The sequence below is a fragment of the Pontibacillus yanchengensis genome, assembly GCF_009856295.1.
Lineage (GTDB): Bacteria > Bacillota > Bacilli > Bacillales > BH030062 > Pontibacillus > Pontibacillus yanchengensis_A.
This window is the reverse complement of sequence record NZ_WMEU01000003.1, coordinates 519,045-575,184: the sequence shown is the minus strand read 5'-3', so window position 1 is coordinate 575,184 and position 56,140 is coordinate 519,045. Positions and strand designations below refer to the sequence as shown.

At 35.8% G+C, this 56,140-nt stretch carries 51 protein-coding genes, 1 other RNA gene and 1 riboswitch (1 of these 53 running past the window's edge); of the genes, 21 read left to right on the top strand and 31 right to left on the bottom strand.

Features of this window, described 5'->3' with window-relative positions:
- Nucleotides 1-794: 794 nt before the first annotated feature.
- The 4 genes from GLW08_RS12625 to GLW08_RS12610 form a co-directional block, all read right to left on the bottom strand.
- The gene (locus GLW08_RS12625; protein ID WP_160848993.1) at nucleotides 795-1,250 is read right to left on the bottom strand and encodes a hypothetical protein; all 456 of its coding nucleotides are present in this window, start codon (nucleotides 1,248-1,250) and stop codon (nucleotides 795-797) included.
- 182 nt (nucleotides 1,251-1,432) lie between these two features.
- Nucleotides 1,433-1,639, bottom strand: a complete 207-nt coding sequence (locus GLW08_RS12620; RefSeq protein ID WP_160848992.1) for a hypothetical protein — start codon at nucleotides 1,637-1,639, stop codon at nucleotides 1,433-1,435.
- 20 nt (nucleotides 1,640-1,659) lie between these two features.
- A complete protein-coding gene (locus GLW08_RS12615; protein WP_160848991.1) occupies nucleotides 1,660-1,923 on the bottom strand; it encodes a hypothetical protein in 264 nt (87 codons plus the stop codon).
- A gap of 127 nt (nucleotides 1,924-2,050) precedes the next feature.
- Complete coding sequence (locus GLW08_RS12610; RefSeq protein ID WP_160848990.1) at nucleotides 2,051-2,407, bottom strand: hypothetical protein; 357 nt, start codon at nucleotides 2,405-2,407, stop codon at nucleotides 2,051-2,053.
- Between the two features lie 649 nt (nucleotides 2,408-3,056).
- On the opposite strand from GLW08_RS12610, the gene GLW08_RS12605 reads away from it, so the two are divergent.
- Nucleotides 3,057-3,302, top strand: a complete 246-nt coding sequence (locus GLW08_RS12605) for a hypothetical protein (protein WP_160848989.1) — start codon at nucleotides 3,057-3,059, stop codon at nucleotides 3,300-3,302.
- Nucleotides 3,303-3,329: 27 nt separating this feature from the next.
- On the opposite strand, the gene dcm is transcribed toward GLW08_RS12605, so the two are convergent.
- From dcm to GLW08_RS12575, 6 genes are all read right to left on the bottom strand, one after another.
- Nucleotides 3,330-4,463 (bottom strand): DNA (cytosine-5-)-methyltransferase, encoded by a 1,134-nt coding sequence (dcm, locus tag GLW08_RS12600; RefSeq protein ID WP_160848988.1) that lies wholly within the window; start codon nucleotides 4,461-4,463, stop codon nucleotides 3,330-3,332.
- 161 nt (nucleotides 4,464-4,624) lie between these two features.
- Nucleotides 4,625-5,773, bottom strand: coding sequence for a restriction endonuclease PLD domain-containing protein (locus GLW08_RS12595; protein WP_160848987.1), 1,149 nt, complete (start codon nucleotides 5,771-5,773; stop codon nucleotides 4,625-4,627).
- A gap of 168 nt (nucleotides 5,774-5,941) precedes the next feature.
- Nucleotides 5,942-7,843 carry a DUF1998 domain-containing protein gene (drmB, locus tag GLW08_RS12590; RefSeq protein ID WP_160848986.1) on the bottom strand — a complete coding sequence of 634 codons (1,902 nt, stop codon included), beginning with the start codon at nucleotides 7,841-7,843 and terminating at the stop codon, nucleotides 5,942-5,944.
- A complete protein-coding gene (locus GLW08_RS12585; protein ID WP_237458422.1) occupies nucleotides 7,840-11,361 on the bottom strand; it encodes a helicase-related protein in 3,522 nt (1,173 codons plus the stop codon). Before GLW08_RS12585 ends, drmB begins: the two co-directional genes overlap by 4 nt.
- Nucleotides 11,362-11,381: 20 nt before the next feature.
- Nucleotides 11,382-12,914: a DrmE family protein gene (locus tag GLW08_RS12580; RefSeq protein WP_160848985.1), complete on the bottom strand. Its 1,533-nt coding sequence runs from the start codon at nucleotides 12,912-12,914 to the stop codon at nucleotides 11,382-11,384.
- A 4-nt stretch (nucleotides 12,915-12,918) separates the two neighbouring features.
- The gene (locus tag GLW08_RS12575; protein ID WP_160848984.1) at nucleotides 12,919-13,899 is read right to left on the bottom strand and encodes a hypothetical protein; all 981 of its coding nucleotides are present in this window, start codon (nucleotides 13,897-13,899) and stop codon (nucleotides 12,919-12,921) included.
- Nucleotides 13,900-14,080: 181 nt separating this feature from the next.
- Here GLW08_RS12575 and GLW08_RS12570 point away from each other — a divergent pair, with 181 nt between their 5' ends.
- Complete coding sequence (locus GLW08_RS12570) at nucleotides 14,081-14,869, top strand: hypothetical protein (protein ID WP_160848983.1); 789 nt, start codon at nucleotides 14,081-14,083, stop codon at nucleotides 14,867-14,869.
- Nucleotides 14,870-14,997: 128 nt separating this feature from the next.
- Here GLW08_RS12570 and GLW08_RS21650 read toward each other — a convergent pair whose 3' ends face one another.
- The 6 genes from GLW08_RS21650 to GLW08_RS12540 all read right to left on the bottom strand — a co-directional run bounded on the left by GLW08_RS21650 (nucleotide 14,998) and on the right by GLW08_RS12540 (nucleotide 22,206).
- Nucleotides 14,998-15,855 (bottom strand): hypothetical protein, encoded by an 858-nt coding sequence (locus tag GLW08_RS21650; RefSeq protein WP_202410167.1) that lies wholly within the window; start codon nucleotides 15,853-15,855, stop codon nucleotides 14,998-15,000.
- A 5-nt stretch (nucleotides 15,856-15,860) separates the two neighbouring features.
- Complete coding sequence (locus GLW08_RS12560; protein WP_160848982.1) at nucleotides 15,861-16,928, bottom strand: AAA family ATPase; 1,068 nt, start codon at nucleotides 16,926-16,928, stop codon at nucleotides 15,861-15,863.
- Complete coding sequence (locus GLW08_RS12555) at nucleotides 16,912-18,099, bottom strand: GmrSD restriction endonuclease domain-containing protein (RefSeq protein WP_160848981.1); 1,188 nt, start codon at nucleotides 18,097-18,099, stop codon at nucleotides 16,912-16,914. The genes GLW08_RS12560 and GLW08_RS12555 overlap by 17 nt, the downstream gene beginning before the upstream one ends.
- A gap of 152 nt (nucleotides 18,100-18,251) precedes the next feature.
- Nucleotides 18,252-19,538 (bottom strand): hypothetical protein, encoded by a 1,287-nt coding sequence (locus GLW08_RS12550; RefSeq protein WP_160848980.1) that lies wholly within the window; start codon nucleotides 19,536-19,538, stop codon nucleotides 18,252-18,254.
- Between the two features lie 44 nt (nucleotides 19,539-19,582).
- A complete protein-coding gene (locus tag GLW08_RS12545) occupies nucleotides 19,583-21,310 on the bottom strand; it encodes an AAA family ATPase (protein ID WP_160848979.1) in 1,728 nt (575 codons plus the stop codon).
- Nucleotides 21,311-21,753: 443 nt separating this feature from the next.
- Complete coding sequence (locus GLW08_RS12540; RefSeq protein WP_160848978.1) at nucleotides 21,754-22,206, bottom strand: hypothetical protein; 453 nt, start codon at nucleotides 22,204-22,206, stop codon at nucleotides 21,754-21,756.
- Nucleotides 22,207-22,302: 96 nt separating this feature from the next.
- Between GLW08_RS12540 and GLW08_RS12535 the strand changes: the two genes are divergently transcribed.
- A complete protein-coding gene (locus GLW08_RS12535) occupies nucleotides 22,303-22,965 on the top strand; it encodes a hypothetical protein (RefSeq protein WP_160848977.1) in 663 nt (220 codons plus the stop codon).
- Nucleotides 22,966-22,979: 14 nt separating this feature from the next.
- Nucleotides 22,980-23,195: a hypothetical protein gene (locus tag GLW08_RS12530; RefSeq protein WP_160848976.1), complete on the top strand. Its 216-nt coding sequence runs from the start codon at nucleotides 22,980-22,982 to the stop codon at nucleotides 23,193-23,195.
- Nucleotides 23,196-23,799: 604 nt separating this feature from the next.
- Here GLW08_RS12530 and GLW08_RS12525 read toward each other — a convergent pair.
- The 4 genes from GLW08_RS12525 to GLW08_RS12510 all read right to left on the bottom strand — a co-directional run bounded on the left by GLW08_RS12525 (nucleotide 23,800) and on the right by GLW08_RS12510 (nucleotide 26,888).
- Nucleotides 23,800-25,434: a DNA primase family protein gene (locus GLW08_RS12525; RefSeq protein WP_160848975.1), complete on the bottom strand. Its 1,635-nt coding sequence runs from the start codon at nucleotides 25,432-25,434 to the stop codon at nucleotides 23,800-23,802.
- 452 nt (nucleotides 25,435-25,886) lie between these two features.
- Nucleotides 25,887-26,168, bottom strand: a complete 282-nt coding sequence (locus GLW08_RS12520; RefSeq protein WP_160848974.1) for a hypothetical protein — start codon at nucleotides 26,166-26,168, stop codon at nucleotides 25,887-25,889.
- 93 nt (nucleotides 26,169-26,261) lie between these two features.
- Nucleotides 26,262-26,546: a hypothetical protein gene (locus tag GLW08_RS12515; RefSeq protein ID WP_160848973.1), complete on the bottom strand. Its 285-nt coding sequence runs from the start codon at nucleotides 26,544-26,546 to the stop codon at nucleotides 26,262-26,264.
- 84 nt (nucleotides 26,547-26,630) lie between these two features.
- Nucleotides 26,631-26,888: a hypothetical protein gene (locus GLW08_RS12510; RefSeq protein ID WP_160848972.1), complete on the bottom strand. Its 258-nt coding sequence runs from the start codon at nucleotides 26,886-26,888 to the stop codon at nucleotides 26,631-26,633.
- 261 nt (nucleotides 26,889-27,149) lie between these two features.
- Between GLW08_RS12510 and GLW08_RS12505 the strand changes: the two genes are divergently transcribed.
- On the top strand, nucleotides 27,150-27,434 hold the full coding sequence (locus tag GLW08_RS12505; RefSeq protein ID WP_160848971.1) for a hypothetical protein: 285 nt from the start codon (nucleotides 27,150-27,152) through the stop codon (nucleotides 27,432-27,434).
- Nucleotides 27,435-27,627: 193 nt separating this feature from the next.
- Here GLW08_RS12505 and ssrA read toward each other — a convergent pair.
- Together ssrA and smpB are read right to left on the bottom strand one after the other, a co-directional pair.
- Nucleotides 27,628-27,990: a transfer-messenger RNA gene (gene ssrA / locus GLW08_RS12500) on the bottom strand.
- A gap of 144 nt (nucleotides 27,991-28,134) precedes the next feature.
- Nucleotides 28,135-28,599 (bottom strand): SsrA-binding protein SmpB, encoded by a 465-nt coding sequence (gene smpB / locus GLW08_RS12495; RefSeq protein WP_160848970.1) that lies wholly within the window; start codon nucleotides 28,597-28,599, stop codon nucleotides 28,135-28,137.
- 228 nt (nucleotides 28,600-28,827) lie between these two features.
- On the opposite strand from smpB, the gene GLW08_RS12490 reads away from it, so the two are divergent.
- Entirely contained in the window at nucleotides 28,828-29,682 is an 855-nt protein-coding gene (locus GLW08_RS12490; RefSeq protein ID WP_160848969.1) for a GNAT family N-acetyltransferase, read from the top strand.
- 52 nt (nucleotides 29,683-29,734) lie between these two features.
- Here the strand turns inward: GLW08_RS12490 and rnr are convergent, their stop codons facing one another.
- The 3 genes from rnr to secG form a co-directional block, all read right to left on the bottom strand.
- The gene (rnr, locus tag GLW08_RS12485) at nucleotides 29,735-32,047 is read right to left on the bottom strand and encodes a ribonuclease R (protein WP_160848968.1); all 2,313 of its coding nucleotides are present in this window, start codon (nucleotides 32,045-32,047) and stop codon (nucleotides 29,735-29,737) included.
- Nucleotides 32,048-32,087: 40 nt separating this feature from the next.
- Nucleotides 32,088-32,837 (bottom strand): alpha/beta hydrolase, encoded by a 750-nt coding sequence (locus tag GLW08_RS12480; RefSeq protein WP_160848967.1) that lies wholly within the window; start codon nucleotides 32,835-32,837, stop codon nucleotides 32,088-32,090.
- A 926-nt stretch (nucleotides 32,838-33,763) separates the two neighbouring features.
- Nucleotides 33,764-33,994, bottom strand: coding sequence for a preprotein translocase subunit SecG (gene secG, locus GLW08_RS12475; protein ID WP_036821216.1), 231 nt, complete (start codon nucleotides 33,992-33,994; stop codon nucleotides 33,764-33,766).
- Nucleotides 33,995-34,317: 323 nt separating this feature from the next.
- Between secG and GLW08_RS12470 the strand changes: the two genes are divergently transcribed.
- From GLW08_RS12470 to ptsP, 5 genes are read left to right on the top strand one after another with little or no spacing between them, the layout of a single operon-like run.
- Nucleotides 34,318-35,070, top strand: a complete 753-nt coding sequence (locus tag GLW08_RS12470; RefSeq protein WP_160848966.1) for a DeoR/GlpR family DNA-binding transcription regulator — start codon at nucleotides 34,318-34,320, stop codon at nucleotides 35,068-35,070.
- The gene (gene pfkB / locus GLW08_RS12465) at nucleotides 35,067-35,981 is read left to right on the top strand and encodes a 1-phosphofructokinase (RefSeq protein WP_160848965.1); all 915 of its coding nucleotides are present in this window, start codon (nucleotides 35,067-35,069) and stop codon (nucleotides 35,979-35,981) included. The genes GLW08_RS12470 and pfkB overlap by 4 nt, the downstream gene beginning before the upstream one ends.
- A 16-nt stretch (nucleotides 35,982-35,997) precedes the next feature.
- Nucleotides 35,998-37,914, top strand: coding sequence for a fructose-specific PTS transporter subunit EIIC (locus GLW08_RS12460; RefSeq protein WP_160848964.1), 1,917 nt, complete (start codon nucleotides 35,998-36,000; stop codon nucleotides 37,912-37,914).
- A 54-nt stretch (nucleotides 37,915-37,968) separates the two neighbouring features.
- Complete coding sequence (locus tag GLW08_RS12455) at nucleotides 37,969-38,235, top strand: phosphocarrier protein HPr (RefSeq protein WP_036821227.1); 267 nt, start codon at nucleotides 37,969-37,971, stop codon at nucleotides 38,233-38,235.
- A 3-nt stretch (nucleotides 38,236-38,238) separates the two neighbouring features.
- Nucleotides 38,239-39,957 (top strand): phosphoenolpyruvate--protein phosphotransferase, encoded by a 1,719-nt coding sequence (gene ptsP / locus GLW08_RS12450; RefSeq protein WP_160848963.1) that lies wholly within the window; start codon nucleotides 38,239-38,241, stop codon nucleotides 39,955-39,957.
- Nucleotides 39,958-40,459: 502 nt separating this feature from the next.
- On the opposite strand, the gene coaA is transcribed toward ptsP, so the two are convergent.
- Together coaA and GLW08_RS12440 are read right to left on the bottom strand one after the other, a co-directional pair.
- Entirely contained in the window at nucleotides 40,460-41,401 is a 942-nt protein-coding gene (gene coaA, locus GLW08_RS12445) for a type I pantothenate kinase (protein ID WP_237458421.1), read from the bottom strand.
- A gap of 299 nt (nucleotides 41,402-41,700) precedes the next feature.
- On the bottom strand, nucleotides 41,701-42,612 hold the full coding sequence (locus GLW08_RS12440; RefSeq protein ID WP_160848961.1) for a TIGR01777 family oxidoreductase: 912 nt from the start codon (nucleotides 42,610-42,612) through the stop codon (nucleotides 41,701-41,703).
- A 65-nt stretch (nucleotides 42,613-42,677) separates the two neighbouring features.
- On the opposite strand from GLW08_RS12440, the gene GLW08_RS12435 reads away from it, so the two are divergent.
- Complete coding sequence (locus GLW08_RS12435) at nucleotides 42,678-43,637, top strand: YndJ family protein (RefSeq protein ID WP_160848960.1); 960 nt, start codon at nucleotides 42,678-42,680, stop codon at nucleotides 43,635-43,637.
- 130 nt (nucleotides 43,638-43,767) lie between these two features.
- On the opposite strand, the gene queE is transcribed toward GLW08_RS12435, so the two are convergent.
- Genes queE through queC form a run of 3 tightly spaced genes read right to left on the bottom strand, consistent with a single transcriptional unit; the run spans nucleotide 43,768 to nucleotide 45,639 of the window.
- Nucleotides 43,768-44,496 (bottom strand): 7-carboxy-7-deazaguanine synthase QueE, encoded by a 729-nt coding sequence (gene queE / locus GLW08_RS12430; protein WP_160848959.1) that lies wholly within the window; start codon nucleotides 44,494-44,496, stop codon nucleotides 43,768-43,770.
- Nucleotides 44,489-44,965, bottom strand: a complete 477-nt coding sequence (gene queD / locus GLW08_RS12425) for a 6-carboxytetrahydropterin synthase QueD (RefSeq protein ID WP_160849023.1) — start codon at nucleotides 44,963-44,965, stop codon at nucleotides 44,489-44,491. The genes queE and queD overlap by 8 nt, the downstream gene beginning before the upstream one ends.
- Before the next feature lie 5 nt (nucleotides 44,966-44,970).
- Complete coding sequence (gene queC / locus GLW08_RS12420) at nucleotides 44,971-45,639, bottom strand: 7-cyano-7-deazaguanine synthase QueC (protein ID WP_160848958.1); 669 nt, start codon at nucleotides 45,637-45,639, stop codon at nucleotides 44,971-44,973.
- A 344-nt stretch (nucleotides 45,640-45,983) separates the two neighbouring features.
- Nucleotides 45,984-46,029: riboswitch (PreQ1 riboswitch) on the bottom strand.
- 259 nt (nucleotides 46,030-46,288) lie between these two features.
- On the opposite strand from queC, the gene GLW08_RS12415 reads away from it, so the two are divergent.
- The 9 genes from GLW08_RS12415 to glnA all read left to right on the top strand — a co-directional run bounded on the left by GLW08_RS12415 (nucleotide 46,289) and on the right by glnA (nucleotide 55,299).
- Nucleotides 46,289-46,591, top strand: a complete 303-nt coding sequence (locus GLW08_RS12415) for a DUF2187 family protein (protein ID WP_237458420.1) — start codon at nucleotides 46,289-46,291, stop codon at nucleotides 46,589-46,591.
- A gap of 496 nt (nucleotides 46,592-47,087) precedes the next feature.
- Complete coding sequence (locus tag GLW08_RS12410; protein WP_160848957.1) at nucleotides 47,088-47,408, top strand: PadR family transcriptional regulator; 321 nt, start codon at nucleotides 47,088-47,090, stop codon at nucleotides 47,406-47,408.
- On the top strand, nucleotides 47,405-47,956 hold the full coding sequence (locus tag GLW08_RS12405) for an HAAS signaling domain-containing protein (RefSeq protein WP_160848956.1): 552 nt from the start codon (nucleotides 47,405-47,407) through the stop codon (nucleotides 47,954-47,956). The genes GLW08_RS12410 and GLW08_RS12405 overlap by 4 nt, the downstream gene beginning before the upstream one ends.
- On the top strand, nucleotides 47,953-48,804 hold the full coding sequence (locus GLW08_RS12400) for a DUF4097 family beta strand repeat-containing protein (RefSeq protein WP_160848955.1): 852 nt from the start codon (nucleotides 47,953-47,955) through the stop codon (nucleotides 48,802-48,804). The genes GLW08_RS12405 and GLW08_RS12400 overlap by 4 nt, the downstream gene beginning before the upstream one ends.
- A 141-nt stretch (nucleotides 48,805-48,945) precedes the next feature.
- Nucleotides 48,946-49,842: a vanadium-dependent haloperoxidase gene (locus GLW08_RS12395; protein WP_160848954.1), complete on the top strand. Its 897-nt coding sequence runs from the start codon at nucleotides 48,946-48,948 to the stop codon at nucleotides 49,840-49,842.
- Nucleotides 49,843-50,206: 364 nt separating this feature from the next.
- Nucleotides 50,207-51,010, top strand: coding sequence for an alpha/beta fold hydrolase (locus tag GLW08_RS12390; protein WP_160848953.1), 804 nt, complete (start codon nucleotides 50,207-50,209; stop codon nucleotides 51,008-51,010).
- 29 nt (nucleotides 51,011-51,039) lie between these two features.
- Nucleotides 51,040-52,098: an SDR family oxidoreductase gene (locus GLW08_RS12385; protein ID WP_160848952.1), complete on the top strand. Its 1,059-nt coding sequence runs from the start codon at nucleotides 51,040-51,042 to the stop codon at nucleotides 52,096-52,098.
- 736 nt (nucleotides 52,099-52,834) lie between these two features.
- Nucleotides 52,835-53,485: a peroxiredoxin-like family protein gene (locus GLW08_RS12380; protein WP_160848951.1), complete on the top strand. Its 651-nt coding sequence runs from the start codon at nucleotides 52,835-52,837 to the stop codon at nucleotides 53,483-53,485.
- Between the two features lie 503 nt (nucleotides 53,486-53,988).
- On the top strand, nucleotides 53,989-55,299 hold the full coding sequence (glnA, locus tag GLW08_RS12375; RefSeq protein ID WP_160848950.1) for a type I glutamate--ammonia ligase: 1,311 nt from the start codon (nucleotides 53,989-53,991) through the stop codon (nucleotides 55,297-55,299).
- A gap of 132 nt (nucleotides 55,300-55,431) precedes the next feature.
- Here the strand turns inward: glnA and GLW08_RS12370 are convergent, their stop codons facing one another.
- Nucleotides 55,432-56,140 carry the 3' portion of a class I SAM-dependent DNA methyltransferase gene (locus tag GLW08_RS12370; protein ID WP_160848949.1) on the bottom strand. The gene runs 14 nt beyond the window's last position, so only the last 709 of its 723 coding nucleotides appear in the window; the start codon falls outside the window, past its right edge; its stop codon occupies nucleotides 55,432-55,434.

Below are 56,140 nucleotides of genomic sequence, written 5' to 3'. Positions count from 1 at the left end.
TTGGTCCAACGAGGAGTTTAAAGTTATTATGAGGGGTTGGCAAGTGACTTTTTTAATTTATGCCGGCCCCCGCGGGGGCCGGCATAAATTAAATGCCAATCCTTACATTATTAGAATGCCATAAACAATATTCTTTATTCATTAATAAACTTTGATAAAAGACTTATTAAGACCCTTATAAACAAACTTATAAGAGGCTAAAAAGTCGTAATTTTATTACTCTATAGTTTTAAATGTTATTAAACCTTGATAAGTATTTTATAAACCTGCTTATAAGATACTTAAGGGAAATAACTTCTTAATAAGTCCATATTGATACCTTTTAATTTTCTTTTAATTAACCTTATTACTATTCGTTTTAGGCAAAATAAAATACTTAATGATAAAACTAAATGCAATTAATATGAAAAACTGGATATTGTCTGCATTGTTAAATATAGATTTATTAAATATAAATAAATCCCCTGCTACTGCTAACAGGCCCATTGCACCTGTTAATAATCCTAAGTAATAACAGAAAAGAAATAGTTTCCTCATTCTTAGTCCCCTTTTTTATATTTTACTTATTTGTAATTAACTATTGAGCACAGAACCTAGGACTTACACCTACATTACCTAATAATGCACCTCCTATTTCACATAATTTAATAAACCACAAAAAAAGCAGATTACTACAGTAATAAAACTTAAGCACTGTAACTATCTGCTTTAATCGTTTCCATTTTAACGATAATTATGTTTAAAGAATCCTACCCTTTCATTTCCTTATAAATTCCTTTATGCCTGCATATTAACTAAGACTTTTGCACAATTTCAAATCTTTCTTTCTTACTATACTCTCTCCAAACTTTAAGGTAGGTGGAAGCCCACATATCGTATATGAAAGCCCCCATCAGTCCGCTAGCAGGTACATAAAATGCATAAAACAAGTTGTTCTCTCCATAGTTGACCACCACTCCACTAAGAACAGCAATTATAAGCAAAGTGAAATACATAAACACTTGCATATGAATAGGCATTTTCTCGATATCGTTACGAATTACCGTCCTCCATGTTGGGACAAGGATCTTCCGCATAAACAATGCCCCCATCGTGCATGCAAAAATATTCAATGCATACAATTGCCAAAGCGGGATATCTGTTTCAACAATTGCCAAAGGTAACAGGATTAAGAAATAAGTATTAAAAAATATAAAAATTCCAACTATAACCACATTGCGATGCAATTTTGATAAATAGAAGTCTTCCACAACTAAACACTCCTTTAATTTACAATTTTGGTTACAAATACTATTATAACGTGCATCCAATGAAAAAGCAGCATTAAAGATATTAACAATTATCATGTTATTGGCTTCATACTACGACCTGGAAAATTATCCACTTTAGTCACTTAATGACTTGCTATCGTGTGTAAAACCTGCTGAAATACTTAAACAGTAAATCTAAAATTAATGTATTTATTTTGTTTAATCTGTTCAAATTCTTTCCATGTTAAGACGGTTGAATCTACTTCGTTCCCCTGATTATCAAAGAAATATAGAATTACATTATTTTCATTTTTTATAATATGTAAACCACCCTGTTGAACAAATAACAGGTTTATTCTTTTTAAATTTTCATAACTCATTTTTTCCATATGTATCTCCCTCCTTCTTTTTATGGAATATATAACAATAGGTTTTCAACTTTATCTATACTTTCATTTAGATCATCCCCTTTAATTTTTTTATTAAATGAACTAAAATATTGGGTTGTTTGAGACACTTGAAGATCATATTTTAAAAATTCTTTCTTCAATAAAATAAATTCTGTTTCATTGATTAATCCTTTTTTATATAGAACAAGTAACACGTTTGTTTTACTTAAAGAAAAATCTATATTTAAATGTTCTACTTCAATTTTCTTTATGTACTCTTTCATACCTATTCCTCCTTTCTCTATTTATTATTTTCAATACATGGAGAGTTTTTTCTGCTTTATATACAATTATTTTTTTAATATCTATTCGGCCTTATCGACAAAAAAGCACATAAAAAAGAACAGGATATTACTCCTGCTCCTTATCGATAAGATATTCTTCGTCTAATTCTCTGGCTAACTGGTAGAAGTTAAACAGTTCTATTTTATCGAGAATGAACTCTTGAAACTTCGGATAATTCTTGTGTAATAAACTTTTTAAATCTACATGAGAATCGTGATAGCAAAGCACATTGAACTTATCCATTTGTTTTAAATTATCATGGCGGATAATATACACACAATAGTGGTAATCCGACTGGATTAAATGTTTGACTGGAAGCGGAATTTTGTTCCTTGAAACTATAAAAGTGTATTCTCCGTGAGAGAGTACACTCTCTTGAATATCCTGAAATTTCGAAGTGGGGTTAATGTTGCTTTCTTTCATAAGTTATCTCCTCCATATTATCTACAGATTTTTTGATTACACTTGTTCATTTATACGAATAAGTGTTCACTCCTGCATATGAAAAAGAGAGTTTTACAAGTATATTGGCCTCACAAAATACTCCCCAAAAAATATGGGACCGCTTCTATGTTTCTATTTTTAATCTTAGACAATCACCTTCGTTTTTTATAACTCGGATTACAGATGCAATTATGAGACTATATTTTTCGTTATTTTTCTTCTTATATATATTTGAAGTGGAATACCACTTGGTATATGTGTAGTTATATTTCGAGAAAAACCTATAAATAAATAAGTAGTTACAGGAAAGGAGGAGATTATCATGGGTAAAAAAAGAGTGTACAACACAAAGGGAGATTATTTTTAATTTTGGTGAAGCGGATACTGGAAGAGTAAATAAGGTCCATCAGAATATAAGAAGCATGTTACAAGATATCGGGAGTTCTAATCATCATGTAACGGAAATACATTCTAGTGATTATATGCTTCGTCCATTGTACTGCTTCTTTTTTGCTTACAGTTTTTCAAAAACTGCACGTTTTATGAAATTTAAAGGAATTTATTTTAGATAAAAAGAAGTTTATTGGCAAGATAAAAATATAATTAGGTAGGAGTTGGAAGCATCAATATGAAAGCAAATAAACAAAACGAAAAATTTATTAATGTCTCTGATTTGTTGCAAATCATGGAAGAACTAAAGGACGATTTAATTGAAGACGAGCATCTATTTAACAGTTATACATCTTTAAAATTTTATTACTACAAAAACTTAAAAACTGTTAAACCACAATATGAACATTATCGACAAGAGAAAGCATACATAGAAAAAGCATTTGCATTTTTAGATGAATATATTAATACCGTGAAGGTATAAAAAAGAACCCGCCGAAGCGGGTTCTTTTTATGCAGTCGTGACTGCTTCCTTATCTTCTTTTACTTTAGATGAACGATTCTTTTTATATACACTATTTAGGGCCTCTAGTTGTCTCTCTGCAACCCTCCTAATAACAGGAACACTCACTGCATTACCTGCTTGCATATATAAATGAGAATTTGCCATATCCTCTGGAAGTTTGTAGTCATTATCAACCGGGAAGCCTTGAAACCTAAAGGTCTCCTTCGGCGTCAATTTCCTTATCCCCCAATCGTCGATGATTAAAGGAACATTGTGCCCACCTGCCCCCATGTTGGCTGTTAGTGTAGGACAAACATTGCTTTGATTTTCTCTAACATATACACGTCTTAGTTGATAAACTGTGTCTTTCCTATTCATGGATTCGCTTAACATTGGATAGTATTGAGAACTTTCATCATAGTAGTATTTATCATTTTGTTTGTCTTGACGATCTAATACATCATCAATAGTAAGTGTTAACGGCACTTTATTTGGCCATTCAAATTTCTGTAACGCCTTTTTATTTCTAAAACCTACTATAAAAACACGTTCTCTGTTTTGAGGAATATTCCCATAATCCATTGTGTTGTAAATGCGACTCTCAAAATGATATCCACTATCCCGAAGCATTTGTTCTATTACTTGGAATGTTCTTCCTCCATCATGACCATGTAGGTTTTTTACATTTTCTAAGAAAAAGGCTTTAGGTTTTTTAGAACGAATAAAACGTACTACATCATAAAAAAGAGTCCCTCTAGGATCAATTGCCTCTGTTTTTCCTCCACATTCTGGACATACTGCTCCATTAACATACTCATTATATGACACCATATGGATATGCTCACATTCATGGCATTTATATTTCATTCCATGCCGTTCACCAGCAATTGAAAATGCAACACATGGCCAACCGGCCGTGATTATGTCAGTATCATCAGGCATTTCAAATTCATGTACATCCCTGATATCTGCTTCAATTAAAACATGATTAAAGTTCTTTCTATAGGTTATAGAAGCATTCTTGTCCATTTCATTAGCCCAGATGACATTGGCTCCTGCTTGTTCAAACCCCTTATCTATCCCACCAACACCTGCAAAAAGTGAGGATACAGTATATTTATAGTCATTATCAATTGTCATTATAAGCACACCTCCACACGAACTTATGTTCCGTCCGATTTAAGCATACTTTATTTTATCATGTTTTGTGGATAATGGCTGCCCCCTGTGTTTAATTTCCTAAAACTTATATTTTGTATGGGCAATTTAGCACTAGTATTGTTCGTATCTTTCATCACTTATCAATCTTTAAATTCACCTTCAAATTCATCATAAGAACCTTTGGAAGCGAAATTAATTTTGAAACGATGTTCATCGTATTTTGTGATAAGAACAGAATCTATGCCAACACGATCTAGGTCTGCATAAGTTACAAGTTGACCAACCGGAATTTGTAAAATGGTACGAAGTATCCAATAACCTAATTCCTTGTTTGGATTACTCATAAATCCTTTCCCCCCACCTTGACAAATACTTGCATCAATCTCTTTACCATCTGGTAAAACTAAAATAAACGGTGCTTTATCCCCTGTATGCCTGTCAAATGGGAAGAAACCTTCAAACTGTTTATGAATCCAAGAAGGGATAGGAACATAGACTTCATCTTCATGTCTTGATCTACCACCTGCATTCCATTGATTTAAACCACTTTTCTCTTCCACTTCACCACTTCTTGCTGAATAAAGAGGTAAATAAATTTGTTCGTACTTTTCTTCTTCTGATTCATGTACCATATAGTATTGCTGTGAATCCTTTGACAATAAGAACTCAAAAGGATTATCTAAGATCTCTACATTGAATGAAGCAACTGGGTTTTCACAAAAGAATTGTTTATATAATGTACTTTTTGCAATGTAAAACTTATAATTCGCATGTTTATCTTTAAAGAAGATATTTTTATCCGTTGTCTTCTTTTTATCTAACTTTAGTGTATCAATATCAATATAATGCATTTCCTCTTCATATATCTCAAATTTTCCATCTTTTCTAGTGACTAGATGATAAATCATTTCATTAGTCCCATGTGCACGTTCGGTAGCGGCTATTCGTTCATTTCGTAATTCCACAATTTTTTGCATTGTTTCTTCTGCATCTAATCCTCGAAACTTTTCTAGATCTTTATTGAACTCGGCAATTTTTTCAAACTTTTTCCCATTCCCATGAACGAAAGTTTTTAAGCCAATACCGACATTTCCTTTAAAAGCATCAAAGGATACGTCACCTCTAGCGAGGTTATTAGCGTTTAATGCTTTACAAAAAATATTCTCTGCGGCTCTGTAGTATAAATACGGCGTTTTGTTCTCACTAAATAAATTAGAGAGTGAACCTACAACTTGTAACAACTTAATGTAGTGTTCTTGCTCTTCCTGAGTTTGTCTATCAAAAAACAATTTACTCCCCTCACTTTCATATGTAAATATTAGCAAATTTTCATCGAACAATATAGATCTAATTTCATACAAAAAGAACAGAGAATTGAATCACCTCTGTTCTTTTCAAGAGTTTTTATAGCAAATCAACCATTAAAACTATTTAAATAATTTCATATTTTAGATGTTCTAGATTTCATTAAACAATCCTATTTCAGGGTCTACTAGTAATGTTCTATCCAAAAATAAGTTAACACTCTCACAGGATGTCTCAGGTAAATATGAGCAACTATGACATGATGCTCCATTAATGTTATTTACACCCTGACCTGCTTCTTTACCAATTTCTGAACATACAGGATCGGAACTACACCATTTTGCTTTATCCAACGCTTTCTTCACAATTTGAAAAAAGTAATCTTCTCTCCCCATTCTTACTAAGCCTCCAAATGTACCATCAATATCACCTGAGGATGTATAAATAAGAAGACCGGATTGATTTTCATCTAAATATAACCTCTCTCTTAGTGAGGCTGCATTATAGCCACAAGTTAATGCAAGTTCATTAATTATTAAATGTGATAAAGTATGCAATAAAACTTGCTTTGGTGTAGTAAATGATTCACTAATATCCATACCTGATTTTTCAGCATTAGTTAACATCCTATTAAAGTAATTTCTCACTATATGATTGTTTTCCCATTCTAGTAACTTATCCGCATCTAATGTGAAAAATATTCCTTCTCCAAATACTTTATATGCAGGCAACCAGTTGTTTTCTGGTTTATCAGGATATTTAAAAAGAAGGTTCTTCCCTTTAACTATTTGTTTGCTATCATCACTATCACCATTAGAACTTAATCTATTAAATCCGGTTAATGCAACCGTTTCTTTTAATTTTGTCACCTTATTAATCTTGTTAAAGAACGTCTTTATTCCGTTATCCGAACTATTACCTTTAATCCATGCTGTTTTGACTTTCAAGTTTTTATTATCCACTTCAGATATTAGGGTCTCAAACTCTTTTTGGCGTAAATGGTTCTCTATGTTCTTTGGGTTAGTTCCTTCAAATGTTTCAATTTCTATTTCACCTTCTGTATATAGAATGGCAAGTTCAATATCTTTTTCATTAAAATCTTCTATTATTGAAGGACAGAACCTCTTAACATATTTAATTTTATCCTGCATTGTCTCATCTCCTGTCATGTTCAGGAGTGAAGGAGTGATAAAATTTCTTTCAAATATATTTATTATTTCTTCTGCATTTTTATTTTCTCCTGGAAGATAAATAGCACTTAATTTATTTGGAAAATAAACATTTATAGAATTTTTAAGAACTGCTACTGGGTAGGCATGACATGGTTCAGATTCTTTTTCTGAACCATACCAAGGCTTATTTCCAGGACACTCATATAATTCCTCAGAATCATTGAGCATTCTACTTAGTTCACTTACACCGTTTTCCTCTTGTTCAGAATTACTCCTTCTAGACATAATTCCCCGTAAAGACCTTTCTTTATCACAACTACAACTGACTTTAAGAGAATCTAAAGTAGCGCCTCCTGTTGACACAATCTTCATTAACCCATTACATGTAGTATCTTGATCTTTATGAACCCATTCTCTCCATGGAAAGTCAGATAAATGACCGTGTTCACATACTATTACAAATGGGACTTGTATCATCTTACTTTTTCTATTACATCCTTTACATAATAGCCAACTAGACCTATTAGATAACTGGGCTTGATGTAGCGTTTTACAATATTGACAATACTGCCATGTGGGAAACCTTAATAATGGAATATATACGTCAGTGTTGGATTGTGCATTGCCTAAATCGTCTCCTTTAAAACGATAGCCTTCTCTAAAATCAGGTGGCATAAATAATTTATCGACTTTAAGTGCTGATCGTAGTCTGGGTTCAACAATTTCAAATTCATTCATTTCTTGTGCTTTGTTATCATTCTTGTCATAAAACCATTTATCTAATGATCCTATTAATGCCGATTCTCCTGTTGGACTTATTATAAGTGCGCCAGGGCCAAATGTTGTAATTAATTGACTACTTCTTAAAGGGATATGTTTCATGATAGCAAATCCTCCCAACTGCTACTCTGACTGTCCTCTTCCATAGATTGATATAAAGAAACTATTAAACCTCTGCACTCAGCATCTACATTACGAAGAGAGTTTATCATAGGTGATGAATTCTTTTTTAACGCAGGAGGAATATTTTTACCAGCAGAATACATATAACCTTCAACTTCTTTGTCAACCTCCCAGGAGTTATATGAACCTAATTCGATATTCTTTAATATTTTCTTAAATCTACTCTTAAATTCATCTACTTGTTCTTTATCAACCAATTCTACTCTCTTAACTAAACGGTTATAAAAAGGAACAATTTTTTCACTCATAAATTTCTCTATTTCTCTCCAGTCTGGAGTGTATGCAATGTATTGATTAAGTGCTTGACGAAGAAAGCCAATAAGTACTGCTTCTAAGCCTTTATCTAAACAAGAGTCTGAAAAAGGGGTAACACTTGTAGGCTCGACTTGTGAGTACAAACGTTGGTGATATTCTCTAAAGTGTTCAAAATGTGATTTGTCCCTTGATTTTGTATTAGCATATAAAGTGAACACAAGGCCCGGACGCTCACTCCATTTTCTCCCTACCCTACCGCTAACTTGGATATATTGAGCGGTCATCTTAGGTTGGCCAACAATTGCCATTACTGAAAGGCGATCTATATCTACACCTACTTCAATAATGTTAGATGCTAAACATAAATCTATTACTTCTTTATCTTTTTTACTTTGCTCTGGTTTATAACTTACTTTGAGATCATCAATAGTTTTAGATATTTCGTGACTTTGTTTTCTAGATGTTAATTCAAGATAATTATTTATATACCTAATATCCTTTGACATACCTTTTCTTTTAGCCATTGCATTTGAATATTGTGGGATGTCTGTTTGAGTTAAAGTTAAGCCACCGCCTAATTCACGGAGGGTATTATAAAATGTTAGCAACGTCCAGTACGGATCTCTTTCAGTCCGTTCTATCTCTGAAGATGCCTGTAAGATTGATGAAAAAGTCATAACTTGTGACATCATTATTCTTACTTTTTGAGTGTACACACCAACATACTTTCGTCCAGGCATAGGTTTAGTTTCAGTTTCATCATAATAAGCAGGCTTGGCAAAGAAAGAGTCTTTATTATCTAACCCTGGACTAGGAAAAAGCCTTGCATTTTCCCTTCCAAATAACGCTAACGCTTGTTCATTAAATTGATTTATTGTAGCAGTGGCCGAAATTATTTTAGGTTTTATAGTTTCACCATCAATATTCTTTAAACACAACTCTTCAATCAAGGTTTCAAATAAACCGGCTAAAGTTCCTAAAGGACCAGAAATAAGGTGTAATTCATCCTGTACAATTAATGATGGAGGGCTCACTACTCGTTCTCCATTTTTGCCTAACCCAAATAACGACCTTGCCTCGGGCTTCCATACTAATTGAACGAACTTATCTATCGTTCCTATCAAAAATGTCGGTCTCTTTTTGTATATTGTTTCATCAACTAAGTAAATAGGTAATTCATCATTATACATACAGTTACTATCCGGACAATGTAAAACTAACTCATTATTCCCTGCTTTATATCCAAAGTAATGTTTCTTTTTACTTCTTTCTTCCGAATAATAACCCATTTTCGCTCCACACCATGGACAATTATTTACGATAAACTCTTGACAATCTTTTGATTGCTTTCTTAACTTCTCTAGTTCAGTCTTTGCTTGATTATTTTTATTTGGAGTAGTTTTTGATCCTACCCAAATACCAATTGAAAACGGTGTTTCTCCTAGTTGACCTTTTGTCTTTCTAATATATTCTAATGCACATATCAGCCTTGAAGAGCGTTGAAACTGGTCTGCAGTTAATAATCTCAGTGTATATCTCATTAAGACATCAACACCTGAGTCGTATGGATCTTTTAATCTGCGATAAATCATTTGGAAAGCGGCCACTCCTAGATAGGCTTCTGTTTTACCACCACCTGTTGGAAACCAGATGAGGTCCACTATTTCTCTAGCCTTTGATTTTTCGTTTATTAAAGATTCCATAGACATTAAAATGAAAGCAATTTGAAAGGCTCTCCAAGTATTGTCTGCATACTTAAGCGATTGTTCATCCTCTACATTATCACTTATATCTTTATCAAAAATAATATTTCCATTTTCGACTTTACCATCTCTGATAACTTTACCATTCCTCTGTTGAAGTAAAATTGCTAGGTTAGCAAGTTTGAATGCTTTTAACGCTTTTTTATCCTCAAGTAACTCTAACCCCTTATTTATTCTTTCCAAACTTTCTTTGCACAGTTTAATGTGCCTCTCTGCTGCAGGCTTTAAAGGGAGTGGAATAGAACCCAACTCTGCTTCCTTTTCTTTTATCCAATCACCATAACCTTTAATTAATGGTTGTAAAATCTCACCTGGACCTTTATCTGAAGATAAACCCGCTAAGTCACTCATTTTTATTTCAAGTTCTACTTTTTTATTACCTTCTTTTATATAAATGTTAGGTGTCATACTTAGAGATTCATACTCAGGCATGAAAGTAGAAGATATCTCTTGTATTACCTCTTGATTTTGCTCCCAGTGTGTTGAACAACCATGTCCAAAAGCATACACATATTCATTTTTGTAAAGTAATTCTGTTGACGCTTCTTCATCACTCATATCATTCTTCATCTGATAATCTTTAGGATAGAATGAGAAACTGTAATTATCCGGAGTAGAGATGCTCACTTTGGACTGAAATAAAATAAGTTGCTGAAGATTAAATTTACCGTTGTCTTTAGTACGGTTAGTTACACTAATAGTAATGATATATTTATTGTTAATTTCTCGAATACGGCCTTGAAAGTGGATGTCTAAATGACTAATGTCTTGGTCCTTCTTATTCTTCAAAGACACATTATGTTTTTTCTCTTTATTTTTCCAAAGATCCTCTATATCCAAATTCCAAAATCCTTGTATTGTCTCACGTAACCACCATTTTTGTGTCTTTTGACTTTCTCCCTTCAAATAAACACTATGTGGTGTGTAAGTACCTCCCTCAATTTTCACTTGTAAATTAGGAACATTTTTATCAACACAAAATGTTAGTCCCATTGTAGAAGGCATAAAATCATTTGATTGTGGCAGTAACTCAACCTCACCATGGTCCTCTGAACTTTCTTCGTCATCAGCATTGGTTATTTGATCTACCTCTAAATCTTCTCCCTCTTGTGATATTTCTTCATTTTCTTTATGTATAGGACTTTCAAGGGAAGTTTCGTCGGCAGAACTAGTTTTTAAAGGATACAACATGCCACTTACATACCGTTGACTAGGAGTTTCTCTCTGTAACACTTCTTCCTTCTCCCCCCCTACAATCCAGTAGTGAGGTTCATAAAACTCATCCTTATTTTCAAATATTGAAGTACCGACAGGATTAAACTCCTTATAATGAGTTCTTATCTGTGATGGACCAATTATCTCTTCTTTCACATTGCTATGAACTTTATCTCTATTAGACAATGAATTTTCTAAGTTCATTTACATTACTCCTTCATTTCTTAATCTAAACTCATTACCCTCATTATATTTGTTGAAGGTACAGTTCGTATTGTATTGTCGATTGAAACTACTCTTTCTATGTTAAAGGAAGCCCCATCAAATTCATGAGATCTAAAAGTATAATAACCTTTTTCTTGAAGTTCAGTGTGGATCTCATTCGAGAGTTCAGAAAGTTCAAACATTAATTTTTTTGAAATAATACTCCCAGCACTAATATGTGCCCTTTTAATAACATTCATAGTGTCACTAATTTTCTGTACCTCTTCTTGGTTATATTTTAAGGCTTTTAACAACAATTTTATTTCTGTTGGACATATTGAGTCATCGCTACACCAAAAACGAACTGAAGCAGGATAAGATGTTTTCATTTTATATTTTTTAAACAAAATATCACTGACACCTTTTAATCCCTTTTTATCAACATTAGATCTCAGTCTCTTTTTCCAATGCTTTTGCCTATGTCTGAACTTTATTGCGTTTTCTCTTAGTATCTCTCTATCTGCAACTTCGGCAATCAATTTAGTGTCACTTTCATTTCTTATGACTATAAAGTCGTCCTCTTCAACATCAATAAAACTTTTTTGAACTACTACTTTATTTTTTACATTAGGAGAGAAAACTCTTACTTTTGCATCTGTAGGTATAAAAATAATTCTGTTATTCTCTAACGTAACGACTTTTGTTTCTACATTTTCTTGACCTTTATCAGAGCCGTTTACAGACCTTTCAATTAATTGATTAACAGCCTCCTCTTTATATTCTCTCTCTACTAACGATATTTCTTCTTTAAATTCTAATGTTTTCTCAAAACTCACATGATCATAAAGAGTGCTAAAAACTCCTTGGCTATCTATTTCATCTAAAATATTTCTGGGGATAATCTTGTTAGAGAAAAAATCATATGAAAAAAAAGTAATATTACTACTTTTAAAATTTCGTTTAGCAGTCTCACCAAAATAATCAGGATTCCCTATATAGATTACCTCATCAAAAACAACTAAACTTTTCCTGAAACTGCTGAAAGTTAGGAATTGGAGTTTTAAAGAAGAATCAATACTTTTCTTTACTAACTCTTTTTCCTCTTCAGACAAAGCACTCTTAGATACTATTACTACTTTTAGACCCGTCTTCTCTTTCTTTTCTTGAATATAATTAATGATAGATTCCTGTAAACTATTATCTTTTGTTTCAGATAAACCTTTGATTAATTTTCCAACATCCAATACAAGTGAACTAAACAATTCAGGATAACTATTTTTCACCTGTGTAAGGCTCCTTAACACTTCTCCTTCTAAATCCTTAGTTATAATTTGTTCATAGGTATTTAAGCCAGTAATCAGTTTAAAAAAACATTTCTTAACTACATTTAGTACTTCAAAAAGATGTTCGTCATGCTCGTAAGTATTAAAAATTTCATATCTTAATTGATTTATTTTCATCCCTAAATGCTTCAATTCACTATTGCTGATTTGCCTAAAAGAAACTGTACTATTAACAATTTCATACTGATCTAGTACATTACTAAAACTCAAGATCTCACCTCCACCCCATAAGTTCTACCCCGTTAGGCACTTTCACTTCATTTAATTTAATATAATTCAGTATATCTTTAGTAATTAAAGAATTATCATTCTGTAGATAATCTATTTTTAATTCCTCAATTATTTCAGTAGACCTACTTTCACTTTCAGTCATACTTGTAATAATTATTTGAGGGTTTTTCTGAAATTTTTTCTTTTGTTTAAGGTAACTGAGAGAATCAGAGAAAATCACTGGAGTACTCTCATTTACTTCAAAATCTAATTTCCTCTTTTGTGAAGAAATTAATTTCCCATTTGTATAACTATTTTTGGAATTCAGATATAAAAAATCTTGTAAAGCACCTCTTTCTCCGTCAGAAATAAATATTTCCTCTTTCAACGACTCTTCTATATCTAGCAAATTTCCTATTAGATAAAAGTAGTCTCCCGGAAAGAAAGCATTTCTATTTAATTGATTCTGAGAATAAATACTTTTTAGGAATAAATTGTCATTTAATCCTAATTGCTTTTTGTTATTCACCTTAATTGAATTTTTTATGCCATCATACTCTTCATCTAAAATAATCACTTTCTCTAACCATTGCCATTCCGGGATGCCGAATTCTACATTTCCATCTTTTACTTTAAGCAGCATTTCTCCTTCAAATACTGGACTTTCTTCCAATGCTAAAACAGACATCTTCCTTGCTTTATACTCATCAACATATATAATTCTTCTACCAGATTCCAAACTTAAAAAAGTTTTTCGAATTGATCTTGTTTGTTTATTAATTGAAAACTTTTTGTCTGCAATTCCCATAGCAATAAACAAAGAAAAATATAGTTGAGTAGGCAGAGATATTACAATCTTGGCAGGTATTTTTTTATACAAACCATAATCATATATGTACTCACCCAGAACATTTGCAAATTTAATCCAATCAGGTAATTCTTTTTCTAACTCATTATGGAGAACTTTTAGGTTTTTAATCGACATGTCTTTCCTCCAACACATATAATTCAAAATTAAATTATTTATTGTAACTATTTTACCAGAAATTTGTCACATAATTATATATATGTTGGTGTTTTCTAGATTTTATTGGAAATAAAGGTGTGGCCACTAATTCATATTTATAGTAAGATTTACCCTAAATTACTTATATTGGGGTGACTAAATGGAAAAGATGGAAAGTTACAGAAGTTCAAATGGGACAGTGTTTAAATTCACTAACACTAAAAGTTTCAGTCCACATGGAGAATTTAGAGAAGAGATCATTGATGAAGTCTTCAATTTTGCTTATGGAATGAGTTTCGGAAGTGAGGGTGTACATAGAAACTATCGTTCTGGTGGCACACATCAAAGGAAAAATGGGGAGGTATTTGCAGACACTTTCCAAGGTAAACTTGCAGAATTTGCAATATATAATATATTCACCTCTCAAGGATTAGAAGTATCTCGTCCCGACACTGATATGTATAATCTAGGTAGTTGGGATTCAGGCGATTTTGAAATAGGAAAAAGGAAGTTATCTATAAAGTCAACTAAATCTTACGGACAATTACTGCTATTAGAATCAAAAGACTGGAATGAAGATGGACTTTACATTCCAGATATCGAAAAAAATGGCGGTAAATATGATGCTTCTATTCTGGTAAGACTCCATCCCTTTGCTTCAGATATATTAAAGGGTATGAGATCTCTTTATAGTTCTTCAATTTCTGCAGACGAACTATATGCCAACATAATAAAGAATTCTTTCAAGTATGAAATTGCAGGTTTTGTTACTAGAGGTGATCTGAAGAGGGCAATTAATAATCAACTTTTTGTTCCAAGAGGGGCATATTTGAATAAAGTAGGAAAGAACAATAAGTTAGATGCATCCAATTATTATGTGCAAACAGGAGACATGAGGTCAATCAAACTACTTATAGAAAAATTAAAGGAAGAAATTAAAACTTCATAGTTTAATGAAATAAAGAGCGCTTACTTTGCGCTCTTTATTCTAATATACTTCCAGCCCAGTAAAAATTATTTCCTCAATGATTCTAACAATTTATAACCTTTTAACATGTTAGATTCATAGATTTAAAATTAACCATTATCGCTTATTTCATGAGTTGTATCAAACCTCAAAACATAAAAGGTATCATTTTCTCTAAATCCAAAGCACCTATATTTTTGGCTAGTTCTAAATTTATAAATTTTTTTATTACTAAATTTGGACTCCTTAAACCAATCATTCTCTTTACTAGGCTGATATAATTTATAATCTAAACTATTGTTTTGAAATATATCTGACCAAGTCGAATCATTAAAATATTCAAAAGTTGATATGTATTGTGGAATTTCTTGATTTTCTAGCGTTTCAAATCCATAACCTTTCTCCAGTAGTTCAAAAGAAATCATACCTGAATCAAACTTTTTCTTGCAATAATATAAGGCATCTATAAATCCCTCTTCATATAAATAATCAAGAAATTCATAGAACGAAAAGAAGTTTATTAATTGCTTATCTTGAGCATTTTTTTGAATATTTATAGAAGGTACACGGAAATTAATATGATCAAATGAGAGCACCAACTGATCTCTTTCACAAGCCTCTGCAAGAGAATATCCATAAGTATCAGAAGTATATTCACATGTGTATTTATCGTTATGGCTATGCTTTTGATTATCGTTCCAAAATGGAGGGGTCTGAGTGAGATTACTTAGCAATCGTTTGAATATAGTAACCTCATCATTCGCTCTTGACTCCTTTATCGTTAAAACATCGTTTAAAGTAAGTTCTCTAGTTACTAGTGAAGAATACAATTCATAGTGTTTAAGAAGAGAGAAGGAAAAGTCCGACATAACTCTCTCTATTCTAACTATTTCGTACAAAGATTTATAAAATTCATTTTCATCATTGAAATTTCCATCTACCGAAAACCCATTAACAACTATTTCCAATTCAATCACAACCCTAATAATTCATCAAGATCATCATCAAATTGATCGAAGAGACCTATTTGATGATTCTTAACTTTCCCATGCCTATCAAATACTATTTCTACAGGACTTGAACATAATGTTTCCTCATTTATTTCGAAGAAATGCGTACTCACATTATTATCAGATATCACATGTTTATTTATTGCTTTTCTCATACCATTGAAAACATGATCACTATGTGTCTCTATGATAAATTGAACACCTTTATCTGCTATAAAAGTCAAAAACTCGGTTAATCTAGATTGAGCCCTTGGATGTAGGTGGATTTCTGGATTCTCAATAATATTTAAATCACCTTTTTTGGAAGAGAGAGTACTAATGATTATGGAGATTACGTAACTTAGTCCCGATCCAATGTTTTTAGGTCTAACTGCTCTATTATTCACATAAGAAAACTTTGCTCTTACAAGATCTGTACCCTCAATATCTTGTGTAGATAATTCTCCGTTAATTATATACTTAAGCCAATAGTTAAGTTGCTGTTCGAGGGTACTCCCTATATTTTTATCAGTTATAAATTCGTCTTCAATTGGAACAGACTTATTATTATCAAAATAATCAATTGCATATTCGCCAAATACACCTATATCATTTTGATTTTCGTAATTCTTAGAGTATAAATCTTGTGAGCCTATCCTCTTAGATGATAAATATCTAATACGCTTGTTCTTTTCATCAAAAAAATTGTACAATGCTTCAGCGTTTTCTTTGTCTAAGTTTAGATTTAATCCATTATAATCTTCTTCAAAAAACAGATCCAATCTTTCATTATCCGTACTTTCAATACTGATCGAAAAATTCTTTGCATTTCTTACAAAGTTTCGAACTTCACTAAATTCACCTAGTGATATTAAATGTCCATTTAAAGGATTCCTTCCTTCATTTGTTACATTCTGAATTGCCAATAATATTGATTGAATTAAAGTTGATTTTCCTGCTGAATTCATTCCTACTAGTAAGTTAAAGTTACTTAAGTCAATTTCACTAGATGCAAAGCACTTTAAGTTATTTATTTCAATCTTGGACAGCATATAAAATCTCCTTTGTTATATTATCAAAGATATCAAAAATATCTGGAATCACAATTCCCCGACCTCTATCACTAGTAAGTAGCCTATTTAACTCTTCATCTTTTAATAAAAATTCACATATTTCTTTAATAACTGCTTTATTTTCTCTACAAGTCGAAGTATCAAAATGGGTAAATAAGTAATTGAATGATTCAAACAGTATCATATTAATCGGCTTTTTCTTACCACCATCTGAGGGTCTTCTATATGCATCTTGTCCAAATATTTCATAATTGTTTTCTAAGGCTTTATAAAACAAATTCTCTAATTGTTCTATACTTTCATCACTTAAAGAATTTAAGAATTCCATTGTATTACCGAGAAACTCATCTAAATCATTTTTATAATTTATTTTATAACCATTTGGATCTAACAACATATTTTTTCTCCATAAGTAAAATGCTATTGTTCTTAATATTAAATACTTGTCCTTCATCCTTACTGAATTTATGGAGTTAGTAGTAACCTTCTTAAAAATTTGCGATTTTGAAATAATATTTAACAGTTTCGATGCTTTTCCTTGATAAAGAGCATTTCGCATTTCTTGGTTATTTAAAGGTGTCCCTCCCCTATTTACCCTATCGAAAATGTCGAATTTTATCCTGTCAGGAGTAGGTGGCTTTATTACCTGAGTAATTAATTGAAAATCCTCTAAATTGGCTTGTAACTTTTGATCCAAATCACTGAACTTACTTCCATTTAAATAACTCAGTATTCTTAGATTACCTAATTTAAATTCATCATTTAAGTATGAGAAAAAAGTTGTTAGCCTTTGTCGTCCATCTACAACTATTAGATTGCCATCTTTTGACTCATTTAAATAAAATGTAGGAAGAGGCATCCCCATTAAAACAGACTCAATTAACTCAGATTGTTGATTAGATTTCCAAACTTTTGCTCTTTGAAAGTCTGGGTCTAGAATAATACTTTGTTTGTCATACTTTCTTTTAAGTTGAAAGATAGGATATTGCTCTCTTTCAACCTTAATGTTTGCTTCGGGGTATATTTCAGTTAATTCGTTGTTTGAATAATATGTTGGGTTTAGAACATCCCTTTCCTTATTCTCATCATTGCCATCTTCAAAATTCTCTATTTCCAAATACAAAGAATTGTCATCGAACGAATTCTTCACTAAAATCACCCTTTTTGTTCATTTGTTATAACAACATTAACAAACAATGCTCTCATGTACCATTTTAACCACTGTATGAGAATTTAATGAAAGTCCAATTACATTAAGTTTGAATAACCATAAAATTAAAACTAATCCCAAAATCCACCTTATTATTCAACAGAGTCTTCAAATTCACCCGGTATTAAACACTTAAGTACTTCACTCATATTATTCCATGAGGAAATGTACACTTCACTATCGGAATTAAAAGTGCTTTTGTCCTTGATGTTAGACCAACCGACCAAAACTCCTCTAATATCTATATCCTCTTCTTTAACGTTTTCAAAATCCTTTATATATCCAAATAATTTGTATGCTCCATCTGATAAATAGTCCCTTTTATCAGAACGCTTAACTTCAATAATCAAGTACGTTTTTTTACTACCTTTCGTTAATTCAAGAATAATATCAGGACGACGGTATTTTGAACTAAGGCCGTAATCAGCCATTAAAGGACCATATTTACTATTCTTTGTAAATGACTTTGGTAAACCTTGATAATATACTTTTAACTCCAAATCATCTAACATATAGTGACTAATAATATTGGACTTTGAGCCAATTAATGTAGCCTTTTTCTCAGTCCATCCAGTTGAAGAAAGAAAATCGGAAATGTTAAATAAAACCGCAATCTCAAATAATGTATCTTTTGATAAAGGCCTAAGAGCATTCCCCCTTAATATATTATTCAGGTAGGTTAAAGGATTGTTTGTCATTTCATTAAACCTTCGGCCTACATCTGCAAGTTTATTGTACATATGCCCTCTAGTTTTTTCTGCACTAATCAACGTTTTATTTGTCAAATAGTGCATGTCACTAATCTTTTGTACATGCGGGTTTCTCAAAAGTTTTTTTGTTTTTATACCTATGTTTTTGACAGTCAAATCCCACTTATCAGATTCAGGAACATTAAAACCTTCTATTTCAGTATGTTCATAGTTAGTAATTTCACTACATATATGATATATCTGCTTTAATAGATAAAGTAGAACTCTATTTTCAGGCAAATCAAACACTGCTGATCTTCGGCTGCAAACGAATATTGAAGGATCTCCTCCGGTAGAGTATCTTTCTTTAATGGTTCTAGTCCAATTTATCTTACCTTTTACGTGTCCTCTTAGAACTTCATTCTCTTTTAAGGATGTCTTAGATAACTTTTTCAGTAAAGACGGAGCAACCTCATCAACAAACATTTTGACTTCTTCTGAAAGGATGAAATGAATTTTACTAAGCAATTGTAAGTCTGTTTTGCTTAGTTTAGTTAAATTTAAAAAAGCATCTTCGACAGAAAACAAGGAAGAATTCTTTTGAATAAATCTCCATAGATGTTTATTAGATTTCTCTAAGATTTCTTCATAATCTTTAGTTGTCCAGCAGTCATTATTGTTTGGTAGCATAATTACCACCTACTATACATTGAATGCTGAGGTTATACATTAACCTATTCTTCATCTTCATCATCTTCACTTGATAACCTATTTTCAATTTTCTCAAAACCTTTTAAAGGCACCTCAAAAAAGTCAGATACAAACCTCTTAAATTCTTTTCTTTCTTCCTCACTTAAAGAACCGAAAAGTCCTTCATATAAATTGAATATATCTTTGTAATCTAACCCTTCATATTGAGGAATGATAGTACCACATACTGCTTCAATTCTGCTTGTATTATTTGTTAATTCAATATAATCCATTAATTCAATAATAAGGGCCGGTCCTAGTGGTTTTGGAGATTTCTCTATAACATTAAGTACAAACTCTTTGTTATCTTCATTTAGTAAATTGCTTGAGTTAATTAATGCAGTATAGTTTGCTTTAGATGGAACTGGTATCTCAATAAATCCAAACCTACGCATAAATGCATATGAGAAAGAGAACAAACTATTTTTATCAAAAGTATTCATTGTTGCAATAATGCGCCAATTTTGGCCAATGTAATATGTACTGTAGGTTGAATCAAAGTAAGAAGTTAACCCACTATGTTTTTTAAGCCTTACAGGTTGGCCATTTAATTTGAACGGTAATTCAATTTCCTTTCCAGAAAGAAGTGTAAACATTTGCCCAAATGCTTTATCAATATCTGCTCTATTCAGTTCATCAATAATCAACCATTTATTTTGCCGAATGCTTTTCAAAACTAATCCCTCTTGAAAGATAAGGCTACCAGACTGGTTGGGGTCAGGCATATAACCACCAATCGTATCAAATGCACTCCAATCATCAGTTGCTGTGCTTAGGATATACCCACCAATATAGCCTGTATTTTCACCTTCGCTAGCCGCTCTTTCTGCGATTGTTGTTTTCCCAGTTCCCGGAGGGCCTGTAAGAATTATGTCTTTGTGGATATTAATATAATTTTTCAAATATTCTATTGGGGCTTTATCCATTAGTAGTGAGCCCTTTATATTATCTACATTTGGACTATATATACCTACATTAGATGTTGTTACTTCATTACCTTTCTCCTCTTGCTGTTCTTCAAAATTTCTAGTTTGTTCAACTAAATATGTCATTCTTTCCTTAACATTAAACATGAAACGGGCACCGAAAATATCCTCTAGTTCTTCCTCTGAATCCGGATAATAATCTAAAATAGCACGGACTAACCCCAATAGTTGCTTACCAGAAATTTTACTTAAAGCCTGATTAGGTTCTCCTTTAGTCATGGGTGATATTCCGGGAATATTGTATGTATCTTTATATGGAACAAGGTCATCCTTTTTAATATTATCATCAAGAAGTAGGTCAATATTTATAGATACTTTGAAGTTATTCCCACTGTACCCGATATCGTATGGTCCATCTTCTATATGTCCAATACCTATAAGTCCTGTTTCCCAAGTCACGTGTGACTTAGATTTATCTCCACCTAACACAATGAAAACCAATGTATCTTCTTCAAGTTCATCTTTAAACCTGTTTAACTGTACTATCTCAACAGGATTGTTTTGATCCAAAATATTCTCCACTGTATCAGGATCCCCGGTTTTAATACTATACATTATTACGTTCTGTAACTCATGTTCAGAAAACAATTCATCATCACCGAATTCTGCCTCATCCTCATTAGAAGGGCCCTCATCCTCTTCAAAAAATACACTCATCTCACTATCTTGTTCTTCTAAGTTATCTTCATCGTCAAACATAGATACTTGGTTCTCTTCTTCTAACATAGTTGTCCCTCCTAAAAATCTCTCATATTACCAATTCTAGCAAATTTCCCACGTGCAAAATAGGAGGTAGGTGAATTATAACATAGCGAACTCCATATATTTACATTAGATCAAATAAAGAAGAGCATGCATTACCTACTCTTCTTTATGCTTCAAGTATTCAAATGATTTCGTATACACCCTCGCAAAATACTTTATTGATTCTTATACATATTAAAAAACAGAGCGACTACTGTCGCCCTGCTTTGGAATAAGAGTATCCTTTTTTAAATAAAAAGTAACAATCAACGCATATCACCACAATTTAACGGATTGTAATATGACCTTAATTCCAACCTACTCATTATGTGTTAAATAACCTAAAAATGAGTTAAAAACGTTAAAACACAAACTAATATATAATACCTTTCTTTTTATATTAATCCCCTGCGATCCCTGTAATTTTAATAAGTGAAATATGTCTTTTTACCATTTTCCTCTATTTTTTGAATGTACCTCTTGTCTATTTCATCTGCTGCCAAGTAGAAGGAGAACCCACCTGTGCCTAAAAAGATACCGAACCAACTACCAGTTTGCAGATTATTAGTAATATACATAATATAAGCATAAAAGACACATACACCAACAAATGAAGTTAGAACCATAGCCTCGTGTAAACTGTTCAACCATTTCTTTTCGCTCTCTCCCAACTGTGGACGAAGGAACATATATAAATTATTGAATAGAGTAACTCCTAAGACGAATGACATTGCATAGCCGAAAGCAAAGACACCTGTGTCCCACTTTAAAATAAAGAAGTTGATAGGATAAACGATTAGAAAAGACAATGCCATCACGAAAATCATGAAATACATAGTAAATGCCCAGTATTTACGTTGACTATTTACCCCGTACATTTAAACCACCTCGTTATTTTTTATTATTGAAAATTTTGTTAATATTTATATTATAGCGCGTATTTATTCGGAAAGCAGCGTGTAGAGGGGGATATCATGCAGGATGTAAATAATCTGGTGAAAGAACTGTTCGGAATCGGTGAAGATACGGTGATGGAAACTGCTGTTGACGTAGGATTTGTAGCAATCCCTGTTGTTGGTAATTTGTATAGAAAGGTTAAAATGAGGAAGTTTGAACTAAGAATTAAAGAAAATTATAAACAAGTTCAAGAAATTAAGAACAAAATAGAGCAAAAAGAAAATGCAGTCTTTTACAAGCAGGAAGTGTTTCCTCTTATAGTGAGGCATTTGATTGAGGATGAAGAGGATGAAAAAGCAAAGGTTATCATTGACGGGTTCCAGCATGTGGTAGATCAGGACATTGAAGAGTTGGAGCGGATTTATCACTATTACGATATCTTAGAACAGATGAGATTCTCTGATTTAGTTTATTTATTTAAAAAATATGAGCATCAATATACAGGAGATCCTGCAACGTTTAAGGTCCCAGATTACAGATTTAGAAGGTACGAAGAATCAGACGACGAACGAGAACGGAGAGACGAATTGTACGATATTAATTTCTATCAGTTAAATAAGTTTGCTAGATTAACATTAACAACTGAACCAGAGCATCGTGAACTTCAGTCTTTACAAGCGGGTGAATTAACACGGTTTGGAGTGAGATTTTTCGACTTCTTTCTTAGCGAAGATGATTAATTAGAGGTGATGATATGGAGCCGACACAGTATATAAAAGATATGTTACAAGTAACAGAAGATAGTGCATTAGATGCAGGAGTGGATACCGTAATGGGGAATATTCCTATTGCCAGTAGTCTTTGGGGGGCATTTAAAATGAATAGAGTGACTAATGCACTAAAAGAGCACGATAAACAATTGGAAAGTGTGATATTCAAAATCGAAAACTCTCTCATGTGGTCCATGTAAATCCCGAATGCTTCTTTAATTTGCTCTTGGCTGTAAACTAGTTGTTCCAGACGGTCAAACACCATTTCCTTTACCATGGACTATATATAAATCCAGTTTGTTCTTTGAAATTAACTCCCATATGTATCATCTCCTTTATACTATTCTCATATGGGGTAGTGCTAGTCCATAGCACGCTCTGTCTTTGTGATTTTATTACAGGCAGACCCCTACACACGAACATACGTCCCCCTTCTTTTCTTCTTCATTTTTTATAAAGATTTTTATTTTGAAAAGTTAATTAGAGAACATGAACCGACTTTGTACTATGAACCAACCTGTGAACCGAGTTATAAACAAGTTCAGACTTACAGCCCCAACACATGAGCCGAGTGAACCGAGTTAAGGTCAAACCTACTGGGAATATATAATGGAACCTCATATATCTACATGCAGTCTATATAAAAACGAAATAACTTATTCGAAAAAGTTGGTTCGGTTGGCTCATCCCTCTGGACTCTAGGGGAAAATTGGTTCATAAAGTTGGTTCATGAACCAGAAAAGTCGGCTCATCAGCAAAATAAGCCAAAAAAGAAGATGGCTAATACCATCCTCAATTTTGAGATTATTCAATTTCGTCAAATTTCAGTTCTCTTATGCCTTTCCAAGATTTCGTGCGCTTACTGTTGTTCATTTGAGATTGTGTGACTTTATTACCATATAGTGTTTTAAGATTTTTGTTGAATTTAATTTGAGATCCTGCATGGTGTCCATTCTGCTGACAGAAGTTTTGCCAAGCGATAAACAGATTAGCACGAGGTGTTTCATTGCTAGGGTCTAGTTCGCAGTAATCTTCAATAAACGTCATGATTGGATTGGACTCTTTTTTGTATTCTGCTTTTAAGTCTTCACTCTTATCGTTTTGAGTGAATTTCCAACCGTTTTTCATTAATCTATGTAACCCTTCTAATGCCCACATTAGTATGAAATCAAGTTCCTTTTCTAACTTGTATTTTAGAGTAGGGTCTTTCTTTTTTAAATCACCAATAAATGGAACGATAGTTAAGCGATTGTAGTATGCGTCACTAGTATCTGAAGAAAAGTTCGCAGGTAAAGTGTTTGCAGAAAATACAAACTTAGCCTTGTTTTTAAACTTGAACGGAGCCTCGTAAATGCGTCGTGCAGGAAGGCTATCGTTACCAGTCGCTGCTTTAAGATAACCACTATCCTTTAATGGTTTATCTGGTAACTCAGAGTACACATTTACTATTTTTTCAAATAGTTCCGCACGGTTATACTCGTTATCGAGTTCTTGCAGTTCTTGATTGGCTTTAGCAGTATCGTCTAATAAAGACTCAAGCGTGGAGTTGATAAATGTAGATTTACCACTATCACCTTCCCCAGTTAAAATGAATAACATTTGCTTACTATGCGTAAATGGAGTTAAGCAATACCCAATCATTTCTTGCAATAACATCTGAACTTGTTTGTCTGGAACGCTGCTATTAAGAAACTTCTTGAAGTTTTCCCCTTTTGCATTTTTGTTATAGTTGGCTTGCACTTGTATAGTGCTAAGGTAATCAGGTGAGTGTCCTTCTGTGAATTTCCAGTTGTCCAAGTCACTTATGTCGAGCATTCCATTTTTTAAGTTAATCAAAAACGGATTAGGATTTACATTTTTTTGATGAACATTAATACGGTGGTCAATTTTCCACTGGTAGGCAATATCTTTCGTCATTGCCTGTGTGGAGAACTCTGGAGTTATCAAGGCTTTAATAATACCCTCTTCCTCCTTGTTGAAAATAGGACGATAAACACCGTTCTCATAAAGGTGTAGTACACCAGCAATATGTATAGAGTTGATGTTTTCAATTAGGTATTCCGCTACATAACCTTTCTTGATATAGTATTTCTTATTACCTTTATCATCCTCTTTGCAATGCAAGAACGGAGGAATGAATTTAACTCCATTCTCATCGTATGCAACCTTATGGTTTTTCGGCCCAATAACCTCGTTACCGTCTTCGTCTTTGAGAACCGCTTCCCATATTTTCATATTAGCCTTTTGCTTTTCAGAAACGAGTTGTACCGCTTCCTCCTTCTGTTTTCGTTCATATGCTTCAACTTCTGCATTCTGCTGTTCTGTAGTAACAGTTGGATATTTTCTTTCTTTAACATCTTCATTGTTTACTTCTATAACTTCATTTTGTAGTTTTTCTAAGTAATCAGTTTTTAGTAATTCATTATAAATATTAGCCATTTGTATCACTCTCCTTTTCCTTTTTAGAACAAGGTTTTGGATTGTGATTTTTGTTTTGATACTATGTTTTAATTATTGTTTTTAAAATCCTTGTATTATGGATATTTAACACTTACCACTATTTAATGGTTTACTAATTTTTTTACATACATTCCTATAATCCTTGGAGATTTCCTCATTTTTGATAAATGTAAATAAGTCCTCTATGTCATTAAGAGCAATTTCCTTTTTATCAAAATTAATATCCGGTTTAGAGATAGTTACAAGGAAGGGATAGTTTAACTCTTTCTTATAATAGACGTGTCTTACACGATAATGGAGTCCGTTAATCTCCATTTCAAAAACTTCGAGTCGATGGATTATGTCCTAACGTTTTTAACACATTTTTATTCAAAAATATCTCCTCAGTGCTGTCTTTAGTTACCCGGCTATGTATAGTAATAGCAACACTTCTATTCTTCTTTATCTGTCGGCTCTTTTACAATCTCCCAACCTTCGTGCAATAGTTTAGGCAGTTTGTGCTTTGTACCGCTTCTACTCACTTTTTCAAATTTGTAGTAATCGTCACCAACCTTTTTACGAAGTATGTAGTACTCCTGCCCGTTATATTGTTTATAGCCAAAAAAGTTAGTTAAGTACCCACGGAATATTAATTCTCCTCGTGACATTCCCAACTGCTTAACCTCTTTTAGTGTTTTTACTGTTCCATCGTGCATGTTTGGTATGTACCTCATCTTTACCAACTCCTTTCATATGTCTACAGTTAGTTATCGAAATGCGATTACCTGCAAAAATCTTCATTTTTTATGAAGAAATTTTAAGTAAAATTATCGTTCCGAAAGTGGCGTCATGTACTGCTCTCCCTCTGTCCTCACCTCGTACTTTTCATATAAATCAGTAAGAGTTTTGAATCTCCAGTAAATTGATCCTTTTCGGTATGCAGGAGCATTGTTTTTAACTATGTACTCCTGTTCTCCAAAATCAGGGTTAGTTATATACAGTTTTAATTTTTTATATCTTGTGTTGTGTTTTACATAAATGTAAATGTGAGTTTTAAAGCCATGCTCGGCTATATAGTCTTGCAATAGTTGTAACTTGTCATATTTACTCATTTATATCACCTCCCGTGCTATCTTTAGTGAGATCCGATTCTGTGGTTAGTTATAGGAAGCGGGATAAGACCCGCTTCGTTTTATTTAATTGATAAATCCAATTTGTGCGCCTTTTCGGTAACGCCATATCATGCTAACGACTTGCTCTTTATCCAAGTAAGAATAATCTTGATCTCTATTACCCGGTGTTTTTCCATAGCCCATAATTCTGAACTCTTCCTCGTTTAGTTTTTCAATCTCAATTTTCCCCGGTCCATTGCAAAATATTGTTTCTGACGAAATATTAACCTCCTCATTAATTTTTTCTAATAATTCTCTAATTTCTTTTTTGTTTTTAAACATATATATCACCTTTTCCCTTCTGGCTGTTTGTGGGTTCCAGCCTCCCGATCAAGAACATATGTTCCCTTTTACTTATATTGTCTACTTAGAGATTGGGAAGCGGTTCCCTGCTTTTTTCTTCATTTTTTATGAAGGAAAATTTAAATTTTTTCTATACAAATAAGTATGAGGAATTACCAATTTTTTTGTGAAGACCTCATTTTCGTAGATAAAAACGGGTAAAGAGAATATAATGGAATCACAAAAGGGCGGTGAGTATTGATGGAAAAGGGTTTTGAGGGGAAAGTTGATACTCTAATAAATAACTTAAAAAACTTTTATAAAATTGAAGATAATGTGTTCCTGGAAGATTTCCGCTTTGCATTGCTGGAAAAAGAAGATATCCAAGAAGCGGTTGCTGATAAAAACTTGGAATGTATGTATAAGATGATTGTGGAAAATACCCCTATGGTGGGGAATGTGGAGTGTTATAAGGTATTCTTACTCTCATATTCGTGCAGTTTTAGTGAGGGGGATTATATAGGATATGTTGCTAACTCTAATTAGAGGGGCAATTTTGAAGGGATAACCGCTTTATTTGACTGCTAGTTACAACATATTTTATAAAACACAAATAAAGCAGCAGGGATATATACCCTTACTGCTCTTCGTTTGACTTTTTATCATTTTTCGGATTAATAATTCCCACTCTCGAACGATAAATTACAGTTCGTTTTGCAAGTGTAATTTTGGTTTTTGAAAGTGGAGACGGTGGGAATCGAACCCACGTCCAGAGATATCGCCACTAAAGCTTCTACGAGCGTAGTCGATATATTGTCATTCGCTGTCAATTCGGCCTACCGACAGGCTTCCTTGCAGCTAGTCTTATTGTGTTCTTCGTTCATCCTAAGACGGCGAATGAACGTATAGCCCGCTTCAGTTTGAGACCCTTCAATCTACCACACGGGCGATGGCAGGAAGGATCCTCTAGGCAACTGCTTATGCAGCTGCTAGAGAGTAATTGTTTTCTTCGCCAGTTATATTTAGGCAATGGCTTTTTACGAGTAGCCACTCGGCTCGCAACTAAAGCTCGATCTATCCCTGTCGAATCCGTAACGTCCCCATGAATGAGAACTGAACGGAGATGAGCTGTTGCACTCACTATTCAGTTGAAAATGTTCGTTATTGCTTCAACGACATATACAAGTATAACACATAGCCAGCTAATTTCAAAGGATAACGACTGGTATCTGCTGGAAACGCACTCCTAATACCCACTATTCTTAATAGCACGGTCTATATCACGCTTCGCTTGTTTCCGCTTCAAGTCTTCCCGTTTATCATATTTCTTCTTACCTTTACCTAACCCAATCAGTACCTTTGCTACACCATTTTTAATGTACATTTTCAGTGGTACCAATGAATATCCTTGCTGTTGGGTTTCTCCGATTAAGCGGTCAATCTCCTTACGGTGGAGGAGTAATTTACGCATTCGGGTAGGTTCATGGTTGAATTGGTTTCCTTGTTCATAAGCAGAGATGTGCATGTTATGAATGAAAATTTCGCCTTTGTCCACTCTGGCGAAGGCTTCTTTCATATTGACACGTCCTGCACGAATCGACTTGATTTCAGTACCTCTCAATACGATTCCAGCTTCAAATGTGTCTTCTATATAAAAATCATGATTGGCTTTACGATTTTGTGCGACTACTTTTCCTTGACCTTTTGGCATAACCCGTTCCTCCTCGTATTGCGTAACCTATATTGTATCAAAAATGAAGAATGTTTTCCAGTTCCTACACTCCAACCTTTTCCCACTTCATTTTTTACAAAAACCTTAAAGCTTTTACATAGACAAAATAGCTTGCCATGTGAGAATATATGGATTGGAAAATGGCTCAAGCTATTGAATAAAGACAAATACAGCCGTACATTCATAGACATTAAAGGGGGTATTACCGTGGTGAACGGAGTACTACAAGTGAGACGATTAGACGTTCAGGATCATGAAGCAGTAAGGAATATGGAAACAGGTATCGAAGATGATTATGTTGTTCGCATCTTCCCTGACTTGATTAGTCGTCGTAATAATGTTGTCTATGGATTATTCGATGGCGATCAAATTATCGCCGTTGCAGGATATACAACTTTCTATGATCAATATGCTATGCTAGGACGCTTGCGTAGCGACCGACGTTATCACGGTAAAGGCCATGCAACCTATTTATTACAACAAATTATAAATGAAGTTCATCAACACCCTAACATCAAGTGGATTGGTGCAAACACCCAGATTTCAAACTCACCAGCTAGAAAAGTATTAGAAAAGCTTTCTATTCCACAGATGACTCTTTTTTATCCTGCAAAGGTGACACATCCCCACCTCCTGGAAGGGACAGATGGCCCGTTATGGGATAAAATCACAGATAGAGATAAGAAAAGAGAGTTAGTACAGTCACTCTCCATTGATGTATTTCCTTATGAAGCGTATTATCCGTTACCGTTTGATGAGATTTATATAACAGATGATTATCTGGACTCGAGCGCATGTTATGTAAATCCAAACGGAGACCGCTTTATGTTCATTAGAGAAGATCAAAAGAAATACCTCTATGCCAACGTGAAGTACTTCTGGAATGATGCATTCAAACAGCCTGGCTTTTGGAAAACGGTCCTCCACGAAACAGAGCAACACCCTGAAATTGATGGCGTATGGCTGGACCTCACACCTGAAGCATATGCTCAAATCCCTGACACAGAAGTTATAGAAGTGGGAGAACCTTGGATACTTCATGGATTATTCGTAGAAAAATAACGAACAATACAGAAGAAGCCTTGCCAACATAATGGCAAGGCTTCTTTTTTTATTATTTCTTCTTTTTCTTTCCTTTAGGAACGCCACTGTTTTGGTAAAATGGCTTGTTGCTTTTTCCCTTTTTATTGCTTTTCGCATTATTTTTCTTATAAGAAGATTTATCTTTTTCTTTTTTCGTATTGATTACCTTCGGACGACTAGGACGGGAGCTTGGTTGATTTTTCTTTGGTGGTTCCATACCAACGATTTCAAAATCAACAACTCGTTCCTCAATGTTTACATTAATACATTTAACCGTCAGTTCATCTCCGATACGGAACACATTGCCCGTACGTTCACCAATCATAGCATATTGACGTTCTTCAAAGTGGTAGTAATCATCTGTCAGGTAACTTACGTGTACGAGACCTTCGATTGTGTTAGGAAGCTCCACAAATAGACCAAAATTGGTTACAGAGCTTATGACACCTTCGAATTCTTCGCCAACCTTATCCTGCATATACTCCGCTTTCTTTAGATCATCTGTTTCACGTTCAGCATCAACCGCTGCTCGCTCACGCTCAGAAGAATGACGAGCAATATCAGGAATCTCTTCCTTCCAGTGTTCTGTCGTTTTATCATCCACTTTTCCTTCTATTATATACGTGCGAATTAAACGATGCACGATTAAGTCTGGATAACGACGAATTGGTGATGTGAAATGCGTGTAGTAATCGGAAGCCAACCCAAAGTGACCCAGGTTATTGGCATCATAACGAGCTTGTTGCATAGAACGAAGCATCAATTTAGAAATAACCATGTCTTCTTGCGTGCCTTTCACAGCCTCCAGAACTTCTTGCAGTGCTTTTGGATGGATATCTTTTGCTGTGCCCTTCACCACATAACCGAAGTTTGTAATGAATTCGAAGAAGTGCTGAAGCTTAGCAGCATCCGGCTCTTCGTGAACACGGTGAATAAACGGTACGTTCATCCAATGGAAATGTTCATCAACTGTTTCGTTGGCAGCAAGCATAAACTCTTCAATTAATCGTTCACCCACGGAACGTTCACGTAGTTTTACATCATCTGCTTTGCCTTCTTCATCTACAAGTACCTGTGCTTCTTTAAAATCAAAGTCAATGGCTCCTCGCTCTAAACGCTTCTGGCGAAGAATACTAGCTAGTGCTTCCATATCTTTGAACATTGGAACTAGACTTTCATATTGACTTTTTGTCTCCTGGTCATCTTCAACTAGGATTTTGTTTACTGCATCATACGTCATTCGTTCATTCGTCTTGATGACACTTTGGAAAATGTCGTGATTGACAACCTCTCCACTTTCGTTAATTTCCATTTCACAAGATAAGGTTAACCGGTTCACCTGTGGATTGAGAGAACAAATGCCATTAGATAGACGATGAGGAATCATCGGAATTACTCGATCCACTAAGTAAGAACTTGTACCTCTTTCATTTGCTTCTTTATCAATAGGCGAACCTTCTTCGACATAATAGCTTACATCTGCGATATGAACACCAAGATGATAGTTGCCATTCTCTAGTTTGCGCACAGCAACCGCATCATCTAAGTCTTTAGCGTCTGCGCCATCAATTGTCACGATCTGTTGGTCTCGTAAATCACGGCGATTTTGGATTTCATCTTCTGAAATTTCATCTGGCGTGTTGTGCGCCTGTTCCATCACTTCATCCGGGAATTCAGATTTGATACCATGCTTGTGAATGATCGCTAAAATATCAATACCAGGGTCATTTTTATGTCCGAGAATTTGAACGACCTCGCCTTCAGCACTCATACGAGCTTCCGGATACTTCGTAATCTTCACGATAACTTTATGACCATCTACCGCTCCATTTGTTGCATTCTTTGGAATAAAAATATCATTAGGGATTCGTTTATCATCTGCAATAACAAACCCAAAGTATCCATTGTCATCATACGTACCGACAATTTCATTTGTTTTACGTTCTAAAATACGAATAACGGTACCTTCTGGTCGCTTATCATCTTCTCTATTCGTTTCTGTACGAACCAACACCCGATCATTGTTCATGGCTGAATGCAAATCAGAGTGGTGGATATAGATATCATCTTTATCTTCATCATCTGGGATGAGAAAGGCAAATCCTTTTTGGTGCATTTGGATTCTACCTCTTGTTAAATTCATTTTTTCTGGAAGACCGTAGCGATTTTTACGAGTACGTACAAGTTCGCCTTCTTCTTCCAATTCATTAAGTGTCTTCATTAAACTTGAAAAATCTTGGTCTTCATCATACTTAGCCATCTCTTCTATTTCTTGAACAGAAAGAGGCTTCGACGTATTTTCATGTATGAAGTCCATGATTTGTTGCTTTAATTCTTGACTCATACTATTCACCTTCCTTTAATTACCGTATATTGTCTTCTTATTATTCCACAGACCAATCAAGAGATTCTAAGAATTGATAAATATCTTCATGTAGTGTCTCTTTTTCCTTGTCGAGAGTAATGATATGTCCTGAATCCTCGTACCATTTGATCTCTTTATGATCTGCTTCTACATGGTTATAAATGTACGTAGCACTATCTGTATTAATCATTTTATCCTTTTGAGCTTGTACAACAAACGTAGGAGAATAAATCATATCCACATTGTCATGTACTTCTTTTATCAATTTCCCTAGTCCTGTGAAGGTATCTGTGGAAGTAGCTAGAATGTCATCTAGCTCTTGCTGAATCGTTTCTTCTGATTTCTTTTCTAATTGTTTGTATTCTTTTCCATATTGCCTGAATCCTTGCTTTAACTCTTCTTCATTATCATAAAATACAGGGGCACACATAGGAATCATAGCTTTCACTGGTTTACTATAAGCCAATTTAAGTCCAAGTGCACCTCCTAAAGAAAGACCCGCGACAGCAATCTCTTCATAGCCTAAATCTTGAAGATGTTGAAACGCATCTTGAACATCCTGCCACCAATCCTCTGGTGTGTATTTAACTACTTCCTCAGGTTCTTGCCCATGACCGCTATAAATAGGCGCATGACAAGTGTACCCTTGTTTTTGTAAGTAACGTCCTAACATTCTTACATCAGCAGAATGGCCAGTAAATCCATGTAATAACAATACCGCACGATTGCCGGCTTCAAACGTAAAAGGTTGAGGTTGTTTTATTTTCATATAATGTTCAGCTCCTTTTTCGTGGATGAATGTTTTGTCTAAAATCGCTTAAACTAGTTGTGAATTAATTTATACTTTACGCATCTATTTAATTAGGAAGATAAGGAATAATATGAGAATGATTCCATATTACCACACCTTATTCTAGCTAGGCGACTTTTGCAGATTCGCTACTATACTTCACGATAGAGAGTTTTTCTAAACATGGGATACAAAAGCGGAAGCGCTCGGTTAGCGACGTACAAACTGCTGCCCACACCACACGACGTGGGTTGGTTCGATGTTGCTACGTGACGTAGCGATTTTAATCGAACTTCCTCTAAGTCTTTTGAGATAAAGGAAACACGAAGAGCGATAGCGATTCGATGTTGACTTATCGTAAGGAGGTGCCGGAAGTTTGCTAGTCGCTGGGCGCTGGAGCTGGACGTGGCCACATCACTAATCAAAGAAACCCACAAACATAACCCATTTATAGTTCCTATTCAAGAACAAAAGCGAAAGCGCCCGGTTAGCGGTTAGCGTTCCACGGATTGTGTGGTCGCTCCTATTTCTCGATCCTGACTCCGAAATCACGGAAAGTTGCTCCAGAGACCTGCAACATCGAACTGATCTACGTCCTGTAGCAAAGTCCACGTAACAATAAAGAACTAATTTTCAAAGTTATAATTTTAATGGGAACAAAATGATCGTAGTCTTGAGGTTAAAACTTGAAGAGGATTAGCTGGGGAACTAAGAAATGCTCAGGTGCCTTGGTCATCCCCACGACAGGCTTATGACAATCCTCGAAGTGGAGCTTTTTTGGCCACAGCGAGGATTGACTTAAGATCCCGAGGGGGGAGGCGCTGGAGCTAGACATGTATGCGCCAGAAACTTATACTTTCACTACTTCTAATAAAAAAACAACGAGCTAAAGAAAACTCGTTGTTCTATAGTACATATCCAATTAAGAATGTAAGCACGAAGAAAAGAACAGCTGTGACAATTGTAGCCTTGTGCATAACAGCATCCATTCCACGGGCTTTTTGTTTACCAAAAACCTGTTCAGCTCCACCTGAAATAGCTCCAGCTAATCCAGCGCTCTTACCTGATTGTAGAAGAACTAGTGTAATAAGTGCAATTGCATCAATAACGAGTAATGTAACGCTTAAACCATACATACGATCCACCTCCTAAGACGGACAATACCTAATGATAATGTAGCATAAAAATGACAACTCAGCAAGAAAGTATTGTATTATTTGAAGTTCCCTTCTTCAAATGTTCTCTACTATTACCATTTTATTATATAAATAAAATGGTATTTACCTTGCATTTTCCATTGCTGAATTTTTTAAATAGTATTTTATTTTAGTTTTGAGTATTTATGATTGATTGGATGCGTTTTGTTTGATACTTTCTGGATGGTTTTGATTGTTTTTGATTGATTTGTGAAAGGGCTTCCTTTATGATGAGGTTAAGGTACTTATAGGAGGAATGAATCATGCTGACTCCTCAGCGACAACAACTAATACTAGACTTACTCCATGATCAACAAACAGTTAAATTACATGAATTCGTGCAAGCAACAAATGCTTCTGAATCAACTATTCGTCGGGATTTGCAGCAACTTGAAGAAAAGAACTTGCTTAAACGAGTCCATGGCGGAGCTTCCATACTCCATCAAAAACGGGAAGAATTAAGTATCCCTGAGAAATCAACCAAAAACCTTCAACAAAAAAAGCAAATCGCTATGCTTGCTGCTTCCTTCATTCGTGATGGTGATTGTGTGTTTTTAGACGCAGGTACAACGACTTATGAGATGATCCCTTACATGCGAGATAAAAATCTCACCATTGTGACAAACGGTCTCAGCCTCATCGATGCGCTAATTGATCATAATATTGAGGCGTATGTTACTGGAGGGTTAGTAAAACATAAAACAAGGGCATTGATTGGTAGTGGTGCCACTTCAGGGCTTACCAATTATAGATTTGATAAATGTTTTCTAGGTGTAAATGGTATCCATTCTTTTTACGGCTATACCACACCTGACCCTGAAGAGGCTGTAGTAAAAAGCACTGCCCTGGCATATTCCCAAGAAGCCTTTATTTTAGGAGATTCTTCAAAATTAAATGAAGTAACCTTTTCCAAAGTAGCTGACTTAGATATGGCTCAACTCATTACGAATGAAGAGAACGAGGATAGAATTAGTCTTTTTAAAGAGAAAACTACAGTAAAGGTTGTGTCACCATGATTTATACGGTTACGTTAAATCCTTCTATTGACTACATTATGCATGTGGATGCATTCAAAGAGGGAGGCTTAAACAGAGCTACAAAGACGTATTATTACCCAGGTGGTAAAGGGATTAACGTCTCAAGAATCTTAAGCAAACTTGATATTTCAACTACTGCACTTGGATTTATTGGAGGGTTCACCGGCCAATTTATACAAGAAGCTCTAGAAGAAGCACACGTGAATCATAACTTTATAAATACAGGGCAAAAGACGCGCATTAACGTCAAATTAAAATCTTCTGATGAATCCGAAATAAATGGTCCAGGTCCCGAGATTACTAATGACCAGCAACATGAGTTACTTCAACAAGTTGACCAATTAAGTAAAGGCGATTTTCTAGTCGTTGCTGGAAGCATTCCGAAAACGATGCCTCCTTCCTTTTACAAGGAAATGGCTAAGCGGTGTGAGGAAAACGAAGCACACTTTGTAGCTGATACATCTGGTGAAGCACTTGAGGACCTCATTGGTACAAAAACATTTTTATTAAAACCAAATCACCATGAACTAGGAGAACTCTTTCAAACTTCAATTGAAACAAAAGAAGATGCCATCTATCATGCCAAAAAATTAATGAATAAAAGCGCTGATAACGTTATCGTAAGCATGGGTGGAGATGGAGCTATCCTGGTTAATCATGAATACACTCTATTTGCAAATGTCCCTAAAGGGGAAGTAAAAAACTCCGTTGGTGCTGGGGATTCTGTAGTATCTGGTTTTCTTGCAGGTTACGTTAAAACGCAAAATGTGAAAGAAGCTTTTGCTTACGGTGTTGCAGCTGGAAGTGCTACTGCTTTTAGTGACGATTTGGCTGAAGCCGAATACATTCATGAACTTAGAGAGCAAGTGAATGTAGAAGTACTATCATAACGAGGAGGGGAATAAAGTGAAAATCACTGACTTATTAAAGCAAGACACGATGATTTTAGAATTAGAAGCAGAGAAAAAACCTGAAATTATTGATGAACTTGCCGACAAATTAGACGAAGCTGGTCGTTTACATGACAAAGAAGAATTTAAAAAAGCTATCTTAGCCAGAGAAGAACAAGGAACAACTGGTATTGGTGAAGGCGTTGCTATACCACACGCAAAAACAGCAGCGGTTAAAGAGCCTGCTATTGCGTTTGCACGAAAAAAAGATGGTGCCGATTATGAATCATTAGACGGACAACCAACCTATCTTTTCTTCATGATTGCTGCATCGGAAGGCGCGGACCAAGCTCACCTTGAAACATTATCTAGCTTATCCACATTACTTATGGACGAAAACTTCCGCGAAAAATTACTTCAAGCAAGCTCTCGTGAGGAAATTGCAAAGTTAATTGATGAGAAGGAATCGGACAATAAAGAAGATCAAGAAGAAGAGGAAGCTCAACAAGCTTCTCAAGAAGAATCTAATGAAGGCAACTTCGTTGTTGCTGTTACTGCTTGTGCTACCGGAATTGCTCATACGTACATGGCAGCCGATAAATTAAAAGAAACTGCTAAAGAAATGGGCGTCAACATTAAGGTAGAAACAAACGGTTCCAGTGGTGTGAAGAATAAATTAACCCAAGATGATATCGACCGTGCGAAAGGTGTAATTGTAGCATCTGATATCTCTGTTGAAACAAATCGCTTCAGAGGAAAACACGTGATTCAAACACCAGTAGCCAAAGGTATCCATGAACCGAAGAAGCTAATTGAACAAGCTGTTAATCAAGATGCTCCTGTTTTTGAAGGAGAAGATGACAGCGAAGGTGAAGGTAGTTCTATGGGAGGCGGAGAAAAGACAGGATTCTACAAACACCTAATGAACGGTGTTTCCAACATGCTACCATTCGTTGTTGGTGGTGGAATTCTAATCGCTCTATCCTTCTTATGGGGAATTGAATCTGAAAATCAACTTGCTCAATGGTTAAGTACAATTGGCGGAGGTAAAGCCTTCTTCCTAATGGTTCCAGTACTTGCCGGCTTTATCGCGCAAAGTATTGCAGGTCGTCCAGGACTCGCTCCAGGAATGGTCGGTGGTTTGATTGCAACGACGACAGCCACGGAAAATGCTAGTGGTGGTTCAGGATTTCTTGGTGGTTTGATTGCAGGTTTCTTAGCTGGTTATGTTGTACTTCTTATTCAACAAGCTCTGAAGAACTTACCTGACTCAATCGATGGTTTAAAGCCAGTATTATTCTATCCTGTATTCGGACTACTGATTACCGGTTTAATTATGATTACAATTAATCCAGTTCTTGTTTCTGTTTATACCTTTATCCAAGATTGGCTTGAAGGTTTAGGTTCCGCAGGTATTATTGTTGGATTAATCATAGGTGGTATGATGGCTGTTGACATGGGTGGACCAGTGAACAAAGCCGCATACACATTTGGTCTTGCCACACTTGATGCAGGTAACTATGCCCCTATCGCGGCTGCCATGGCAGGTGGTATGGTGCCGCCATTAGGTATGGCACTTGCTACTTCTATTTTCAAAAATAAATTTACTAATCAAGAAAAAGAAACAGGAAAAACAGCTTACGCTATGGGTGCCTCCTTTATTACAGAAGGTGCTATCCCATTCGCAGCAGCAGACCCTGGTCGTGTTATTCCAGCATCGGTTATAGGTTCTGCGATAACTGGTGGTCTAGTTTACCTATTCGGCCTTGAGTTATTAGCTCCACACGGCGGTATTTTCGTAATTGGAACGGTCCAAAGTGAAATGATAGCTAAACCTCTTGCTATTCTATTCTACGCTCTTGCTGTTATCGTTGGCGCAATTATTACAGCAATTATTGCAGGTTCCTTGAAAAAACCTATCGAAAACAGGTAAAGTATATAGTTGTACAAACTAAATTTTATTTTAACTTTTGAGGAGGTACTCTGTATGGTAGAACAAACAATGAAAATCACATCTGAAGACGGCGTACACGCGCGTCCCGCTACAGTACTAGTACAAACTGCTGGTGCATATAAAGCTGAAGTATCACTAGAATACAACGAAAAGTCCGTTAACCTAAAATCCATCATGGGTATTATGTCGCTTGGTATTCCTTCCGGTGCAGATGTTAAACTAAAAGCTGAAGGCTCAGACGAAGAAGAAGCACTACAAGCCATCGTCGACACAGTGAAAAAAGAAAATCTGGGGGAATAATTGATGAGTAGCATTAAAGGTATTGCGGCTTCCAACGGTATTGCTATTGCTAAGGCATACCGTATGGAAGTGCCAGATCTTTCTTATGACAAGAAAGATGTAGATAATCCGGACAAAGAAGTAGAACGTTTCCACGAAGCCCTTGATACTTCTAAGCAAGAGCTTGAAAAAATTAAAAATCACGCATTGGAATCACTTGGGGAAGAAAAGGCTGAGATTTTCTCTGCCCACCTTCTTGTGTTAAGTGATCCAGAGCTTATTCAACCTATTACAGATAAAATTAAAAACGAAAACGTAAATGCAGAATCAGCTCTAGACGAAACAGCAAACATGTTCATCGACATGTTCAAAAACATGGACAACGAATACATGCGTGAACGCGCTGCTGACATTCAGGACGTTACAAAACGTGTGATGGCTCACCTTCTTGGTGTAACCTTCCCTGATCCAGCTTTAATTGATGAAGAAGTTGTCATTGTTGCAGAAGACCTAACTCCTTCTGATACAGCACAACTGAACAAAGAGTTTGTTAAAGGATTTACAACAGACATTGGTGGCCGTACATCCCACTCCGCTATCATGGCACGTTCCCTTGAAATCCCTGCAGTCGTAGGTACAAAAGAAGTAACAGGCACCATCAATAAAGATGACATGGTAATTGTAGACGGAATTGATGGCGAAGTGATTGTACACCCTACTGATGAACAAATTGAAACATTTAAGCAAAAACAAGCTCGCTTCGAAGAAAAGAAAGAAGAATGGGCGAAGCTTAAAGACGAAGCTACTGTAACATCTGATAACCAACACGTAGAACTTGTGTCCAACATTGGTACTCCTGATGATGTTGCCGGTGTCTTAAACAATGGTGGCGAAGGTGTTGGCCTGTACCGTACAGAGTTCTTATACATGGGTAAAAGTCAACTTCCAACCGAAGAAGAACAATTCGAAGCATATAAATCTGTTCTTAGCCAAATGAAAGACAAGCCTGTAGTTGTTCGCACACTGGATATTGGTGGGGACAAAGAGCTAGACTACTTAGACCTACCAGACGAAATGAACCCATTCCTAGGCTTCCGTGCGATTCGTCTATGTCTAGAACGCGATGATATCTTCCGTACACAGCTACGCGCGCTACTACGCGCGAGCGTTTATGGTAACCTAAAAATCATGTTCCCGATGATTGCTACACTAGAAGAATTCCGTCAGGCAAAATCCATCCTTGAAGAAGAGAAGCAAAATCTTCAAAACGAAGGTACGGACGTATCTGACAAAATTGAAGTGGGTATCATGGTTGAAATCCCTGCAACAGCAGTAATGGCAAAACAATTTGCTAAAGAGGTAGATTTCTTCAGTATCGGAACAAACGATCTTATCCAATATACAATGGCTGCGGACCGTATGAACGAGCGCGTGTCTTACCTTTACCAGCCATACAATCCTGCAATTTTAAACCTAATCAATAATGTAATTGAAGCCTCCCACGCAGAAGGCAAATGGACTGGCATGTGTGGCGAAATGGCTGGAGACGAGATTGCAATCCCAATTCTATTAGGATTAGGACTAGATGAATTCAGCATGAGTTCTACATCTATCCTACCAGCAAGAACACAAATTCTAAGCCTATCTAAAGAAGAAATGGCTTCCTACAAAGATGAAATCCTATCCATGGGAACATCTGAAGAGGTTGTTGAATTTGTAAAATCGAAAGCAGCATTGCAATAGATTAATCTAAAAAAGGTGAAGCTCTTAGACGAGAGCTTCACCTTTTTTCTTGTTCATAGTACCAAGCAAAGTATTCATTTTGATTAACCTTCCAACTATTTGCTGCCACTAATAACCCAGCTATACCTCATAGGAGTACTTTTTCAAGCAACGTGCCCCCATGTGAATTCAGCCTCCAAAATCCAAGTTATTGTTACAAATGAGATTGTCCAAATCAGTGTATAATCAAGAATATATCGACCTTTCCCCCTCTTCCGAGTTTTCTCCCACTTTCTCATTTCCTGATCTTTTATCACTTGTGGTGATTTGCGAATATCTTTTAAGATTAATGGTATAAATACAAATAGAAGAGTGGCCAATATATGCTTCACGAGGAGCAAGTAAAGTATCCGTAATGCCAAACCATATAAACACGAGAGCCACCATAAACACAGCAATTGCAAATATAATGGTTGATTACGGTCGTTCCATGCCGTCCTCAATGTCTCCCCACTTTCTTTACTTAAATCTTTCGTAAATGTATCTCATCAATTAAATGATCGCCATCTTTATGCAAAATCAAGTCAGCGCGAGACTTTGTAGGCAAGATATTCTCATAAAGGTTTTTCAAGTTGATTCGTCCCCAGATATCTTTAGCCGTATCAGATGCTTCATCGTTGGTAAGGTCTGCGTACTTATGAAAATAAGAACGTTCATCCTGAAAGGCTGTATCACGTAACTTCATAAATCGATTCACATACCATTTTTCTAACGCATCCTCATTTGCATCAATATAGATGCTAAAATCAAAGAAATCAGAAACGAAGGTTTGTGGTGTTTTCTTCTTACGTTTAGGTGTTTGCAGTACATTAACTCCTTCTACAATAACGATATCTGGATCGTGAAACACTTGCTCCTCATCCTGCAACACATCATACGTTAAGTGGGAATACAATGGTGCCCTTACTTCTGATTTACCAGATTTTAAATCACCTAGTACCTTCATTAGTTTCTTGATGTCATAGCTCTCTGGAAACCCTTTTCGATTCATAATACCTCTTTGTTCCAAAACCTCATTAGGATAAAGGAAGCCATCCGTCGTTAAAATATCAACATTTGGGTGACTATTCCATTGGGACAAAAGTGCCTTAATAATTCTTGATATGGTACTTTTCCCTACAGCCACACTTCCAGCAATGCCGATAATAAACGGAACTTTCTTCGTTCGCTGGCCAATAAAAGTGTCCGTGACGGTATGTAATTGCTGATAAGCTGTGGTATATAAATTTAACAATCGGCTTAAGGGTAAGTAAATATCTGATGCCTCATCTAATGTAATGTAATCCTGTACTCCCATCAAGGAGTGAAGCTGATGTTCTGTTAACGTCATCGGAACGTTGTTTCGTAACTCTGACCATTCTTCCTTATTAAATGTTATATATGGTGAAAACGTATTATTTTTCATAATGTACCTCTTTTTTCGGGATTGTTTGTTATTGTCTATAAACCAATGCATCTTATTCTTTATTTTTCCTAGATTGACTACATAAGCTACAGTTGAAGCTCACTGTAAAAAGAACTGATTTCATGCATTATAATCCAATGTACCAACAATATCCAAACTATTCAACACATCGTCACCAATAACTAAAGAACCAAACCCTTATGTAGATTAATCCCTGTACGAGAAACTAAAAAATTCCTAACACAAATTATTATGTGTTAGGATTCTTTCTTTTCTGGATATGTAATCAATTTGCATCTTCAAGAGCGAGACAAAATCTCGGTTAATGCATTTTCTAGTTGTGGATATAAAAACGTAAACCCATTTTTTCTTGCTTTATCAGGCAAGACATATTGTCCTTCGATAATAAATTCACTCATCTCTCCGAACATAAGACGAAGTATCCATTCATTTGCAGGGAGCCAATGTGGACGCTGAAGTTTTTGTGAAACTTTCCTTCCTAGTTCATCCATTTTCACTGGATTCGGTGCTGTGATATTAACAGGACCGGCGATAGAAGGAGTATCAATTATATGGTGGAACATTCTCACAAGATCGTATAAATGAATCCAAGATAACCACTGTTCCCCTGAAGCTACGCGGCCTCCTACAAAATATTGATAAGGTGTCAGCATTTTTTGGAGAGCCCCTCCGTGGTGGTCCAATACAATCCCAATTCTAGCGGTCACTTTTCGAATAGAAGGCTCATTTAACATTAAAAAAGTATTCTCCCATATTTCACATACTTCACTAGGGAAACTATTCAGTAAAGGCAAGCTTTCATCTGTAAAAGTGCTCTGTTTCGAATACCCATAATAACCAATAGCCGACCCTTGTATAAAAATATCAGGCTTGTGTTTCATGCCTTGTACAATTTTAATCATACGCCTCGTAGCTTCAATACGACTGGTAAGAATACGTTCTTTCTTTTCTGGGGTCCATCTTCCTTCGTGAATTGGATCACCAGCGAGATTGATGCATGCATTCAATTGCACATTTCGAAAATAAGCAATCTCTCCAGCACTTTCCTTCATCCATTGTACGTATTGAACACCTGCTTCTTTTCTTGTCTCTCCTCTTGTTAACACAAATACGGTATGACCGTGCTGAACAAAATAACGTACGAGGGCCTCCCCAATAAATCCCGTTCCACCACTAATTAATATGTTCACAAATGTCACCTCTGTTCTTTCTCTCCAAATCATTTTCCTTTAAGATGGAAAATGAGGTGAAAACCATGTCAGAAAAACGGCTTACGATATTTGGAATTTGTAGTTTTATTAGTTTTGTCATCCTAAAAGTAAGTTTTGATATCATTGATAGTTTGCAATATGTACAGATGTTGCTCGTCTTTGCATATGGGGTATTGATTCCTTTAGGGTTACAATTTGCCCACACGCGAAGGACTAAGCTTTACCTTTCAGTATTGAACCTTCACCCTATTGCGCTATTGTTAGCAATAGGAAGCTTTTTCGTTACACCCGGTATCCTATCTACTATCCTATCACTTCCATGGTTCCTTTTTACAGCACTTATTTCCTTATATGGGCTATGGTCTTTCTTCTATCATAAAATATGGACCCGTCTTCACGAAACGGTTATCCATGCTGGAATGATTTATATTGTAATTGGTGGTGGATGGCTCGTATTACATCGCACAGGTTCCTCAATCTTACATTTTGATGGTATTATCATCCTACTTACATCTATCCACTTTCATTATGCAGCTTTCGTTACACTTATTGCATTTGGTGTTATAGGAAGAGAGATGCACTTTTCGAATAAAGGTATAAAAAGTCTCTTTCAACTGTTATCTATTTTTTTATTAGTTGGACCTATATTTGTTGCAGTAGGCATTACCTTTGGAGCTGATTATCCATGGATTGAATTCGTAGCAGTTACAGAATTCGTCGTGCCTATAGCGATTCTTTCACTTTTGACTTTACTCTTTTTTGTACCCACATTACCAAAAGCACTCTCTAAGATTCTTATTACGATAGCTTGTTTATCCTTATTTGTGTCTATGACTTTTGCCTTTTTATACGGATATGAAGGAATCGGCAGTCTCCAATTCCTGCTGAACATTCCCTTAATGGTATTCGTTCACGGCATGGTCAACGCATTTGGCTTTTCCTTATGTATGTTCTCTGGCCTTTACATTTATTTGTATCAGGATTCTCCCCATTCAACTGTTTAATAGTCATTCAGAATAAGAGGAGGTGTTCGGGGGGGCCTCAGCCTGGCTGAGCGCGCTTTCCGAGAGCTATTATGCACAACACTAAAAAGAGCATTAAATGATCCACAGTCATTTAATGCTCTTATCTGTATTAAACACCTCGTCTATTCCCCCATAGTAATGCATGTACCTGAGGTAGGACGCGAACATGGTTTAGGTCACTAGAATGCATGACTCTATCAATCAACCACTCATACTGGTCTAGTAGATGAAGGGCAAGGTTTTGATCATCAGATTCATCTAATGCTTCATTTCCGACTTGGACATAGAATGCTAAATTTGGGTAACGTTTGTGGACTTGCTTGGCATATTCTAAATCCTCATCGTTAAAAATAACTACCTTTAAACTTGTATGCGTTGTCCGTCCAGCTTCTTCTAACTTAGCGATAATCCTATCCAGTACGTCCCAGTTTGTACTCATCTTAGAGCTAGGTGGTTTTGGAGAGATGGTTAAATCATCAATTGTAAGGAACCAAGCCTGCCATTTACTTCCTTGCGTTTCTAGAGCTACTTCACAGCCTTTTTCATGCAAGCTATCAATCAACTCATTCAAATTTTTTAGTAATGCAGGATTACCTCCAGAAATCGTAACGTGGTCAAAATAATCTCCCCCACGTTGATCTAAGGCATTGATAATCTCAGGAGCAGTGAGTTTTTGAATTTCATCCTTAGCACTTCCATCCCAGGTAAAGGCAGAATCACACCAGGAACAACTATAATCACAGCCTGCTGTACGAACGAACATCGTTTTACGTCCTACGACCATCCCTTCTCCTTGGATGGTTGGGCCAAAGATTTCAAGAACAGGAAACTTATTCACTTTCCATCCACTCCCGTCTCACTTCTGCAAAACTTGTTGGCGTTTCGTACAGTTTCACAAATTCAACTCTAGTTCCCTGGAAGTCTTCATGAGTAAGAGCGTCTGCCATTTTCTCATAAATCCAGACCACCATATTCTCAGCTGTTGTATTCATAGGTGGCAGGGTTTCATTTACATATTTATGATCCAGATGTATCTCGATTTGTTCTTTCCAAATTTGTTTAATATCTCCAAAATCCATCACAATCCCAATCTCATTTACAAACCCACTGATGCCAAATACTACCGTATAGGTGTGGCCATGTAGGTTCTTACACTTACCATCGTACAAATGAAGGTGGTGTGCTGCATCAAAGGTAAACTCTTTGCTCACCATTACTCGCTTATTGTGGTATTTTAGCTGAGACCGTTCAATATCCTTATCGATCTTTTGCAAATCTTCTACAATGCGGAAACCATATTGATCCATTGCCATTATGAATTCGCTCCTTCTCGTTGTGCTAAATACGTGTTCAGCCCATTTTTTCTTAACATACAAGATGGGCACTCTCCACATCCATCACCACGAATGCCATGATAACAAGTTAGTGTTTTTTCCCTTACATAGGAAAATGCCCCTAAGTCATCCGCAAGTTCCCAGGTTTGTGCTTTATCTAGCCACATTAGAGGGGTGTGAATCACAAATTCAGAATCCATTGATAAATTTAATGTTACATTCAACGATTTGACGAACATATCACGACAATCTGGATAACCACTAAAATCCGTCTCGCAGACGCCTGTGATAATATGTTTAGCATCGATTTGATAACCTAAAATAGTTGCAAATGATAAGAATAAAAGATTACGCCCCGGGACAAACGTAGATGGCAATCCACCATCTTCCCCGTCATTTACTTCAATATCATCTCTTGTTAGAGCATTCGGGGCTAATTGACTTAATAAAGACATATCTAAATTTGTATGCTTAATGTTTAAGTCCTCAACTATTTCTTTCGCCACTTCTATTTCTTCTGAATGGCGTTGGTTGTAATGAAACGTTACCGCTTCCACCTCATCAAAGTGTTTCATGGCCCAGAACAGACACGTTGTACTATCCTGACCTCCACTAAACACAACAATGGCTTTATTGTTTTTCTGCATAAAAAAATTCCCCTTTCATAATTGAAAAAGAGAATTCTATCCACCCAAAACTATTTATAGTAATAAAGAAAGGCGCAAGCACCCGTTTAGCGACGTACTAACTGCTGCCCACAGGGACGTGGGTTGGTTCGATGTTGCTACGTGATGTAGCGGTTTTAATCGAACTTCAACTAATCCCGTATGAGATAAAGGAAACACGGAGAGTGATACCGATCTGATGTTAACTTATCGTAAGGAGGAGTCAGAAGTTTGCTAGTCGCTGGGCGCTAGAGCTTGACATATAAGTGATACTTATACTTTCTTTACTGAATAAAAAAACTATACCTAAGGAACGGTACAGTGTCATATCCTTAGTTTTTTATAGAGGGTGTGAGCTAGAACCTCTCCTACGCTTTGCGTAGACTTTTATTTGATTATGTACTGTATCATACCATAAATTGAGTTCATACTCATTATCTTTTTTCTTCCTGTATATTTTAAAAATTTTCTTAATTCGAGTCGTTTATTTCAATTAAAATTGATTTCGTGTTAACCTATTGTATTAGGATGAATGATGCATAGAGAAAAGGGTATTGTAGTAAGGAACCCTAGATAGGAATCTTTGATGCTCATATCGTAATAATTGCAAAATAGGAAGGGGAATCTTCACATGTCCGAAGAAAACGAAAACATGAATAAAGATAATATCATTGATGCAGCTTTTGTAAAAAAAGAGGAAAATGAAGGCGAAGAACCAAAGGTTAGCGAAGAAAATAAAGCTACCGTTGGTGACGTCGTTTCTTTCCTAAAGGATGGTAAAGAAGTTGATGGCATTGTAACATCAGCTAAACTTGAAAATTCCGTTGTAGTGGATATGACTATCATGGAAAACTTCAAAGACCTAGGCATTGAACACGAAAAAACAGTTGTAGGTCATGGCAATTACACAATTAAAGAACGTGGAAATCAATAAATAGAACAAAAGCGCAAGCGCCCGGTTAGCGACGTACAAACTGTCCTAATTATGAGGAAGTTCGATTAAGAACGCTGCCTCACGCAGCAACATCGAACCAACCCACGTCGTGTGGGCCGAAAGGAAACACGGAGAGCGATAGCGATCCGATGTTGACTTATCGTAAGGAGGTGCAGGAAGTTTGCTAGTCGCTGGGCGCTGGAGCTGGACGTGGCCACTTCACTTTTTTAGTTATACACAAGCATTGAATTTTATAATTTCCTAGACAACAAGAAAAAGACTTGGGCACCCTTAGTCCAAGTCTTTTTCTTATTTTTAATAAAAACAGTAGCACAAACGTCGTTAACGATTGATTTTTTTATAACCAGAATACTTCCTCACTATCTTGTAATGTTTAATACCGAATGATAATATAATAATGAAGTAGCTGCACATACATATTTTTTTACTCCACTATTAAACATTAATCAGTACTGATGGACATCGAGGTGTAGAAATGAATCCACAATTTAAGAAAGGCATCTTAGAACTTTGTGTTTTAGTCATTGTGAAGCAAAAGGATCAATATGGTTACGAGCTTGCCCAAAACTTAACTGAAAAAATAGCCATAGCAGAAGGAAGCCTCTACCCTTTATTACGTAGACTTACAAAGGAAGACTATTTACAAACATATATGGCTAAATCCACAGAAGGTCCTCCTAGAAAATACTATCGCTTAACCGATGAAGGCGAACGATACATGGAGTCGTTGATTCATGACTGGAATATCTTCCAGGAAAGCGTGAACCACTTAATTAAGGAGGTGTATGAATCTTGACACATACCGAATATCTTAAGCATTTAGAAAAACATTTACATCAATTATCCGACCAAGAAAAGCAAGAGGTGCTAGCGGATTACCAAGAGCATTTTGAAATGGGGATGCTCGAGGGAAGAGAAGCAAGTGACATTGCCAAAGACCTAGGTCATCCAAGAGATATTGCCAAGGAAGTCTACGTGCAATCCCGTATTGAGAACGCAGAAACGAATAAATCTATTACGAATCTTAGCCACGCTATCTTATCAACTATGAGTCTTGGACTCTTTAATTTGATTATCGTTTTAGGACCTGCGATTGCTTTATTGGGTATCTACATTAGTTTGTGGACAGCTGTGGTTAGTCTTTACGTAGGAGCAATTGGGGTATTTTTTGTATCCTCCTCATCAGGTGTACAACTATTACAACTCTTTTCAAGCATGATTCTAACTGGTCTTGGTATTATGCTGACCATCGGTTTAGCCAAATTAGGCAGCTTGCTCTATTACTTATTCATTAAATATGTGAAATGGAACGTTAACATTGTGAAAGGAGGAAATTACGCATGAAAAAACTCTTCTTAGGTGGTTTGATTATTTTTATGATAGGCATTGGAGGTTTGATGTTAACGACAGTGCAAGGAAATGGACTTAGCTTTTCCTCCATGTTTGGCGAACGACTACCATTTGAAGATGAAAAAGTATTCGAAAAAGATAACATTAAACATATCAACGTTGATGTTGCCTCATCAGATGTAAACATACTCCCATCTGATACTGATGAAATTACGGTACGCTATTATGGGAAAGCAGATAAAAACTCCTTAGAAAATCGCTCCTTACAAACAGACCTCTCCCAAGACACCTTAGATATTCACATTCATAACAAACGAACATTTTCAATTGGTTTCACTTATGTGAATCAACAAATTGATGTTATGATCCCTAGCCAAACCATTAAATCCTTAAATGTGAATGGTGCCAGTAGCGACATTACATTAAAATCCTTCCAAAGTGAACAGATTGAGTTCGACCTAGCCTCTGGCGATGTTCAATTAAATAATGTGGAAAGCAATCTAATCACCGTTAACACAAGCTCAGGTTCTGTTGATGGTGAAGATATTACCGGGGAAATGAGAGTGAAAACGAGCTCTGGCGACACCAATTTACATCTTAAAGCTATCAAACACCCTTTAGATATATCCTCTTCTAGTGGGGATGTGGAGATTGATATAGCATCTGAACCAACGAACATGAAGCTGAATTATAGCAGTTCTTCTGGTGAAGCAGATATTAACTTCCCACTTAAATACGATTCATTAGATCGATCCAACATTCAAGCAACAATCGGTTCTGGTAACCCAGATGTGACCATCCGAACAAGTTCTGGCGATCTCACATTCAACCTGACAAATTAACTATACCTATTATTAAGAGCCTATTACCTAGGTTCTTTCTCTTTCTCCCCCCTTTTTAGTTGAATATAGGATACTGGTCTATACACTTTTCTCCTACATCCATATAGTAATAATAAGTAAACTGTGGAAAAGGTGATAAAAATGGCCAAGAAATATGATTATGAGTTGTGGACAGAATTACCATATGCTGGCGAAGATCACCCACCTCGTAATCCAGAAACACCTTACTCTGGATCGTGGAGCACCTATTATATAGAGCATAACGAGGATGGTGGTTTCTCAACCCCAAGTGGTAAACCAATCCTATTAGATGTCCGTCATCCCAACACCATTAACTGGGATACTCAATTAAGCAAGGTAAAACGAACGTTAGCTCACCTAACACCAAGGGAAAAAGAAATCGCTTATTATTGGTCAAGAGGTCCTGCTACGAAACAGTGGACACCAATTGCAGACATCCTTATTGATACCTATGGTGTAGAGGCTCCGCGGGCTGGGAGAATTTTAGCCGCCTTACAAGCCGGAATCAATGATTCTTTTGTGGTAGCGTGGTATTTAAAATTTAAGTGGCTTGTGGCACGACCTAATCAATTGGATGATGATCTCGTTACAGTTATATGCACACCTAGACACCCTTCCTATCCATCGGGGCATGCTGCGGTGGCAGGCACTGCTGAAGTAATCCTAAGCTACTTCTTTCCTGCAGAAAAACGTCGTCTCCATGATCTGGCAGAAGAGTGCGCAAAATCAAGATTATATGCAGGGGTACACTTTCCAATCGATAATGATGAAGGATTAAAGCTAGGAAGACAAATTGGCCACATCGTTGTAAAGCAACTCCAGCAAGAATACAACTCAGAAGGTAATCCTGTGGACATTCATTATCGTGAGAACAGAAATGCCAAACTTCTTCCCCCACCTTATGAGCAAGCAATTCCTTATGATTTTAATACCTCCTGTGATTCATTAGTAGAGAATCAATCTACCTCTTATAAGAAACAGAACAACACCTCGCCTAAACCAAAATTATTTTTTTAATAAGAGCAGTCCCTCTTAGACTGCTCCTTCTTTATTATCTAGCGCACTATAGAAAGTTTGCTTTAGGATAACTTACGTAGCAGCATCGAAATGACCTATGTGATTAAGACCACAGCCCACACGTCACTAAACTTGCGCACTGAGCTTTTGTTCTTTGGAACAACATTATTTTGTACATAATCTAAATTGATTTACAATGGAACTGTATAAAAATTAGCAATATAAGTATGCAAACCCATTAACAGGGTATACGAAAGGTATATTTACTACAGAAAACGAATTTTATTGTAAAAACCCTTTCATTTGACAGCCTTTTATCGCTATAATAGGAAGAGTTATAGATACATCGAGAGGGGAACATGCATTGTTAGAATATATTTTTCATAACACTCGTCAACGAAACCGTGAAGATGTTGTATTATTACACGGAATCGGAGGTAGTTCACGGATTTTTCATAAGCAAGTTGATGCCTATATGAAGGAGTACAACGTTATATCTCTTCATTTGCCTGGGCATGGAACATCACCTAAGACGACGTCGTACAAAAACACATTCAACTTTACACTCGTTGCATCAGAAGTACACAAAACACTTCAACATATAAACATTAACCAGGCCCATTTCGTTGGTATTTCGTTAGGGTCCATCATTATTAATAAATTAATGAATCATTACCCATCTATAGTAAAGAGTGCAGTGATGGGTGGTAGTATTACGAGATTTTCACCATTATCAAAGTTACTACTAAATACAGGAAACCTTATAAAACATATCACTCCATATATTTGGTTATATCATCTATTCGCCTATATTATGATGCCAAAGTCAAACCATAAAGTATCAAGAACTATGTTTATTAAAGAAGCGAAGAAAATGAGAAGGGAAGATTTCCTACAATGGTATAAAAACTTCCTAGATTTTCATAATAAACCTGTACAATGTTTTGGAAAGAAAGCCAGAATTATACCCAAGCTCTACATCTCTGGCAAAGAAGATCATCTTTTCGTAAAGCTATTAAAGCGTGACCTTCGTGGTGTTAAGAATACAACACTAGAGATCATAAAAGACTGCGGACATGTCTGCAATATCGAAAAGAGTGAAGAATTTAACCGGCTCTCTTTAGCATTTTTGAATAAAAACAAAACTCTAACAGAAGACGCCTCTTAGATTGATTACTTCAGGGGAGTTGAACAAAAATGAATATTTTTTTAACAGGGTCAACAGGATTTTTAGGTAAAAAACTCATTAAAAATTTAGTAAAAAATCAACAACATTCTTTATACGTCCTGGTTCGCAATGTTGAAAAAGCTAATGATATGCTGGCTACATCTTTCTCACCTGAAGAACAAGAATGCATCGAAATCATCAAAGGAGATATCACTCTACCAAACTTTGGTTTTTCTGATGATCAAGTGGACAGGCTACAAGGGAATATTGACATCTTTTACCATCTAGCTGCTCTTGTGAAATTCGACACGGATTTACGGGACGAGCTGTTCAACATTAATTACGGTGGAACAAAACATGCCCTAGAATTAGCTACACACTTACAAGTTGAGAAGTTTTTCTATGTAAGTACAGCATATACAGTTGGGAAACGTGAAATTGGAATAGAATCCCTCTACCCAGAGGATAACCCAGCTCATAACCCTTACGAAGAAAGCAAAATTAAATCAGAACATCTCGCTCTTTCCTATCAAGGCAAAATGGATGTATCTATTTTCAGACCTTCGATTATCGTTGGAGATTCCAAAACAGGAGAGGCCGATTCTCACTTTACGTTATATGGATTTATGAGAGCGTTAGATTTATTCCGCAGGCGAGTAAAACGTTCCAAAGACGAAAATCAAACGTACCGCGTAATAGCCTCAAGTACAGGAACCTCAAACTTCGTCCCTGTAGATTATGTGGCTGACATTCTTAGCCATGGCGTAAAAAGCGCAGAGGGAAGTAAGATTTACCATATAACCAACCCAAATCCTCCTTCGAACCATGATATGCTACAAATCTTGAAGAAGGCTCTCAACTTCGAGGAACTAGAGATTGTGGAACAAGGTGAGGTTGATGAATTAACGGAAGACGAAAAACGCTTAAATCAAATGATTGGTGTTTTTGCAGTCTACCTAGGCCGAGCTATTAGATTTAACGATGCAAACACGCAAGAACTTATATCAAACTCTAACGTGGATCACCTACAACTTTCTCAACAAACGATGAATATGATCGTGAACGCTTATTTCACAGTGAATGAATAGACTATTTTTAAGATCAAAAAGGACTTCTACATGATTATCATGTAGAAGTCCTTTTTTCATTGGCTATACGAAGAATACAGCTGTTTAAAATAGGTAAGATAAGTTATTCAGCAATCGAGGCATAATCTTGAAGACTTGAAGTTGAGATAAATTTGGTGATCGCACAGAAAGAGCGACGTTTCCGTAGATTTAGTTAGAATAAAGGTGGTGGGACTATATATTTCATGCTTTGCAGAACAACCAAGGTATCTTTTAATAAAATGTGTTTTGTCACAAAAAGATATGTATTTGCCTAACGAAGAACATATATCATTTGTGTACACCCACAACAAATGGCGATGTTTCCGTTAAACCAAACGAATGCAAAGATGGGCCTGGAAATGGCGAGACTCCCGCGGAAAAACGGATGTGTCGAGACCCCACAGGGCCGCATTTTGGCCCGAGGAGACTCGACCGTTCGTCCGCAGGAAAGCGAGCTATTTCCAGGCCCATCTTTTCTCTAAATAATACAAGGAAACATTTCTCTTACCCAGATTATCTCGAATCCAAGTCTTCAAGATAATGGGGCGAAAAGGAAGACAACAGCCTTCTACATTACACATTTATAAACCCATTTTTCACAAGTCACTATAACCACATCTCTATACATGAGCGAATTTATTTTTGTGAAAATAACAACGTGATAGACTCATGGTGTAAAAGTATCACCCAAAAATTTGGAGAGGAGCATCTTAACATGACAACAATGAACCAACAATTTAAAGAATACATTGAGCAATTCAAACAAAAGGCTTCAGCTGACACTCAGGAAAAAATGAGTAAAGCTATAGAAGAATTGGAGAACTCCTCTGAAGGAAAAGGGCTACGAATTGGTGAGGAAGCACCTGATTTCACCTTACCTGATGCAAAAGGTGAATCTGTCAATCTATATGATGTCCTAGCAGAAGGGCCTGCAATTGTGACATTCTATCGTGGTGGATGGTGCCCATATTGCAACATGGAACTTAAAGCCTATCAAAACATTCTAGATGAGATTCATGCAGCTGGTGGAGAGTTAATCGCAATCAGCCCCCAAACGCCAGACGCATCCTTATCCACAAAAGAAAAAGATGACTTAGACTTCCACGTATTAAGTGATGAAGGAAATACAGTGGCTAACGACTTCCATCTTGTTTATCACTTACCTGATTATTTAGTGGATGTGTATAAAGAAAAAGGATTGAACGTCAATGAAAGCAATGGAGATGAATCATGGACTCTTCCCGTTTCAGCCACATATGTCATTCGTAAAGATGGCACCATTGCATATGAATACACAAAAGAAGACTATAAAGACCGCGCCGAACCCTCTGAAGTTTTAGAAGAATTAAAAAAAGTTAAAGCTTAACTAAAACACCAAGTATCAAGCTTCAACCTACACGATGGAAAAAGACAGATCTACCTAGAATCTGTCTTTTTTTTCAGGAAAATTTAATGCTTGTGGATAATTTAGATAAAGTGATATAACCACGTCCAGCTCCAGCGCCCAGCGACTAGTATGCTTCCCTCGCCTCCGTACGATAAGTTAACATCGAATCACTCATGTTTTGGTTTGCCTTTACCATTTACTCTAATCTATCACACACAAAATTCTTAAATTTTTTCATTCCACTTACCACCTTTTATTATGAATATACGAATACCTCTATTACGCCCTTTTTTCTGTTTTATTACTCTCACTTTTTTATAATATTTTTGTTTATTCAAAAAATTTTAGGGTATCTTTTTTTAAATAACGGGTTTGGTTTTATAACATTCTGTGTTAGAATTCTTAACATAAGAAATTGAAGTTATACATATCCATAAACGTTGGGTATAGAAATCTAAAACTTATTAAAGTGAGGAGTCCTTATGAATTACACAAAAGACGTCATTAAGCAGGAAGTAAAAGATCAACAGGTTGAATTTATTCTATTAGAATTCACAGACATGCTAGGGTACACAAAAAACGTTGAACTACCAATTGAAGAGATTGATAGTGTCCTAAACAACGAAGCCATGTTTGATAGTTCATCTATCTCTGGTTTTTCAGATATACAAGAAAGTGACATGTATCTAGTTCCAGACTTGAGCACTTTCAAAGTACTTCCAAATAAAGTTGACGACGATCAAACGGTTCGCTTTATCTGCGATATTTATAAGCCAGATGGCACTCCATTCGAAGGTGACCCTCGTTATATTCTTAAACGCGCTGTACAAGAAGCTGAAGACATGGGCTATACTGTAAATGTTGGTCCAGAACCTGAATTCTTCTTATTTAAGCTTAATGAAGAAGGCTATCCAGTTCGCCAAAGAAACGACAAAGGTGGATATTTTGACGCTTCTCCAAAAGACAAAGGTGACAAAGTTCGCCGCGATATCGTTCGAGTATTAAAAGACTTTGGATTTGATATGGAAGCAAACCACCACGAAGTAGCAGCTGGTCAGCACGAAATTAACTTCCGCTTTGATAGTTTGTTAAAAACAGCTGACAACATCCAAACATTCAAGAACGTGGTTAAAGACGTAGCAACAAACCATGACTATCACGCAACGTTCATGCCAAAACCAATTGCAGGTGCAAACGGATCTGGCATGCATTGTCACCTATCCTTATTCAAGGATGGAGACAGCGCGTTCTTTGATGAATCAGCAGAAGATGGAATTTCTACTACAATGAAACAGTTCATGGGTGGAATTTTATCTCATGCTAGTGGTATCGCAGCGATTTCTAACCCAAATGTTAACTCATATAAACGCTTAGTTCCTGGCTATGAGGCTCCAGTAAGTGTAGCTTGGTCTCACTCGAACCGTAGTTGTATGATTCGCGTTCCAACTACACGCGGTAAAGGAACTCGTTTCGAAGTTCGTAACCCTGACCCAACAGCGAACCCATATCTAACATTAGCTGTTCTAATTCATGCTGGTTTAGAAGGAATTCGCAAAGAAATGGATCCAGGCGAGGCTGAATACCGTAACCTATATGAAGTCTCAGACGACAGCGTTCCTACACTTCCTACAAACTTAAAAGAAGCAATCAATGCATTACGTAAGGATACTGTCTTAATGAACGCCCTAGGCGAGCATACATCTTGCGTATTCATTGAAGAAAAAGAGGAAGAATGGAGCGACTACTCTCTACAAGTAAGTCAATGGGAAATCGACCATTATATGAACCATTAATAATAAATGAACCTTAGCGCTAGCAAGTAATATTAACAAAGCATGGGATTTCGAATAGAAGTCCCATGCTTTTTTTATAGTTCATGTTAGTATAACTTACAAAGGTATGCAATGTTCGGCATAAATAAGCCTTTAGGTTTTCTTCACACAAGCAAACATCAAGAACAAAGGTATTCTCATTCTTCGTTCGTACTCTTCTTTGCTCGCAAAGTTTGATTGTTCAGGTGTACATTCTTTCAATTGACATACCTTGAACCCTGCTCCCATTAGTAGTGAAAAATACTCTTCTATTGTTCGATGATATTTTACGACCTCTTCTTGAATCCAGGGCTCTATTCTTTCCCCAGAATAAAAATAATCATCCACCCTCCAGTCCTGTTTGGATCCAGTTGCACTTGTAGAAGAAGATGTTAGTACTGGATGTTGAACACTAAAAATAAATTCCCCACCCTCTTTCAAGGAATGATAGATGTTGTGAAAGATAGGGTCCAAATGTTCTATGTAATGAAACGCTAACCTTGAAACAATTACATCATATGTATTTACGGGGTAGTCCCATTGCTCCATGGAAGAATGATAGATATGATAGTCAGTATCAGCTACGTTTTCTTTAGCTGCTTTCACCATATTATACGACCCTTCTACACCATCATAATGTGCACAATTGATTTCCTTAGCAAAACTCGCATCTCCACATCCAATATCCAACACACGCTTGTCTGATACATCCCCAATTAAATGTAACAACACCGGTTTCTCTATGATGTTATTCGGGCTATTTTCGCGATTTCTACGAGATAAAAATTGAGCAAAGAACTCATCATCGTCATAAGCAGTTGAC

Excerpts from the sequence above, each read along its gene's own strand:
- GLW08_RS12530 (WP_160848976.1), top strand. The coding sequence starts at position 22,980 with ATGGAGCCGACACAGTATATAAAAGATATGTTACAAGTAACAGAAGAT.
- GLW08_RS12525 (WP_160848975.1), bottom strand. The coding sequence starts at position 25,434 with ATGGCTAATATTTATAATGAATTACTAAAAACTGATTACTTAGAAAAA.
- GLW08_RS12550 (WP_160848980.1), bottom strand. The coding sequence starts at position 19,538 with ATGCTACCAAACAATAATGACTGCTGGACAACTAAAGATTATGAAGAA.
- GLW08_RS12515 (WP_160848973.1), bottom strand. The coding sequence starts at position 26,546 with ATGAGTAAATATGACAAGTTACAACTATTGCAAGACTATATAGCCGAG.
- queD (WP_160849023.1), bottom strand. The coding sequence starts at position 44,965 with ATGGATCAATATGGTTTCCGCATTGTAGAAGATTTGCAAAAGATCGAT.
- secG (WP_036821216.1), bottom strand. The coding sequence starts at position 33,994 with ATGTATGGTTTAAGCGTTACATTACTCGTTATTGATGCAATTGCACTT.
- GLW08_RS12410 (WP_160848957.1), top strand. The coding sequence starts at position 47,088 with ATGAATCCACAATTTAAGAAAGGCATCTTAGAACTTTGTGTTTTAGTC.
- dcm (WP_160848988.1), bottom strand. The coding sequence starts at position 4,463 with ATGACAATTGATAATGACTATAAATATACTGTATCCTCACTTTTTGCA.
- GLW08_RS12535 (WP_160848977.1), top strand. The coding sequence starts at position 22,303 with ATGCAGGATGTAAATAATCTGGTGAAAGAACTGTTCGGAATCGGTGAA.
- GLW08_RS12435 (WP_160848960.1), top strand. The coding sequence starts at position 42,678 with ATGTCAGAAAAACGGCTTACGATATTTGGAATTTGTAGTTTTATTAGT.
- queC (WP_160848958.1), bottom strand. The coding sequence starts at position 45,639 with ATGCAGAAAAACAATAAAGCCATTGTTGTGTTTAGTGGAGGTCAGGAT.
- glnA (WP_160848950.1), top strand. The coding sequence starts at position 53,989 with ATGAATTACACAAAAGACGTCATTAAGCAGGAAGTAAAAGATCAACAG.
- GLW08_RS12545 (WP_160848979.1), bottom strand. The coding sequence starts at position 21,310 with ATGTTAGAAGAAGAGAACCAAGTATCTATGTTTGACGATGAAGATAAC.
- GLW08_RS12510 (WP_160848972.1), bottom strand. The coding sequence starts at position 26,888 with ATGTTTAAAAACAAAAAAGAAATTAGAGAATTATTAGAAAAAATTAAT.
- GLW08_RS12385 (WP_160848952.1), top strand. The coding sequence starts at position 51,040 with ATGAATATTTTTTTAACAGGGTCAACAGGATTTTTAGGTAAAAAACTC.
- ptsP (WP_160848963.1), top strand. The coding sequence starts at position 38,239 with ATGAGTAGCATTAAAGGTATTGCGGCTTCCAACGGTATTGCTATTGCT.
- GLW08_RS12400 (WP_160848955.1), top strand. The coding sequence starts at position 47,953 with ATGAAAAAACTCTTCTTAGGTGGTTTGATTATTTTTATGATAGGCATT.
- GLW08_RS12620 (WP_160848992.1), bottom strand. The coding sequence starts at position 1,639 with ATGGAAAAAATGAGTTATGAAAATTTAAAAAGAATAAACCTGTTATTT.
- GLW08_RS12505 (WP_160848971.1), top strand. The coding sequence starts at position 27,150 with ATGGAAAAGGGTTTTGAGGGGAAAGTTGATACTCTAATAAATAACTTA.
- drmB (WP_160848986.1), bottom strand. The coding sequence starts at position 7,843 with ATGAAACATATCCCTTTAAGAAGTAGTCAATTAATTACAACATTTGGC.
- GLW08_RS12570 (WP_160848983.1), top strand. The coding sequence starts at position 14,081 with ATGGAAAAGATGGAAAGTTACAGAAGTTCAAATGGGACAGTGTTTAAA.
- pfkB (WP_160848965.1), top strand. The coding sequence starts at position 35,067 with ATGATTTATACGGTTACGTTAAATCCTTCTATTGACTACATTATGCAT.
- GLW08_RS12470 (WP_160848966.1), top strand. The coding sequence starts at position 34,318 with ATGCTGACTCCTCAGCGACAACAACTAATACTAGACTTACTCCATGAT.
- GLW08_RS12610 (WP_160848990.1), bottom strand. The coding sequence starts at position 2,407 with ATGAAAGAAAGCAACATTAACCCCACTTCGAAATTTCAGGATATTCAA.
- GLW08_RS12605 (WP_160848989.1), top strand. The coding sequence starts at position 3,057 with ATGAAAGCAAATAAACAAAACGAAAAATTTATTAATGTCTCTGATTTG.
- GLW08_RS12395 (WP_160848954.1), top strand. The coding sequence starts at position 48,946 with ATGGCCAAGAAATATGATTATGAGTTGTGGACAGAATTACCATATGCT.
- smpB (WP_160848970.1), bottom strand. The coding sequence starts at position 28,599 with ATGCCAAAAGGTCAAGGAAAAGTAGTCGCACAAAATCGTAAAGCCAAT.
- GLW08_RS12415 (WP_237458420.1), top strand. The coding sequence starts at position 46,289 with ATGTCCGAAGAAAACGAAAACATGAATAAAGATAATATCATTGATGCA.
- GLW08_RS12520 (WP_160848974.1), bottom strand. The coding sequence starts at position 26,168 with ATGAGGTACATACCAAACATGCACGATGGAACAGTAAAAACACTAAAA.
- GLW08_RS12585 (WP_237458422.1), bottom strand. The coding sequence starts at position 11,361 with ATGAACTTAGAAAATTCATTGTCTAATAGAGATAAAGTTCATAGCAAT.
- GLW08_RS12540 (WP_160848978.1), bottom strand. The coding sequence starts at position 22,206 with ATGTACGGGGTAAATAGTCAACGTAAATACTGGGCATTTACTATGTAT.
- GLW08_RS12615 (WP_160848991.1), bottom strand. The coding sequence starts at position 1,923 with ATGAAAGAGTACATAAAGAAAATTGAAGTAGAACATTTAAATATAGAT.
- GLW08_RS12455 (WP_036821227.1), top strand. The coding sequence starts at position 37,969 with ATGGTAGAACAAACAATGAAAATCACATCTGAAGACGGCGTACACGCG.
- GLW08_RS12380 (WP_160848951.1), top strand. The coding sequence starts at position 52,835 with ATGACAACAATGAACCAACAATTTAAAGAATACATTGAGCAATTCAAA.
- GLW08_RS12480 (WP_160848967.1), bottom strand. The coding sequence starts at position 32,837 with ATGAAAATAAAACAACCTCAACCTTTTACGTTTGAAGCCGGCAATCGT.
- GLW08_RS12575 (WP_160848984.1), bottom strand. The coding sequence starts at position 13,899 with ATGTCGATTAAAAACCTAAAAGTTCTCCATAATGAGTTAGAAAAAGAA.
- GLW08_RS12560 (WP_160848982.1), bottom strand. The coding sequence starts at position 16,928 with ATGCTGTCCAAGATTGAAATAAATAACTTAAAGTGCTTTGCATCTAGT.
- coaA (WP_237458421.1), bottom strand. The coding sequence starts at position 41,401 with ATGAAAAATAATACGTTTTCACCATATATAACATTTAATAAGGAAGAA.
- rnr (WP_160848968.1), bottom strand. The coding sequence starts at position 32,047 with ATGAGTCAAGAATTAAAGCAACAAATCATGGACTTCATACATGAAAAT.